Here is a 57,163-nt window from a genome sequence, read left to right on the forward strand (position 1 = left end):
AGAAGGTAACGGCGTATGTAGATGGTGTGCTGATATGGGGGCAAGAACCAAAATAATAGGTTTATAGAAAATTATTTAATGACAAAAAATTGTTAATTGCAAATTAAAAATGCAACGGATAAAAATTATTAAAGCCATAGCTTCGAACTGTAATATTGGTGATATAAAATTTTACAAAATATGTATACGAAGCTATGGCTTTATTTTTATCTTGTGGTTCTGAATACCCGTAAATACTTCTGATTATAACTCTCTTTTTATAACGAATTTTGATTTAATCTCGTCATAAAATTAGTTTGTGTAGCCTATTTCTATTTTTAGGTTTATCTTATAGTCTTCATAGTGTTTCTTTGTTCTTCCATCTTCCCTACGTATTCATACAAGTTCTGATTAGTTAGACTCTATTTTCCTGTTATTTCATGCTTAATTGAGATGTTAATTTTTGCTTTTTAAGGAAATTTTACATTAGTAAAATATCTTCTGCTCAAACAATGCAGTTGATTTAACTTATCAAACACTTTTTAAATGAAGCTATTTCAGTCTTGATACTGCACTCATCATCAATTAATTTGCTCCATTTTTCTGACATTTCAAAATAATACTTTGCTTGGTCTTTTTGCGAAGTTTTTAGATAAGTTTTTGCTAAGAGAAAATAGCACTTTGCGAGTTCTAAGGCAGAACCACTTGTTTCACTAAGTTTTATTGCATTTTTGAAGCATTCTATTGCTTCACTGTACTTTTCAGCAGCAGAAAGTATCTCCCCTTTCTTTCTTATGCATTCTATTTGTCTGAATATGTTTTTTTCTGCAAACTTTAATGAAATATCAATTTCTCTCTCTGCATCCAAAAGATTGTTTGTCAACAAAAAAAACTCTGCCTTAGTTAGATGATATTCGTAAGATGTATCTATGTCTTTTAAATTTTTAATAAAACTTGTTGCTTTATTAAGAAATTCTTCAGCAGCTTGCCAATTTTTCAGAAGAAGCAAAACTTTTGCGAGATTTATAAAACTCAAAGCTTTTTCGGCAGTAAACATTTTTGTTTCGCTGATATTTAGTGAGGCTAAAAACAATTCATAGCTATGTATTAATAAACCTTTTTCAATGTAGATTTCGCCTATATTAAGTAGGCAAGCACATTCTTCATACGAGAAATTCCATTTTTCAGCATTTTCATAAGCTTGGTTTAGATATTCGTATGCTTTTTTAAGAAGTCCTTTCTTTGTATAAATTATCCCTAAATTTATCAAAATATGAATTTGTGTATGTCTATCGGAAATTTTTTTGCTTTCTTCTAAGGCTAATGTTAAATTTTGTATTGCGCTATTAATTTGACCAGTTTGAAAATAAAGAATACCAAGATTACTGGTAAGTTTGACACGTAAACCAATATTATTAGTTTTAATTGCGGCAGATTTAGCTTTTTGTAAGTAATTTATTGCCTTATTAATATCTCCATAGTTTCTATAAAATGTATATGCAACTACATTAAAAATTTTCACAAGATTCTCAATCTCATTATCTTGCATTATTATAGTTTCTGTCTCTTCCAAAATTTGGTTAATATCTGAAGCCCCAGTATAACATTGAAATAGACTCTTGAGGTAGACTAATTTTGAATATAAGGTACTATTCCTGTCAATATTTTTTTCAAGCCCTATGAGTATTTCCTTCGCTTTAGCAAAGTCAGCAGTAAGGATGAGACATTCACATATTTCGCATTTTATAAATAGACTTTTTTCGGCATCTGCTACGCTATCTAAGATATTTAAGTACTTAAGAGCTTCAACATAGTTACCCATTTGTTTTTCTAAACTTGATAATTCTTCAAGTACTTTTGTATATAGATTGTTTTTTTGTTGGTTGTAATTTTCTAACATTTCAATTGCAATTTTAAAGTATTTTACTGCGTACTTGTACAAAAGTTGCTTTTTATAATAATTTGCAAGCAATATACAATATTTGGAAGAATTTATTATATCGTTCGCTTCATGGTAATGATAAATCAAAAGCTCGTAATAATAACTAATATTTTCTCTGAATAGTTTTTCAATAGATTTGGCAATTTTAAGATGAAGACTTATTTTAGTACTTTTTGGTATTGACCTCAGGACTGTTTCAAAAATAATATTATTTGCAAATTCGAAGATTTTGTCTGCTGTTGAAGATTGATAAGTTATGTCAACAAATTTAATGAAATTACTTTTTGAAAGAGTTAAGATGATATCATTTTCAGATTTTGAAGGTTTTAAAACATTTAATACTATACGTAAATTAAATCTTTGTCCAAAAACAGCAGCTATTTTCAAAAATTGTATTAATTCCTTATCGAGTTGAGAAAGTCTGTGTTCAACAATTTTATAAAATATTTCTGAAGCATTTATATTAGTGTTTTGAAGAAACAGCTTATTGTTCTGAATGCACAACTGATGATTCAAATAAAGCCATCTACAAACCTCTTTAAGATAAGAAATTTTTCCTTCTGATATGTCCACCATTAGCTGAGTAAATTTTTCATCAACAGTATTAACATTAAAGAAAGATTTCAGAAATTCCTCTGTTTCCTGAAGTGACAATTTCTGCACATAGATGGTTTTTTCGGCATTAAGGTGGATACTTTCATTTTCTGAAGTTATAATAAAGATTACTTTATCACAATACAAATTTGTCTTTAAATATTCCAGGATTTGAATTGATTCAATGTCAGCATAATGGATGTCATCTATTAAAAAAATAGAAAAATTTGAGCTCAAAAAAGCATCAAAAAATAGAAGTACATTTTGCCGAATTTCAAATTCCAAATCTTCTTGGGTCATGGATGAAACAATATTTCTAAAATCATCCTCGATATCTAATTGCAGAATGATAGAAAGAAATTTGAAACAGGTTTCTTTTTTTTCTAAGTCATCTTTAAATAAAAAGTCAAGAAAAGAGATTAATCGATGTTGCTTTATGGTTTGCACATCGTCTACACTTACATTTAATACTTTACATATTATTTGCGAAATTAACAAGTAAGGACGCGAATAATTATTAAAACTGCATCTAATGTAATACGTTTTTATATTGTTTGCAACTAAATGATTAGTTAATTTTTCTAAAAGAGAAGTTTTTCCAACACCGTTTGGCCCCAGTAAAAGAACGCTATTTGTATCTTTTGATGCGATTATATTAAATAGTTTTGATAAATAGCTATCCTGGATACGAGAAATTACATCAAATGTTGTAGCTTCATTGATAATTTCTAAAGGTATATAACACCTTATGGGATTGCTTTTATTTTTAACATAAATTTCTTTTGCCTCTGAATATAGGAATAAATCAAAAGTCTCCCTATAAATACTCTCTGATACATAAATAGTATTCTCAGGTGCTGCTGCTTGTAATCTTTGAGCAACATTAACAACGTCCCCAATAACAGTATAATCCTTTTCATAATATCCTCCGACTTTGCCAATTGCAACTATACCATAATTTATGCCGATACTCATTGATATTTTTAAATTTTTTTGTACTGAAAACTCGTTACAGAGCTTTAACATTTCAAGAGCACACAACACAGCACGCTTTGGGTCATCCAAGTGAGAGTTTTTTGCACCAAATAGTATCATAACACAATCTCCAATGAATTTATCTATGGTACCTTCATAGTAGTAAACAGGCTTTAAAATATATTCAAAAAATTCATTGATTATATTATTAACCTCATCAGGGCTTATTTTTTCGGAAAGCTTAGTAAATCCTGATATATCTGCAAATAGCACGGCTACCTTTTTTAGTTCGTCAGCAGATTGTTGATTAGCTTCACCTTGTCTTACAAATTCCCCACAATTAGGGCAGAAATTAATGTAGGTAGGTAATAATGAATTGCAAGATGGACACACACCCTTAAATTTCATTCCGCAAAAGATACATTTTTCAGCATTAGGAGATTGAATTTTATTGCCACAGTTAAAACAAATCATAGTTTTTCACAACCCAAAAATTTTTTTAAAAAGCTATTGAAAATTTAAAAATTTATGCGATAATATAATTAGAAAACCACATAAAAATTATACACAAAGAATGCTAGTTTGAACAGAGTTTTTAAAAATAAATAAGACACATATGTCGATAAAGGCAAACCTGTCGAAAGGCAGGGGCGCAAAGCCATGGGTCTGTCGGAAAAGGGTTTTACCTTTTCCTATGATTGCCAGGCTGCCGAAACATATGTCCAAGGGTAAAGGGAGTAAAAAGAGTATTTACCTTTGGCAGAGAGGCACCTGGCTAAAAAGTCAGGTGCCTTTTGATATATTAATGAGCAAGGCTTTGCTTGCTCAACTTAAAGGGGGTGTAAAAAGTTATGAAGCTTCATGTTTTGAAGAAATGGTCAATTGCTATACTTTTGGTATTTATTTTATCATTGGGTTTGAGTAGCATTGCTTTTGCACAAGATGAAACTCCTATTCAATTTAGTGGTAGTTTTACTGTAACAAATGAAGGAGGAAAATTCCAGGTAGGCTTTGTAGAAATTGATTTTAAGAAAGACTCGCTACCTGATGGAATAGATGCAATTACCTTTTATGCACAGATATATGCTGAAAATGGAACTGTGTACATTGAATTTTCACCAGATGCTAAATTCAAAAAAGATGTGCACCTAAGATGTGAAGGATATGAAGGGTACATCTATGATAGGTCTGCGGGGAAGAATATTTATGTCAAACTTAAAAAACAACAGCTAAAAACAGATCATTTTTCAAGGTTTGTATGGTCATTCTAAGATAATCCCTCTATCCTCATAACCCCTCGAACTCCTTTATATATTTTGAACGACCCTCATAATTAATATGAGGGTCGACTTTTTTTCTTTTCTTTCTTGACCTTGTACATATTCTCATCAGCTATTTTAATCAAGTCTTCGGAGTTCAAATTGGAAGTTGGGGAATATTCAGCAAATCCATAGCTTATTTGAATCTTATAGGGCTTTTGGACTTTTGCGTTAAACTCGTCGATTTTATTTTGGATTCTTGCAAGAACAATATTAGCTTCTCTTATTGTTGCTTTATAAAGTATCAACACAAACTCATCTCCGCCATATCTGAATGCTATATCATAACTTCTGATACTTTCTTTTAGAATTTGAGCAAAGCTTTTTAAAAGTTCATCGCCTATTTGGTGGCCAAATGTGTCATTTACTTGTTTTAGTCCATCGACATCAATAAAGCAAACAACAAAGTGTGTTTCATTCATTTTGGAGAGTTGTATCTGCTTTTCTAAATAAATCATTCCTTCATTTCGCGTAAACAGACCTGTCAGGTCGTCCAAAGATGCATATTTCTTAAACTCTTCTTGTTCAATTAAAATATCTTCACTCAAGTTTGCAATCACTTGTTTCATAGAATTAAATAAACTGATTAGAGCATAACGAGTGTTTGCAATATTTTTTTCTATCCTTTGGTAAAGATGAATTCGTTCAATTAATAAAGACGCTTGAGATGCAAGTGACAAAATAATTTCTTCATCTTCTTTTGTAAAGTCAACAATATTTTGGTAGATGTTGTCTTCTGTTAGCTTAATGGACTTGTCTTTCTTTTTGTTTATTATCTGCAAAACACCAATCACATTGCCTTGATAATCAATCATGGGTATTGCCATAAGATTTAGGGTTTTATAATGTAATGCTTGGTCGAAAAGTTTAAACTGCTGCAGATGGGAATTTTGGATATTTTGAATGTTGTTAATTGTAACAGGAATGCCATTTTGGGCAACGTATCCGACAATGCTTTGATTATCTATAGGTATTTTATAACCAATGTAATTGAAAGCAACTGAGTAGTTTTTGGCAAGTGTGATGACTAAATATTTTTGTCCTTCGAATTCTTTTACGATATAGAGGGTACCACCATCACTATTTGTGATGTCAATGCTTTCATTTAAGATCATTTCTAAAATGGTATCGACGTTTTTCTCCCGTGAAATTGTAATTCCAATTTTATTGAGTTTTCTGATTAGTCTTTTTAAATCTTGGGGATTATTATATTCGATCATTTTTTTGCATCCCTCTCAGCTACAATTTCTTGAGGTATATTAAAACCTAAATTTTTAGCTAAATTTACATCAAACCTTTCATCAATATGCATACAATAAACCTGTTTTCTTTTTGAGGGTGGTATTTGTTCTGAAAGTTCCTTTATGGAAAGATGGGGATGATGGTTATGATTTTCTGAACAAGTATCTTGGAATAAAAAATCTATTTCGCCTTCTAAAAATTTGGTTAGGATATAAAGAGGAATTGATTTTGAGTCCCCACTGTAATAAAATGTTACATTATTCAAGTAAATTAGATATCCAAAACAAGGCAATTCATTTACATGAACTTGTTCTAAGGATATTACCGTAAGTTTACTGAGATAGTTAACAAAGTCCTGAGGGGTTTTCAAAGTGTATATCTCATTTCTGATACCCATATAGTCAAGTAAATTTGATATTATTTCAGGTTGAGGGAAGATAAGAGTTATTTTCTTGCTTAGTTGATAATAACAATACAAGATTAATTGACCTAAACTTGCAATGTGGTCAGGGTGTGTATGAGTTATTAAAACATTTAAATGTAGATATTTTTCAAGTAGTTTCAAACTCAAAAGGGAGTTAAATATACCTCCACCACAGTCAATTAAAAAAAGATTATCTTCCAATTCAAAGTAAGCAGAGGTATTGTTATAATTAGGATTAAAAGCACTTCCGATTCCCAGAAATTTTAAAGGGTTTTCCTTTGACATTTTTTTCACCACCATTTCTTAATTAATAAATTAAAAACAATTTAAAGATCTCCAAGAGTACTTTTTAAACTTTCAAATATTTCCTCAAGAGCTTTTTCTTCTGAAGGTTTTATTTCATAAAAACTCCATTTGGTTTTGAATGGAAGGTTATAATTTTGTGAATTTGCCTTTTCAATCATTTTTCTTTCTATCCTTTTGGCAATCATTTTAGCTTTTATCAAGTCAACGTTGTAAAGCAAAAGGACATACTCATTTTCTTTTACCATTACAGGAATGTCATATATTCTTATTTCTGATGAAAGTACTTCATAGAATATATTTGATACTTTATTATCTGAAGTTTCGATTGATAAATAACATACAGTTATAATTGTTTCAGTAACTTTTGAGAGTTCAATTTGTTTTTTACAAAGTTCAAGTCCTTCTTTAAACTCAAGAACTTTTTTTCTTTTCTCAGCTTGAAGATACTCTATGAACTTTTGCTGACCTGTCAGCATTATATCATTTAAAGTCAAAATTGATTTTTTTACCGAGTCGAAAATATTACTTAGCATCTTTTGAGTATTTGTTATCAGTTGATCATTTTTTTGATGAAGCCAAATTCTCTCTAAAATAATTCCTAAAAGTGCCGAGATTGCTAATATTATTCTTGCATCGTTATCAGTATAGTCAATAGTAAATAGATGAGCATTATTTTCTTCAAGTTTTAATTGAGGTTTTGCCTTCTTATTAACAACTTGCAAAACTCCTATAACACTGTTTGTGTAATCAAAAATTGGTACTGTTATAGTGTTAATTGTAATATAATGCAAACTCCTGTCAAAAAATTTGAATTGCCTATATTCATGATTTTCAGGTAAAGATAAAGTTTTATTTATAACCACAGGTTTGCGGTTAGAAGCAACATATCCTGCTAAACTAATAGAGTTTATAGGCAGTGAGTATCCCAAGTAGAATTCAAAATTGACTGATTGATTTTTTGTAGCTTTGATTACAAGTTTTTCCTCGTTTTCTATCATTTCTTTAAGATAAATTGTGGCACCATCACTTGTTGTAAGTTCTAAACATATATCAATGGTTTGAAGGAGAATATCCTCTATATTTTTTTCAGTTGAGACATATAATACATAGGAGCTCAATTTCTCAAGAATATTTCGTAATTTCGAAATTTGGTCATAAAGTTCTATCATAATGTCAAAGTCACCACTTTTGAGAAAATCGCTATATTAAAATTATCGCAAAATTTAGTTGGTAAATCAATCAAAAATAAGGTTAGAAATAAATTACACAATTTTGTAATCATTTGATAATATAAATTATAAAAATTATGGTTATAATGGAAGTATCATAAGCAAAATTAATTTAAGAAAGGGGTTCAGAGGAGGATGAAAGTATTTAAAAAACGTCTATTGCTGATATGTGTGATGTTGGTTTTTGCTATTGTACAAATTTTTTCTGCAATTGCTTTTGCTCAAGACACATCAAGTCCTATTTTTTCAGATTTACCGCAAAATCACTGGGCTTATAATGCTGTAAAGTTTATGGTTGAAAGAGGAATTATTACGGGCTATCCAGACAATACTTTCAGACCTGACAATCCTGTGACTCGTGCGGAATTTGCAAGAATAATGGTGGTAGCACTAAATCTACCGATAAAAGTAACAGATACGCCATCCTTTAAAGATGTTCCTAAGGATCATTGGGCTTATCCATATGTTGAAAGTGCAAAATATTATTTGACAGGATTTAGAACTGCAAATGGTGACTACTTTAAACCTTCTGATTATGCAGTGAGAGAAGATATGGCTGTTGCGCTTGTTAAAGCAAAAGGTTTACAAAATGAGAATGTAGATATGAGCATATTAAATAATTACATTGACAAAGACCAAATATCGCCTAATTTAATGAAATATATTGCAATAGCAATTTCAAAAGGCATTATGATAGGTAACCCAGTTACCAATTCTAATCAGTTAAGGTTTGACCCACAAGGTGTTCTTACACGTGCCCAAGCAGCTATGCTTCTTTATAATGTTATTAATACCAAAGAGGAAAAAATAACTTATGACGATAACAATGGAGCTCAAAATAATCAGCAGCCCGGTTATCAAAAACCCAACGTGAGTGGATACACAAAAGGCGATAAGGTAGTTTTGGTTTGGAATAGGATAAACGACACCAGATTAAAAGGATATGCAGTTGTTATTTCCAAGAACAATATTGAACCTGAGTATCCTAAGGATGGCTATCTCACTATATTCAATAACAGAGATAATACTTACATTGAAATAAGCGTGGACTCAAAATATAATAATGGTGATTTTGGAGTTTACCTAAAAAGTGGAGAAGAGTATTATTTTAGTGTAACTGCTATTTATGACAACAATGTGTATGTAAAAGGCAATTCGATAAAACTGAAAATGCCAGTAGTACCTAATTATTTTGAAAAACCCTATGTGAAGTATGAGTATAAAGATAATAAATTTGTCCTGAGCTGGCAACCAATAAATGATTCGAGGTTAATTGGATACTATGTAGTAATTTCTAAGAAAAATAAGGAACCAAAGTATCCTGATAATGGCTATCTTGTTTTCATTAATGATAAGAATACGACCCAAATAACAATTGACAATACTATACCTTATAAGGGAGGAGACTTTGGTGAGTATTTAAGAGATGGTGAGGAGTATTATTTTAGCGTGACTGCCCAGTATCAAGACAGGTTTGTTGCGGGCAATAGTGTAAAAGCAGTTTATTACTCAAACTTAGACATAGCAAAGCTAAGGCCAAAACTTGAAGCGAAGACCATAAAAAAATTTTTTGGTATAAGATATATATCTCTAAGATGGAACAAAATAGATAATGATAAATTGTTAGGATATAAAATAGTTATCTCAGAAAACAATTCAACACCTGACTATATAAAAGATGGTTTGCTGGCAACAATAACTGATAGAAATATTACCTCAATAAATGTAAAAGCAAAGGATAAGTATTTAACAAACAATGAATATAAAGAGATAAAGAGAGGGTATTACTACTATATAACAATTTACGCAATTTATACTGATAGAATAGTTGGAGGTAATGTCTTAAAAGTTAAAATTCCATAAAATTTAAAAGGGCTGTAAACACTTCTGCATAGGTTGTTTACAGCCCTTTTAAAATTGAATCATTTCTTTTAACTTCTCTTTTACACTTTTCAGATCCCTGTAAAAATCCTCTCTTTTGCTGGGATCGCGAAGAAGTGCTGCTGGATGGTATGTAGCCATAATGTGAAACTCACCTTTTTGAAACCACTTACCTCTGTCTTGGGTGATTTTAAGATTTCTACCAAGGATATACTTCATCGCAGTTGCGCCAAGACAGACTATTATTCTGGGCTGCACAAGTTTTACTTGCGCCCGTAAAAATGGTAGACAATTTTGTGCCTCATACTCTGTAGGTACACGATTGTTGGGTGGTCGACACTTCAGGATGTTGCATATATAAAAATCATTTTCACGTGAAAGTTCAAGAGCATCCAACACAAGATCAAAAAGCTTTCCTGCTCTTCCAACAAAAGGTTTTCCTTGCTTATCTTCTTCTTCACCCGGTGCTTCGCCAATAAACATGAGCTTTGCGTTTTTGTTGCCATCTCCAATTACAACATTTGTCCTGTCCTTTGAAATTGGGCATTTTGTGCAAGAAAGACAGCTTCTTTCAAGCTCTTCCCATGTTGTCATACCTTTTCACCACTTCTTTGAAGATTTCTATCGCTCTGTCAATATGTTCTTTTTGAACAATCAAGGGCGGGGCAAACCTTACAACATTACCCCCACCGCAACTGCTTGTCAAAAGCCCATTTAATGCAAGCTCTTTTACCATATCTTTAACAGGGAAAGAAAATTCCACTCCAATCAATAGTCCTAAACCACGGACATCTACAATTGATTTAAAAAGCTCTTTTAGTTCTAAAAGCTTTTGTTTTAAATAGCTACCCATATTCTTTACATTATCGATTATATTTTCTTCTTCAATTATCTTCAATACCTCTAAAGCTGCTCTTGTTGCTAAAAGATTCCCGCCAAATGTAGAACCGTGCTCACCAGGTTCAAAGCTTGCAACCTCTTTTTTGCAAAGCATTGCACCAATTGGAACACCATTTCCAAGTCCCTTTGCAAGTGTTATTATATCTGGTACAATGTCATACTGTTCAAAGCAAAACAGGCTTCCACATCGTCCAATTCCTGTTTGAACTTCATCAATTATAAGTAAAATTCCGTTTTCCTTGCAGAGCTTGTAAATTTCATTTACGAATTTCTTTTCAAGAACCTTAATTCCACCTTCTGCCTGTACAAGTTCAATCATGATAGCTGCTGTCTTGTCATCTATTGCAATTCTTATTTTCTCAATATCAGCTTCAACATTCAAGAATCCTTCTGGCATTGGTTCAAATGGTTTTTGATACTTCTTTTGTCCTGTTGCAGCAGTTGTTGCTAAAGTTCTTCCATGAAATGAGTTTATAAGTGTTATGATTTTATATCGATTGCTTCCTTTTTTGTAAAAATAATTTCTTACAAGCTTTATAGCAGCTTCATTTGCCTCAGCACCTGAATTGCAGAAGAATACCTTGTCAAAAGGTGAAATTTCACAAAGTTTTTTAGCCAAAAGGGTCTGATTTTCTATATAAAAAAGGCTTGATGTGTGGATTAATTTTTCAATTTGGTCTTTTAAAGCTGCAACAAATTTCGGGTGGCTGTGGCCCAAGTTGCACACTGAAATTCCAGAGATAAAATCAAGATATTCTCTGTTTTCTGTATCATAAAGTATGCAGCCTTCACCTTTTTCAAATGCAATTGGGATTCTGTCGCCAAAAACATTTACATAGTACTGTTTATCATAAGAAATAATCTCATCTATTTTCATTTTTTACTACCTCACTAATCAAATTTTTTATAATTATACACCAATATTAATATTTATTCAACATCAACCCTCTTTTTAGACCGTGTCAGCTTGATAATTACGTATCCTAAAATAGCGATTATCAAAACAGCCAAGATAAAATAATCTAAGCCTTTTAAATGCTCTTCAATTGTTCTCCAGTTATCTCCAAGCTTTTTGCCAAGGTACACAAATACTAAAGACCAAGGAAACGAACCTAAGATTGTATACACAGAAAATTTAACAAAATTCATCCTTGCAATTCCAGCAGGAAGTGAGATAAACGTCCTTATTACTGGCAAAAGACGGCTTATGAATATTGTAATCTCTCCTCTTTTTTGAAAGAATTTTTCTGCTCTTTCAAAGTCGTGTTTTGAGATAAAGAAATACTTCCCATATTTTAGGATAAAGGGTCGACCTCCATAATATCCAATTAGATATGCAATTACAGAGCCAGCATAACCACCGAGTGTTGCTACTAAGCTCATAGAGAATATATTTCCAATACCTTTATAAACCAAATATCCACCAAGTGGTAAGATTATCTCAGAAGGAATAGGAATGCATGCAGACTCAAGAGTCATACCAATAAATATTCCTAAATATCCAAATTGTGATAAATATTCTGCAATTGAAATAAAGATTTGTTTTAGAACTTCCATTTCCTTTTTCCTCCAGTATGTTTGTATTCATATTAAATAAAAGAGTATAATACATTTAATTGAGAAAAAAGAATGTTAGGAGAACACAAAGTTATGACAATATTTTTTGCAATTGCATCAACAATTCTCGGCTCAATTATTGGAGCTGGTTTTTCAACAGGTCAAGAGGTTTTCTATTTCTTTTCTCAGTATAAATCAACCAGTTTTTGGTATATCAGTGTAGCATCATTTCTAATATTTTTGATTTTATTATACTTTTCAAACACTGTATTTGAAAATGGTATTTTAAATAAAGTTTTAAGGTTGTATATCATGTTATTTTCATTTGTGACTTTAATTGTAATGTTTTCAGCTTTTGGGCAGCTCGGCTTTGAATTTTTGGGGGTAAACAGGTATCTCTTTACAATTCTTTGCTTTGTATTGAGTATTGTCATCTACAGCCACGGTTTTACTTCTGTCATTAATGTGAATAAAGTAGTTGTAAGTTTGCTAATTAGTACGATTTTTATAATTTTTTTAAAAGACACATTTTCTAAAGAGGTATTACTACAGTTTGATGTACTCACAGATTCTTTGAAAAAACTTTACTCTACCCCTCTCTCACCGATATTATATGCAACATACAATTCACTTTTAGCATTTCCTGTAATATATAAGTTAAAAAATAGGTTTAAAACCAGAGAACTAAAAGTTGGTATTATCATAGCTTCTATTTTAATTTTTATATTGTTGAATTTCATAAACATAATTATACTTTCAAATCCTTCTTCTCAAACCTCACAGATGCCACTTTTGAAGGCAACTGACAATCATGTATTACAAGCCATCCTTATATTGTGTACATTTTTGGAGATACTTACAACAATTTTGGCAAACTATGTGGGACTTTGTTATTCTATCAAAAGTTCAGAAATTCAAAATATCATAATGATTACAGCTTTACTTTTGGGTTTTAATGGTTTTGAGCAGCTTCTAAGAAGTCTGTATTCTCTTATGGGCTATCTTGGTATTGGAGTAATTATGATGATGCTCTTGTCTACATTCTTAAAAAAAAGACAACTAAAATAAATGCTGCAAGTAAGAATCTATAGTAAGCGAATATCTTAAATCCACTTTTTCTCACTATATCAAGCAAAAAATGTATAGCTAAAAATCCAACAATTGCAGAAGTAAAAAATCCTATTGCAAAGCTTGAAAACTGGCTTGAAACATCATGTATGTTTTTCAAAAGTGACACAGCACCAGCTCCAAAGATGATTGGCGCTGACATCAAGAAAGAAAACTTTGCAGCAGCTTCTTTTTTAAGCCCCAGTAAAAGCCCTGTTGTCATTGTAATACCTGAACGAGATATTCCCGGAAAAAGTGCAAATGCTTGTGAAATTCCAATCAGTCCTGCTTGTAAGATGTTCATATTCGAAAGCGTAAATTTATTTTTAGCAGTTTTATCGACATAGTATAAAATAAACCCGAAAACTGCAAGTACCACAGCAATTAATAGGTACTGTTTTCTGAACACATTCTCAACAATGTTTTCAAAGAAGTATCCAAACCCTGCTCCTGGAATTGTTGCTACTATTATAAACCACAGAAGTTTTCCTTGGTCTGATTTTGGCTGTGTAATACCTTTTACTATTATCTCGATATAGTCTCTCCAAAAATATACAAGTACCGCCAAAAGAGTACCTAAATGCAAAGCTACATCAAATACCAGTGAGTGTTCCTTCCATCCAAAAAGCCATGGGAATATAATAAGGTGAGCAGAGCTCGAAATAGGCAAAAATTCTCCCAAACCCTGAAGTATTCCCAAAAAGATTGCTTGAAAAGTGCTCAAAACTCATGCCTCCTTTGAAAATTTTAATAGACTCTTATATTATACCAAAAATACGACTTATATTTTATTAAAACCAAATTAAAAATTTGGTATAATAAAAACGTTACTCAAAAGAACATTGAAAGGGAGATGCAAATTATAGATGCTTGTACTTGGTATTGAAACATCATGTGATGAGACAGCAGCTGCTATTGTAAAGGATGGCAGAGAGGTTCTTTCAAACATTGTGTATTCTCAAATTGAGATTCACAATCAATTTGGTGGAGTTGTTCCAGAGATAGCTTCAAGAAAACATGTTGAGAAGATTTCGTATGTAGTTGACATGGCTTTAAAAGAGGCAGATATAGATATTGATAAAATAGATGCAGTTGCGGCAACTTATGGGCCTGGGCTTGTTGGTTCTCTTCTTGTTGGACTTTCGTTTGCCAAGGCACTAAGCTATGCCAGAAAGATACCTTTTATTGCCATAAACCATATAGAAGGACATATATACGCAAATTTCATTACCTATTCCAAGCTCAAACCGCCTTTAATAGTTTTGGTTGTCTCAGGTGGGCATACAAATCTGATTATTTTAGAAGACTTTGACAGATATGAAGTTGTTGGAAAGACAAGAGATGATGCAGCAGGCGAGGCGTTTGACAAAATCGCAAGGTATTTGGGTTTGGGGTATCCTGGTGGGCCTGCAATAGATAAAGTTGCAAGACATGGAGATGAAGAAAAATATAAGTACCCTTTAGCTGATGTGGAAGGGTACAATTTTAGTTTTAGCGGGCTAAAATCTGCTGTTATAAACCATGTGCATACTTTAAACCAGCGTAGAGAGAACTTTAAGGTAGAGGATGTAGCAGCATCATTCCAAAAGGCAGTGGTTGACACTTTGGTAGAAAAGACAATAAAGCTTTCTCTTGAATCAAACATAAAAAGAGTTGCAATTGCAGGTGGGGTTGCTGCTAACTCAAAACTCAGGGAAGAACTTTCAAGAAGATGTAGTGAGCATCAAATAGAATTTTACGTCCCTGATTTTAAGTACTGTACAGACAATGCAGCGATGATAGCCTCTGCAGGGTATTTTAAATTGATAAAAGGACAGACCTCAAGCTATAGCACAAATGCAGTACCTTATATCAGTCTTGTTAGCAAAAAGGAATAAAAAAAGATTGTATTAGTAATTTATAACATCAATAATCTCTCTCTTTTGGTCCTGGGCAAGGTCTATGTAGTATGGGGTGAGTACTGGTGGGCCTTCCTTCCGTGCAACCACTTTTACAATAGGCCTTGTTTTATTGAATGGATTTTCTTCATACACGATTGCAATTTCACCTGTGTTAAGAACAACAAAACATCCAACAGGGTATTTCACAACCATCTTCAAAAACTTTTGTACAATCTCTTTGTCAAACTGAACTCCTGCATATTTTAAAAGGTAATCAGCTGCTTTAGTGGGCACCACCTTTTTCTTGTAAACTCTGTCAGCTGTAAGAGCATCATACACATCTGCAATTGCTATAATTCTTGCAAAAATAGGAATCTTATCACCTTTTAATTTTAGTGGATAGCCTGACCCGTCAAGCCTTTCATGGTGTAAAAGTGCTACTTCTGCAATCTCTTCTGAAATCCCTTCCATATTTTTGACCATTTGATATCCATAAATAGTGTGCTTTTTCATTTCTTCAAACTCTTCATCTGTAAGTTTTGCCGGTTTATTCAGAATTTCTGGATGAATCTTCATCTTACCAAAATCATGTAGCAAAGCTGCTAAGGCTAAATCTTCTATCTTTTTTCTCTCAAAACCTAAAAGCTTTCCTATTATCGCAGAAAAGATGCTAACATCTACTGAATGAAAATATGTATAATTATCAACATCTCTAAATCCAACAATCTTCAAAAATACATCCTCTTCTTGAATTATCTCGGCAACAATATCATTAACAATCTCACGAGCAACAAAGGGGTCAACAATTTCACCTGTCTTTGCTGAGACCATCAAATCTTGAATTGCAATAAATGTTTCATGATAAATAATCTCTTCCTTTACGTAATTTTTTGTTATTTCATCTTCAACATAAACACTGTCAATATTGTATTCCTTTAGTTTTTCAATAAATGAGGGCTTTATGATAAATCCTTCGGGAAGCAAAAGCTTGCCATTTTCAGTAAACACATCTCTTGCAAGCTTCATACCTTCTTGCAATTCATCAATTGTGACTTTTCTCATCTTTTTTTACTACTCCTTTTCAGTATTTTATTGATGCAAATAAAGATGTTTCTAATTAAAATTTTACAGAAATACTTTTATTTAATCAACAGTGTTTTTGTATAGTATTTTAAAATTTGTTTTGTTTAAAGCATTGTACTTTTTCAAAAATGTCTATGAGAATATCAAGTTTAAAAAGGATTTTCGTTTTTGATGTAGAATATCTTATTAGTATCTACAAATTTCTCATAGTCAAAATTCAAGGGGGAATGTAATATGAAAGAATACGCTCCGCAGTATATTAAAAATGTAGTTTTACTTGGACACGGCGGAGATGGAAAGACAATTCTGACAGACAGCATGCTTTTTAATGCAAAGTGTATTGACCGAATTGGCAGAACAGAAGACGGTACAACCACTTCTGACTTTGACCCTGAGGAGATAAAAAGACGAATCTCTATTTCAATGACAGTTGAGCCACTTGAGTGGGGAGATTACAAAATAAATGTGCTTGACACGCCAGGTTATTTTGACTTCGTGGGTGAGGTTTGTGAAGCTATACATGTTGCAGAATCTGCAGTTTTGGTAATTGGTGCAAAGACAAGTGTGCAAGTTGGGACAGAAAAAGGATGGGAGTTTGCAGAAAACAAAAAGTTGCCAGTTCTAATTTTTGTAAATAAGATGGATGAAGAGAATGCTGATTTTGAAAAGGTACTAAAAAAGATTGGTGATGTTTTGACTCCAAAGGCAATTCCAATTCAGTATCCAATAATTGAAAATGGAAAATTTGTGGGCTTTGTAGACATCATTTCAAAAAAGGCATATGTGTATGAGAACAACTCCGCAAAGGAAGTTTCAATCCCGAGCGGGTTGATTAATAGAGTTGAGGAGCTCAGAAATAATTTAATAGAGGCGTCTGTAGAAAACGATGAAGAGCTTATGGAAAAGTATTTTTCAGGTGAGGAGATTTCAACAGATGAAATTTTCATGGGCTTGAAGCTTGGTGTGCTTTCAAGGTCAGTATTTCCAGTCATGTGTGGCTCAGCTTTGAAAAATTTAGGTGTCAAAGAGCTTTTGGATGCGATTGCAAAGCTTCTTCCTTCCTCAGCTGAAAAAGAGTTCAAAGCAAGAGATGTGAAGAATAATAGTGAGATTATTCTAAAGCCAGACACAAGTTTGCCAGCTTGCGCATTTGTGTTTAAAACAGTTGCTGATCCATTTGTTGGCAGAATTACATTTCTCAAGGTTTTGACTGGGACCCTCAGACCTGATATGACCCTTTACAATACCTCATCAGACAGACAAGAAAAGATTTCCCAGCTTTTTATTGTAAGAGGCAAAAAACAAATACCAACTGCAGAGCTAAAAGCAGGTGATATAGGTGTTGTGACAAAGCTGCAATCTACGCTTACAAATACTACTTTGTGTGACCAATCTAAGTTACTTCAAGTTGAAACAATTGAATTTCCGCGTCCATGGCTTATGCTTGCAATTGAACCAAAAGCAAAGGGCGATGAAGAGAAGATTTCAAATGGGCTTCATAGGTTAATGGAGGAAGATTTGACATTTAAAATAGAAAAAAACAATGAAACAGGCCAGAACATCATATACGGAATTGGCGAGCTTCACATTGATGTGATTGTAAATAAGCTAAAAAATAAGTTCGGGGTATCTGTTGTATTGTCCGAGCCAAAAGTTCCATATAGAGAGACCATCAGAAAAAAGGTTAAAAGTGAAGGAAAGTACAAAAAACAAACAGGTGGACATGGTCAGTACGGACATGTATTTATTGAATTTGAGCCAAGTCCAGTGGAAGATTTAGTGTTTGAGGAAAAAATCTTTGGTGGAGCTGTACCAAAGCAATATATACCAGCTGTTGAAAAGGGATTGAGAGAATGCATTAAAAAGGGTGTTTTAGCAGGTTATCCTGTCATGAACCTCAAAGCAACACTTGTTGACGGTTCATACCATCCAGTTGACTCCTCAGAGCTTGCCTTCAAGGTTGCGACCTCTCTTGCGTACAAGAAAGGATTGGCACAGGCAAACCCAGTGCTTCTTGAGCCAATCATGAATGTCAAAGTTGTTGTACCGGAAAGTTACACAGGCGACATAATGGGAGATTTGAACAGGCGAAGAGGGAGAGTTTTAGGAATGGAGCCTGTCGATAAGAACATGGAAAAGATAGAGGCAGAGGTACCGCTTGCTGAGATGTTCAAGTATGCAACAGATTTGAGGTCTATGACACAGGGCAGAGGCTGGTTTACAATGGAGTTTGTAAGATATGAAGAGGTGCCAAGCCATATTGCTCAGAAAGTAATTGAGGCAGCAAAAGCTCAAATGACCGAGGAAGAAGAGGAGTAAAAAATTTTTTCAATTTGCTATTTACAAATAGAGAAAATGGGGTTATAATTAAAAAGACGTTGGTTGTTCAGGGTGAACAATAGACGTCAGAAAAATCTAAATCCATGAAGTGAGGGGAATTTTAGAATGTATCAAGACAAGGTATTAGTTTGCAAGGATTGCGGAAGAGAGTTTGTGTTCACAGCAGGTGAACAAGAATTTTATGCGCAAAAAGGGTTCAAGAACGAACCAACAAGATGCAAAGAGTGCAGAGACCAGAGAAAGGCTATGCAAAGAAGAGAAGGTAGACAAGAAAGAAGACGTGAACTTTACGATGCAGTTTGCAGCGCATGCGGAAAAGAGACAAAGGTTCCGTTCAAGCCAAGAAATGACAGACCCATATACTGCAGTGATTGCTTTTCTAAGATAAGAGCAACAAGGTAAAATTGCTGCAGGTTAAAATAAAATGGGGCTAAATAAGCCGCATCAGTGTGATGATGCGGCTTTTGTTTTAAATTGCAAAGGTTTTGGCATTTTGTCTACTGTTTCAAAGACATAGCCCTTAGATTTTAAAGTTTTAATTATATAGGGCAAAGCTTCAATGACATTTTTCTTTGTAGGACTGTCGTGCATAAGAAGCACTATTTGATTTTTATTCTTTATACTTGCAAAAGTCATTTTGATTATATCCTTGTAAGTAAGTTTTTCATGATTCTTTGATGAATCACCGGTTATAGCATTCCAGTCAATGTATATTACCTTGTTTTTGTCAAAAAACTTTTTTATTTGAGGTGATACCTTGTTTAAAGACCCGCCAGGGAATCTATAATATTTTGGCATTATCCCTGTAATTTGATATATCACATCTTGGGCTTTATTAAAGTCGTCAGCAAAATTTTTGAAACTTTTGTAAATTACTTTATACTTGTGCGAGTACGAATGATTGCCAATTAGATGGCCTTTTTGATAAATTTGCTTGAGAAAATTTGGATATTTTACACAGTTGTATCCAACAACAAAGAAAGTAGCTTTTATACCTTCTTTTTCTAAAATCTCAAGAATCTTAGGTGTCTCAGATGATGGTCCGTCATCTATTGTTAGGTATATAACCTTTTTAGAGATGTTTTTAGTATTTGAGGTACCATGTAGATCTAATACCGGACTAAAAGGTTTAGTTGTCTCATAAACTGATCTGGTTACTGGCTCTAGAAATTTTTGTGCTTTGCTTTTATTTGTATTGCTTACCTCATTTAAATTTTTTGATATAATATTAAAGGGCTGAATCTTAAAATTTTTTTGAGCAAGAGAAGATGGAGGGGCAGTTTTTTCAGCATTGTGATGGCTTTTTAAAATCACACTTGTGAGTATTTGCTCAGTTTTTATAGCTACAGATGTTACCAGCGCAATTGCAAGTAAAATAAGCAAGATCACTGCTAAAATTTTTTTGAGTTTCAACGGCTTGTTGTTCCTCTCTTTTTAGTATTTTATACAAGACATTATAATATATTTATCACATCTTAACAACAAGAAATATCTTGCATTTAAAAAGAAAATATATTAAAATATAATTACAAGGTCAAAGATAGTCAAAGTCAACACGGGTCTTAAGACGGGGGAGGTTTTTATGCCAAGACTGTCCGATATCATTGAGGAATTTATAAAGCAGCTAATTGAAAAAAAAGATGGTGAAGTTGAGATTCAGAGAAATGAGCTTGCAAACTTTTTCAACTGTGCACCGTCACAGATAAACTATGTTCTTTCAACACGTTTTACAATCGAAAGAGGATATTATATAGAAAGCAAGCGCGGTGGTGGCGGTTCAATACGTATAGTAAAGATAAAGTTTGAAAATAGTTCAAATCTGCTTGAGAATATCCTAAATAACATAAATTCTCCTGTTACCCAGCATCAAGCAAACGAAATTATTGAGTGCTTGTTAGAAAACGGTGCTATAACTCAGAGAGAAGCAAATTTGATGAAAGCAGCGTTGAATGACAAGTCTCTACCCATAAATCAACCTTTGAAAGATACTTTAAGGATGTTAATTTTAAAAGCTATGATAATTTCGCTTATGAACGGGTAATATTTATAAGTAGAGGTTTTCGTAAAGGATGGTGAGTTTTATAATGCTTTGCGAAAATTGTGGCAAGCGCCCAGCAACTGTTCACTATACGCAGATTATAAACGGCATTAAGACAGAGATGCATCTTTGTGAGGTATGTGCAAAGCAAAAAGGCACCATAGAATTTGATACACCTTTTTCGGTTACAAACTTTTTAGCCGGAATATTAGAACCAGCTTTTGGCACTCAGGTAATAAAACCTTCTTTTGAGATACAAATTACATGCAAGGGTTGTGGCATGACTTTTGAAGAATTTAAACGAACAGGTAGATTTGGCTGTGCAATGTGTTATAACTCTTTTTCAGAAAAGCTCTATCCTATTTTCAGAAGAATTCATGGCAATACAAAGCATGTTGGAAAGATTCCCACTAAGATGGGGGAAAATATTGCAATCAAAAGGGAGATTGACAAGCTTAAGATAGAGTTAAATATAGCTATAAAAAATGAAGAGTTTGAGAAGGCTGCAGAGATTAGAGACAAGATAAGAGAACTTGAGAAGAAACTTGCTCGGGAGTGATTTGTAAAATGGACGAAGTTGTTGTAACAAGTAGAATTCGACTTGCAAGAAATCTTTCAGATGTTCCCTTTACTATAAAAATGAACGATTATGATGCTGGTCTTGTAATAGATAGGGTAAGAGATGTGATTTCAAGAAATAAGCAATACAAATTTGATTTTTATGAAATAAGAAAATTGCCGCTTTTAAAAAGACAGGTTTTGATTGAAAAACACTTAATATCACCTGCTTTGGTCTCGTCAAAGATAAAAAGTGCTGTTGCAATTGACCAGAATGAAAATATAAGTATCATGATAAATGAAGAAGATCATTTAAGAATCCAGGTGTTGTACAGAGGGCAAAACATCCAGATGGCCTGGGAGGATGCAAACAGAATTGATGACTTTCTAGAAGAGCACCTTCCATATGCTTATGACGAAACATGGGGATATCTTACATCCTGTCCCACCAATGTTGGAACAGGACTGAGAGCGTCTTTCATGCTTCATCTTCCGGCACTTACCCTTCTTGGTTATATGAAGGAAATCATTGAGACAATTACAAAACTTGGTATTGCTGTAAGAGGCTTTTATGGTGAGGGAAGTGAGGTTGTAGGGAATCTTTATCAGATTTCGAACCAGATTACATTAGGGCAGCCAGAAGAGGACATTATTGCAAATGTTATTTCCATCACAAACCAGATAATTGAACAAGAACGTCAAGCAAGACTAAAACTTTTGAATGAGAACAGAGCATTTATCGAAGATAAGGTATACAGGTCTTTTGGAATTTTGAAATATGCGAGAAATATCTCATCGAACGAGGCACTAAAATTAATTTCAGACGTGAGAATGGGTATCAGTATGGGTATTATAAAAGAGGTTACAATTGATAAGATAGATGTGCTTCTTAACTTGATTCAACCAGCTATGATACAAGACTATTTTGGAAGGGAAATGACACCCGAGGAAAGGGACATAAAAAGAGCAGAGCTTATAAGAAAAATTTTAGACTAAAGGAGGTTTTAAAAAATGTTCCAAGGAAGATTTACAGAAAGAGCAGAAAAGGCGATAATGCTTGCGCAGCAATCTGCTGCCGAGCTTGGTCATAACTACGTTGGGACAGAACATCTACTTTTGGGATTGATTAGAGAAGGTGGCGGTATTGCGGCAAGAGTTTTGCAAAGCCAGGGTGTTACTGAAGAAAAGGTGATTGACGAGATAGAAGAGCTAATTGGCAGAGGTGATTATCAGCTTCCGCAGCCGCCAACAGGATTTACACCCAGGACAAAGAGGGTATTTGAAATTGCGTTTATGGAAGCACGAAGGCTTGGCAGCACATATATCAGCACAGAACACATTTTGCTTGCTATTATGCGCGAGGGCGAAAGTGTTGCTGTGAGAATATTAATGGATTTGGGTGTCGACCCACAAAAATTGTTTGAAGAAATCATGAAACTTTTGAACGAGGATGCTAAAAATATGGGTGGGGTATCGCCTCAACAGCAGATAAATTTCCAGACACAAAATACACCAACTCTGAATCAATTTAGCAGGGATTTGACACAGCTTGCACTTGAGGGCAAGATTGATCCTGTTATTGGACGTGAAAAGGAAATAGAAAGAGTTATCCAGATTTTGTCGAGAAGGACAAAAAACAACCCATGTTTAATTGGTGAGCCCGGTGTTGGTAAAACAGCAATAGTTGAAGGGCTTGCCCAAAAGATTGTCGAAGGAAATGTTCCAGAGCTTTTGAGAAACAAAAGGGTTGTTGCTTTGGATCTTTCTGCAATGGTTGCAGGGTCAAAGTTCAGAGGCGAGTTTGAAGAAAGGCTAAAAAAGGCAATGGAAGAAGTTAGAAAAGCAGGGAATGTTATTCTCTTTATTGATGAGATGCATACTATCATTGGTGCTGGTGCGGCAGAAGGGGCAATTGACGCATCAAATATTTTAAAACCAGCTCTTGCACGCGGTGAGATTCAAGTAATTGGTGCAACAACGCTTGATGAGTACAGAAAACATATAGAAAAAGATGCAGCTTTAGAGAGAAGGTTCCAACCCATCTTGGTTGGTGAGCCAACACCAGAAGAGACCATTCAAATATTAAAAGGGCTTCGAGACAAGTACGAGGCTCATCATGGTGTTAAGATAACAGATGAGGCTATAAAAGCTGCTGTTGATCTTTCTACAAAGTATATTACGGACAGATACTTACCAGACAAGGCAATAGACCTTATTGATGAGGCCGCATCGCGTGTGAGACTTAAAATGTACACACTTCCGCCTCATGTAAAAGAGCATGAAGAGAAGATTGAAAAGCTTGAGAAGGAAAAAGAAGAGGCAATCAGGCTTCAAGAATATGAAAAAGCAGCAAAGATAAGAGATGAGATTATAAAACTTCGCCAAGAACTTGAAAAGGTTAAGAATTCGTGGACTAACGATCAGCAAAAGGCTCAGCCAATTGTGACTGAAAATGATATTGCATATATTGTGGCAAGCTGGACAGGTATTCCTGTTAACAAGCTCACAGAAGATGAATCTGAAAGACTGTTGAAATTAGAAGAGGTTTTACACAAACGTGTGGTTGGGCAGGATGAAGCTGTAAGAGCTGTTGCAAGAGCGATAAGGCGTGGAAGAGTTGGTCTGAAAGACCCAAAAAGACCAATTGGTTCGTTTATATTCTTAGGTCCAACTGGCGTTGGTAAGACAGAGCTTTGTCGTGCGCTTGCTGAAGCATTGTTTGGAACAGAGGATGCTCTTATTCGAATTGACATGTCAGAATATATGGAAAAATTCAATGTATCAAAGCTAATTGGTTCTCCCCCTGGATATGTTGGATATGAAGAAGGTGGACAGCTTACAGAAAAGGTTAGAAGAAGACCATACTCAGTTGTACTGTTTGACGAGATAGAGAAAGCTCACCCTGATGTTTTTAACCTCCTTTTGCAAATACTTGACGATGGTAGACTTACCGACTCTCAAGGCAGGACTGTAAACTTTAGAAACACAGTAATTATTATGACATCAAACATTGGTGCGCAGCTCATTACAAATCCAAAGAAGTTAGGTTTTTCGACGTCTGAGGACGAAAAACAGAGAACATATGAGCAGATAAAAGAAAGTGTTATGGGTGAGCTGAAGAAGACTTTCAGACCAGAGTTTTTGAACAGAATAGACGAAATTATAGTATTCCATCCATTGGATGAGGAAGATGTCAAAAAGATAGTTGAAATCTTGCTCAACAACTTAAAAGAAAGAATTAAATCAAGCGAGTATTATGCAGAATTTACACCTGCGCTTGTTGATGCAATAGCTAAGAAAGGGTTTGATCCGCTATTTGGTGCAAGGCCACTTAAAAGAGCTATCCAGACCATGGTAGAAGACAAGATTTCAGAAGCTATTTTAGAAGGGCAGATAAAACAAGGGGATGAGTTTATAGTTGATTATGTAGATGACAAGACTGTAATAACCAAAAAAGAGAAAAGCAGCAGCTCTGAAACCACTCAAATAGAACAAGCAAAGTAGAGAGTTAAATAAAAAAAATGGGTGCACCTCGGTGATATTTCCCGAGGTAGCACCCTTTTGTTTTTTTATTTCAATTTAGTACTTTTTCAAAGTTTATACAACCTTTTTTGGCACCATTATCTTTCTGAGCTTTGCATATCGAGGAAGTCCCTTTTCAAATTTGATTTCAACTTCGCCTTCGATTAGAGGCTGGATATAATTGAGAATTTCTTCTTTTACATAGTTTCCATCATGAGAAATCCATGCAAGAGGTACTAATTTCTCTGCGTTTGCAACTTTATAAAGCTCTACAAGTTCTGTTGAACTGGAATATGGACTATCACTGTCACGCTTAATTGCAACCATGTATCCACTTGCACCTTCAACTGCATATTTTACAGCCATTCTTCCAACCATGTATGCCTCTTCAACATCAGTCTTTGACATGATATGAGCTGCACTTCTCTGCAGAACATTGAACTGGATTGCTTTTACTCTCTTTTCCACTTCTTCACGGATTATGTTTTCTAAAACAAACGCTGCACCACCAAGTTGTACATGCCCAAATGCGTCTATTCCAAACTTGTGGCTCATATCAGCAATGTACTTTCCATCTTTGTCCTTGATACCCTCTGATACTACAATTGTAATTTTCCCTGTCTTCTTGTGTATATTTCTGACATCATCTAAGAACTTGTCAACAGAAAACGGTACTTCAGGTAGGTAAATAAGGTCAGGTGCACCAATATCTTTCGCAGCCAAGGCTGATGCAGCAGCAAGCCACCCGGCATTTCTTCCCATTACTTCAATTATTGTAACAATATTTGTTGGATATACAACAGCATCTCTTGCTATTTCCATGACAGACGTTGCAATGTACTTTGCAGCACTACCAAAGCCAGGGCAGTGGTCTGTCATGACAAGGTCGTTGTCAATTGTCTTCGGAATTCCTATTATGCATATATCATAACCAATCTTTTTTGCATAGCGTGTGAGCTTGTCAGCAGTATCCATTGAATCATTTCCACCAATGTAAAAGAAATACCTTATATTGTGTGCTTCAAAAACATTAAAAATCTTAACATAGTCTTTTTCATCGTGCTCAAAAGGCTTTAGCTGATATCGACAAGAACCCAAGGCCGATGAAGGTGTAGTTTTTAAAAGCTTTAACTCTTCAGGGTCCTCCATTCTGAGGTCGTAGAGTTCCTCATCAATAAGACCAATTATCCCATTTTTTGCACCATAAATAGCCCTTATTGGATGTTGCTTCATCGCTTCTTCAATTACACCTAAAAGCGAGGCATTGATAACAGCAGTTGGTCCCCCCGATTGCGCTATTACACAATTTCCCTCTTTTGGCCTTTTAGATCCCTCCCGCTTTTGTTAAATTTTCAGTTTATCTTAATGTTAAACATTGAAGCCGTCTGTCATTCTACTTTTTTAAAGTCATCTATATCTGTAGGTGAATCCACAATTATAGTCTTAAAGTTCTCGTATATAACAAACCCTGGTTTTGATTTGGGCGGTTTTCTAACATACTTTACATAAGTATAGTCAACAGCTACCTTGGTTGAGTTTTTCGCTTTACTAAAATACGCAGCAAGTAGTGCAGCTTCCAGCAAAGTCCTATCAGGCACGCTTCTGTTGTTTGTTCTGATTATGACATGTGAACCTGGGATTTTTTGGGTATGGAGCCAGATATCATTGCTTGATGCAAATCTTAATGTGAGATAATCGTTTTGGATATTGTTTCTTCCTACATAGATGTCAAAACCATCTGAGCTGACAAAATGATGAGGATTTGGTTTTTTGGAATCTTTCTTTTTTTCATTTTTCTTAGCATCTGGCTGGGTTTTTACATATCCTTCCTTTTCCAACTCCTCTTCAACACTCAAAAGGTCTTCCATCTCTACACTTTTTTCAAGCAAAGCTTCTAAGCTATACAAAAATTCCAGTTCAGTTTCAATCTCTGATATTTCAGCTTTAGCGTATTCTTCAGCTTTCTTTAATTTGTTATAAAGTTTATAATACCTCTCTGCATTCTGCTTCAGGTCTTTGTCTTTTTCAATTGGAATTTTAATTTGCGGCAAATCCTCGCTGTAGTAGTCAATAACTTCAATGAAGTCTTCAGATGTGGGTTTTAGTTGATATAGGTTTGCTAAGATTAGGTCGGCGTACTTCTTGAAAAGCTCAGCATTTTTTGCCTCATCTATTTTTTGCAGGTTTTGTTCGTACCTCTGACTTAGCTTTTTTAAATTTTGCTCAATTATCTTTTGAAGATATTGTTTTTTTTCAATGAAAATGGTATGTTCTTCTTTTTTTGAATAGTATTCATCTATACATCTGTTGAGGCTTGTAAAAAACCTTTTTGAAAAGTTTGAATAGCTCTTCAGATCAATTACATAAAAATCTACTACATTTCCTTTATCTGTGTACAATGTTGGTAGAATTTCACCTTTTTCTACTATACAATATAATAATTCTTTTAAAGATTCAAAAATCCTTTTGATAACTTCGTTTTTTTCAACACTTTCTTTAAAAACTTGTGCATGCAACATGACCTCGTTTACAAACTGTTTGCTAATTCCTGACAAATTGTCAATAAGAATGTTTTCATAAGATTTGTTAGAGTTCTCAAAAAATGAAGAGAATTCTTCAAATGTAACTTCAAGAGGATTTTTCTTTGTTAACACTGGTGGCAATACATATTTAGCTCCTGGCAAAATAGTACGTGGAGAAATTTCAAAAGACATCCTCTTTATTGCGTCAATAATTCTGTTATTTGAGTCCACTAAAAATATGTTGCTATGTCTCCCCATCATTTCAAATATAATATATTTTTTCTCGATATCTCCAAGCTCATTTTTGGTTTCAAATTCTATTTTAACAATTCTTTCCAAACCTTCTTGATAGATGTTCGTAATTTTTGCACCAAGTAGATTTTTGCGAAGAATCATACAAAAATTTGGTGCAACCTCAGGATTTTTCTTTTGTTTTTCTGTAATATATATTTTTGGAAGCGACGGATTTGCAGAGATTATGAGTTTTTTTGTCATGCCCAGTTTGTAGATATAAAGATTTATTTCAAACTGATTAGGTTGATAAATTCTTTCAACCTTTCCTTCAGTAAGTTCAAGCGTAAGCTCTTTTTTAAGTCTACTAAGAACAACTCCGTCAAATGGCATCCTTAGCTTCCCCCGTCTTCAAGTAAGTAATCTTCTTTAGAATGTGTAATATTTTCAGAGTCAATATATTTTAAAGCAAATAAAAATCCCAAAAACAACCAAAAATAAGTGGTCATCATTGGAACTTCAAAGATATTTTCAACAACGTTGTGTATCAAAACAGTTGCAAGGCCAATTAAAATGCCACTACCTATTTTTTTGAGTTCTTTTGACTTTAATTGTTTAATCACTCTTGCTGCTAAAACCAGTCCCATCACAAATGTCAATATCATGATGATGACCCCAATAATTCCCATTTCAACAGCACTTTTAAGATAGAAATTATCAACGTAAAATGCATCTGCGATATTTCTCTTTGCAACAGCTCCTCCGAATCTTCCAAAGCCAACACCAAACAAGAGGTTTTCTTTTAAAATCTCAAAAGCCTTTGTCCATCTTGCAATTCTACCTGCTCTTGCACTGCTTTTTGCGTACTGGCTGCTTAGCATATAAAGTATTCTCATCAATATTGAAGGAGCAAGAATTGGAACTAACACTATTATTGAAAACAGCAGTGCTAAAACTCTTTTGTCGATAAAAAATCCATATAAAATCATGGATACTAAAAATGCAAGCCATGCACCTCGTGAAAATGTAAATCCAAGACAAACAATCATTGAAATTAAAACTACAAGGTAGTAAATCCTTCTTGAAATACTCTTTTCGTATAGCACAAAAGGAATAACAAAGGGTATAGACATTGCGAGTAAGCTTCCTAAAACATTTGGGCTTCCTATGATTGAGTAAACTCGTGTTCTTATATACGTCTCAAAACTACTATCAATCCAACTCGACGGAATTTCAACTCCAATTATATACTGGTAAATACCATACAAAGATATCAAAAACATCATAAAGATGTAAACAGAAATAAATCTTTTAAACTGGCAAATATTTTTAAGTAAATTCAATCCTACAAAAAACCAAAGAGCGTATTCGGCATATACTCTAAATCCTTCAATTGCAATTCTCATATTTGGAGAATTTTTTAACAGCAGGAAAATGCAAATGAGTAAAAAGACAATGATATATATATCTAATGGTGATACTCTCAGTTTAGGATTGTTATTCAAAGTTGATTTTAGGATGAACGCAAACACAATCAATATAAAAAACATCTCATCCCATATTGATGCAAAACTTCCAAGGACACCTACTTTTCTAAAAATAAAATCAACAAACGCATAAAGTACAACACCATACAAGAGCTTTGATGGGTCTTCAAATATAATTAACACAAGTAAAAATAGAGCAAGTGCCAAAAGTGCAATTTTCGACGATACCAAACTTCCTATAAGCCCCAGTAAAAATATCAAAAAGGCGGTAGTGTACAAACTCTTTCTTTCAACCATTTTTATTTCACCTTTCAATAAATTTCTTTTAAGAAAAAATTTCTTTAAAGAACTTCAAGATTAAGCTATTTTGTACATATTTGCTACTACTTAGTTGAAAATTTAGAAAATTTATGAGTAGCAAAACAAATAATATTACAAGTTTAGTTAGAGAGAGTCTATTTTTGATTGCCTCACCAGTGAAAAAACCAAGGTAGAATACAAAGATGTAAAAAGTAAAGACGAAAATAGGGCTTTTTCTAAAAAGAATTATTTGACTTTTAAGTAATTTTAGCAAAAAGCTATTTGACCAAAACCCTTTAAATTTTTGAAACACATTGAAGGATTTTGTAATGCAAAAGCTATAGAAGTTTTTCACAGCCCTCAAGATAAAAGAGCTGCTTATGTATTTTTGTTTTTCCTCTTTTCCTACAAGCTCAAATACTATAGAATATTGGGAAAAGTAGAAGAGCTTGGATACAAGTTCATAAATCCTGCTTTCCCTTAAATATCTATAAAGGAATATCACTATTTTATAAGCAATACTTTCTCTTATCATCATTTCACATCCCTATTCTTTTACAATTTTAACACCAGTTACAACACCAACAAGCTCGGTAGTTTTTGTCTTGACATAAAAGGTTTTACCAACTCTCACTGTTTGCTTGTCTAATTTTATGGTAGCCCCTTCAAGTGTCACATACCCATAGATTGTAACATAGACATCTTTTTTATACGGATGAGTTGCAACAACAACTTTGCCTTCTTGTGATGTTCTTTCATAAACTCCTTCTTTTATCTGGACATCTCGTATATACGATTTTGTCAAGGTATTTTCAGACACCAGAAAATCGTTTTTGTGTAAAGACTCAGCCATCACAGGGTCAACAAGAGGAATCTTCACATTGATAATTGCTTCGCCATATTTGATTTCTACAAATTCGTCTTGTGATGCATTTTCAGATGCCTTTCCATGCGATGAAATTTTGACAAACCCTACCCATGCAATAGCTGCAATCAGCACAATTAAGATAAGGTCTACAATGTTGATAATCCCGAATAGCCTACCCTTCTGATCTACAATCTTCATTATTTTCTCCCTCCACATTAGATTTATCAAAACCATAGTATTACAAATCATTTTGGTTGGTCAAGAGATTTTATAATTTTTTGTTGACTATTTTGTCAAAAATATTGTATCTTAAAATCTGTAATGAAAATACTATTATAAGCCTTAAGGAGGATAAGAGATGATTGATATTATTTGTTTTTCAACAACACCGTGGGATCCGATACCTACGCGAAAGCAACAGATAATGAAAAGAATGCCGGAAAGCTGTAGAATATTTTACTTAGACCCACCAGTAACTTATATAGGGCCGTTAAAAGATCCAAGCCTGAAGCCGTATTTGACCAAGTTTAGAAAATCTCCCAAGAGAGTTAAAGAAAATCTATTCGTCTTTGCCTTGCCTCCAATTATGCCTTTTTACAACAGAAAAAGGTCAATTAATAAATTCAATCAAAAAATGATAGCAAGGTTTGTGAAAGAGGTTATTTATCAGAACTTTGATCTAAAGTCACCCATTATTTGGACGTATATGCCAAACACAGTTGACCTTTTGGAGTATCTTCCTTATGGATTTTTAGTGTATGACTGTATAGACAAACATTCAGAGTTTCAAGGTTTTATTAACAAACAGGTTGTAGAGGAAATGGAAGATGAGCTTGCTAAAAAGAGCAATGTGGTTTTTACAACAGCAGAAGGTCTTTACAACAAACTCAAGAACCTAAATCCAAAAACATACCTTGTACCAAATGGAGCAGAGTTTGAGCATTTTAATAAGGCAGCAACAAAGGCTCCTGTGCCAGAGAGTATGAAAAATATTCCTCATCCTATCTTTGGCTTTGTAGGAGTCATTCATACATGGATTGATACACAGCTGATAGAGTATTTGGCATCCAAAAGAAAAGATTGGTCGTTTGTCTTGATTGGTCCTGTTGGTGCAGGCGTGAGTGTAGATAACCTTAAAAAATACAAAAATGTGTATATGTTAGGAAGAATAGATCATCAAATCTTGCCCCAGTATGTTGCGCAATTTGATGTTTGTTTGAACCTTTTTAAGATTAATAAATTATCAGAAAATGTAAGTCCCCTTAAGTTCTATGAGTATTTAGCTACTGGAAAGCCAATTGTTTCAACCTCAATGCCTCAAGTTGAAGAGTTTCCGGATGTTGTTTATATTGGGAAAGATTATGATGAGGTATTGCAAAAGTGTGAAGAAGCAATTTCAGAGCTCAAAGACGGTAGCAATGAAAAGATGTTAAAAAGAGTAGAGTACGCAAGGCTTACCTCATGGGATAGTAGAGTAAGCCAAATAATTGAGATACTAAAGAGGGAAGGGATATATGTTGAATAACGTTTGTGTAATTGGGCTTGGATACGTAGGACTACCACTTGCTCTATCTTTTGCAATGAAAGGTTATAAAGTTTATGGGGTTGACAGCAATCCAGAGCTAATTAGTGAGCTTCAAAGAGGGGAAACTCATCATTTAGAAAGTTATAAAGGAAGGACAATTCAAGAGATTTTAAAAGATCACCTACAAAATGGAAACTTTGTACCAATGCTTGATTATAAAGAGGCAATGCAAGCCTGCGATGATATTATAGTTACCGTGCCAATCCCAGTTTATGGAGGGAAACCATATTACGAATATTTGATTTCTTGTGCGAAAGAGATAAAGAATAACTTGAGAAAAAATCAACTTATTGTTCTAAGGTCAACTGTTGTACCTGGTACAACCAGAAATGTGTTTCTTCCTATATTGGAAGAAAGTGGCCTAAAGTGTGGCAAGGACTTTTATTTAGCTTACGCGTCTGAGAGAATTGCAGAGGGCAGAGCCTTTGAAGAATTTGAGAACATGCCCACAGCTCTTGCTGGTTTTTGTGAAGTCAGCACAAAAAGAGCTGTTGATTTGATAAAAGTGATTTGCAAAGAAGAGGTTGTTGTTGCATCTTCGGTTGAGGTTGTGGAGACGGCTAAAGTACTAGAAAATCTTCAAAGAGATATAAACATTGCAATGGTGAACGAATTTGAAAGATTTACAAAGGCTATGAATTTAGATATATTTGAGGTCATCAAGGTTGCAAATACACACAAAAGGGTGAATTTGCTTTATCCAGGCCCTGGTGTAGGTGGTTTTTGTATACCAAATGCTTTTTATTATCTGAATGCAAAGGCAGAGGAGATGGGAGTGGAACTCAAGCTATCTAAGACTGCAAGAATGTTCAACCAAGGAATTCCCGCCTATATCTCTGACCTTGTGATAAGGACAATTGAAAAGTATGGAGCTAAAAAGAAGGTTGCTGTGCTTGGTATTGCGATGAAAGATTATTCTTCGGACGATAGGCTCAGTCCTGCACTTGAAATTGTTGAGATTTTACGACAACGTGGTGTTGAGGTAAAAGCGTTTGACCCTGCTGTGAAAAAAGAATATGATTTTAAAGTAAAGAGTTTTAAAGAAGCATTAGAAGATGTTGAGGTTGTTCTTATTTTAGCGCGACAGCATGGAATAGAATTTGATAAGATTTTTGAATATATTCCCCCTTCAAGAGCCATCGTAATTGACACAAGAGATGTATTTACCCAGCAGGATGCAAAGGAAAAAGGGTTTATTCTGGAGAAGATATAGAATAGCTGCTATGGCTAAAAAATGGGGTCTTGGCAAAATGGCCAAGACCCTTTTTTGGATATAGACTTTCAAAATAAAATTTGGTGGGTTTTGCAAACAAGATTATAACAAAATTTTTTAAGCATGTTAATATTCATTTGTCCATCTTCTTATTAAATAATTTTTCTTGTTACATTTAAAATGATATGCTATAATAATGTGGGCTTTGTAAAAAAACAGAGTCGGAAATCTTCGGTGGAAGGCAAGATTGCCTTCTTTCTATCCGACTCGAAGAAAAACCGAATTGAGGGAGGTTGAAAAAGATGCCAGTTTTAACTATGAAACAGCTCTTAGAAGCAGGTGTTCACTTTGGTCATCAGACACGCAGATGGAATCCCAAAATGGCAGAGTATATCTTTACAGAAAGAAATGGTATTTATATCATCGACCTTCAAAAGACTGTAAAGAAAATGGACGAGGCTTATGAGTTTGTAAAATCCCAAGTGCAGGAAGGAAAGATTATTCTCTTTGTTGGAACTAAAAAACAAGCTCAAGAGACAATCAAAGAAGAAGCAGAAAGATGTGGTATGTACTATATCAATCAAAGGTGGCTTGGTGGGCTTTTAACAAACTTTAGAACAATAAAAACAAGAATTGAAAGGCTAAAAGAGCTTCAGAGAATGGAAGAAGATGGCACATTTGATGTTCTACCAAAGAAAGAAGTGAATCTTTTAAGAAAAGAGAAAGAAAGACTTTTGAAGTACCTTGGTGGAATCCAGAATATGCCAAGAATTCCTGATATCTTGTATATTGTTGATCCGAGAAAAGAGAGAAATGCAGTGCTTGAGGCAAGAAAACTTGGGATACCAATAGTTGCTATTGTTGACACAAACTGTGATCCTGATGAAATTGACTATGTTATTCCTGGAAATGATGATGCAATAAGGGCAGTAAAGCTCATTACCTCTAAGATTGCGGATGCTGTGATTGAAGGAAGAGAAGGGGAACAGTTTGCACCTGCTTCAGAGCAAAAGGAAGAGGTTAAAGCTCAAGAGGTTAAAGATAGTAATGATGATGTTATAGATGAATAACCTTTTTGTTCCTTTAGTATAACTTTTAGGAGGGATTTTTGATATGATTAGCGCTGAAATGGTAAAAGAGCTAAGAGAAAGAACTGGTGCTGGAATGATGGATTGCAAAAAGGCATTAGAAGATGCCAATGGCGATATGGAAAAGGCAATTGAGCTTTTAAGAGAGAGAGGTCTTGCAAAGGCAGCAAAGAGGGCTTCAAGAGTTGCTGCAGAAGGCATTGTAGAAAGCTATATCCATGGCAATGGCCGAATTGGTGTATTGGTTGAAATCAACTGTGAGACAGACTTTGTTGCAAGAAATGAAGAATTTAGACAATTTGCAAAGGATATTGCAATGCAGATTGCAGCTGCAAATCCTAAGTATGTTTCACGAGAGGAAATTCCACAGGAGGTTATCGAAAAAGAAAAGGCGATATTAAGACAGCAGGCACTAAACGAAGGAAAGCCTGAAAATGTTGTTGACAGAATTGTTGAAGGAAGACTTGAAAAGTTCTTTGAGGAGGTATGTTTGCTTGAGCAGCCTTGGATTAAAAACCCTGACATGAAAATAAAGGATTTGCTCACCGAAAAGATTGCTAAGATTGGAGAGAACATTGTCATAAGAAGATTTGCAAGATTTGAAAGAGGAGAGGGAATTGAGAAGGTTGCTTCTTGTTAATTTTTAAATAATAGCAAGGGAAGGGAACACTATTTATTAAAGTGGTGTTCCCTTTTTTTGAGCAAAAACTCTTGATAAAGATGTGCTTTTATTTGTAAAATATTATCATAGAGAAGGAGAAGATAAAAAATGGTTGAACCAAAGTACAAAAGGGTAATATTAAAATTAAGTGGGGAAGCATTGGGAGGAGAAAAGGGTTTTGGAATTGATTGGCAGGTTATTGAATCTATTGCTGAAGAAATAGCAAAAGTAAGAGAGCTTGGTGTTGAGGTTGCCATAGTTGTTGGTGGTGGCAACTTCTTCAGGGGAAGAAGTGCTGAGCATATTGACAGGGCAACAGCTGACTACATGGGAATGCTTGCGACTGTTATTAATTCACTTGCACTTCAGAGCATCCTTGAAAAAAGAGGAATACCTACAAGGGTCCAGAGTGCAATCGAGATGAGGCAGATTGCAGAACCGTATATCAGACGACGTGCAATCAGGCACTTAGAAAAGGGCAGGGTTGTAATTTTTGCATGTGGAACAGGTAATCCTTTCTTTTCAACAGACACTGCAGCAGCACTGAGAGCTGCTGAAATTGATGCTGAGGCCATACTTCTTGCTAAAAAAGTTGATGGTGTTTATGATAGTGACCCTAAGAAGAATCCAAATGCTAAAAAGTACGACTTTATAACCTACTTAGATGTCATCAATCAGCGACTTGAGGTAATGGACTCAACAGCTACATCTATGTGCATGGATAATCAAATTCCAATTGTGGTATTTGAACTTGCAAAGGGGAACATTATCAAGGCTGTGATGGGTGAGAACATTGGCACATTAGTAAATGTAAAGGAGGAAAGGTGAGATGCCAGAGCCTATTCAAATTGCTGAAGAAAAAATGAAAAAGGCAATTGAAACTTTAAAAGAAGAGTTTGCAACAGTCAGGGCAGGAAGAGCAAATCCTCATATCTTGGACAAGGTTATGGTAGACTACTACGGTGTTCCAACTCCAATTCCTCAGCTTGCGAGCATTACTGTACCAGAAGCGAGAATGATTGTCATCCAGCCGTGGGAAGCAAGAATGCTCAAAGAAATTGAAAAGGCAATTCAGAAGGCAGACCTTGGTGTAAATCCTGCCAACGACGGTAAGGTAATAAGGCTTATATTCCCTGAACTTACTGAAGAGAGACGAAAAGAGCTTGTAAAACAGGTTAAAAAGATGGCAGAAGACGCAAAGGTTGCAATCAGAAACATCAGAAGAGAGGCAATTGATGAGTACAAGAAGATGAAGAAAAACAATGAGATTACAGAGGATGACCTGAAAGACGCTGAAGAGGATGTACAAAAGCTTCACGACAAATACATAGAACAAATTGAAAAGCTTTTAAGTGCAAAGGAAAAGGAGATAATGGAGGTATAAATTTAAAAAGATATTTGGCGGGGTTTTTCAAAATCCCCGTTATTTTTTTAGATAAAAAAGAGTTTTGCAAAAATGGAAAGAGAGGGCTTTTAGTAAAGATGTTTGATTTTTTTAAAAGGAAGAAAATTCCAATTGACAAAGAAAAAATGCCAAGACACATTGCAATTATCATGGATGGTAATGGTAGATGGGCAAAAAAAAGAGGACTGCCACGTTCAGCTGGTCACAGATTCGGTGCGCAAAAGTTGAAAGAGATAGTCTTGTTTGCTGATGAAATTGGTTTAAAATATATTACTGTGTATGCTTTTTCGACAGAGAATTGGAAAAGGCCGAAGGATGAGGTTGAAAATCTTATGAATCTTCTTCGAGAGTTTTTTGACACAGAGATAGAGAATCTCATTAATAAAACGCAAATAAAAATCAGGGTAATAGGAGATATTTCAAAGCTTGATAAGGATATTCAAGAGAGAATTATAAGTGCCGAGGAGAGGACAAAAGATAAAACAGGACTTTGTGTAGTTATAGCTTTGAACTATGGGGGTAGAAGCGAGATTATAAATGCAGTAAAAAATTTGGCTTTAGATATCAAGAGTGGTAAAATTGATATCGAAGCTATTAATGAAGAGCTTTTTAAGAACTATCTTTATACAAAGGATATTCCTGATCCTGACCTTTTGATTCGACCAAGTGGCGAGATGAGGGTCTCTAATTTTCTTTTGTGGCAGATATCTTATACCGAGTTTTGGTTTTCAAATGTGCTTTGGCCAGACTTTAAAAAGGAACATCTTTTAAAGGCTATTGAAGACTATCAGAAAAGAGAAAGAAGATTTGGTGGTGTAAAATAGGTTTTGGAGGAAAGGTTATGAAGCAAAGGATATTTACAGCTATTTGGGGTATAGCTTTAGTTGCTGCAGTAAATATCTTAGGTGGTATTCCACTCAAAGTTTTTGGAATTGTTGTTGCAGTGGTTGGGATTTATGAGTTTTTGTCTGTTTATAAAATCGAAAAGTACATGATGTATCTGAGCATGCTTGCGAGCATTATTTTTTTTATAATTCCAGTTGATTTTTCGAAGAAAACTTTTATACTCTTCATTACTCTGTTTTTATTTGCGTTTATAGAAAGTTTCAAAAATGAGGTTGCGGCAAAGAGCATAGTATATTCTATTTTTTCCTTTATATATGTGTTATTGCCTATTTTCTTTTTGGTGTCCCTTTATGATTTTGAAAATGGCAAGAAACTTATTTGGCTTCCCTATCTTGTGTGCTGGGCAACTGACACTTTTGCGTATTTTATTGGTATAACATTCGGCAAACGAAGAGTGTGGAGCAGTATAAGCCCCAAAAAGAGCTTAGAAGGATTTATTGGTGGAATGATTGGTGGTATAATTGCCGTTTGGTTTTATTTAAGTATTTTGTGCTACGCGAAGTTTGACTTTAAAGTTTTTATAACTGGTTTGATTGCAGGTGGAGGTCTTTCTGTTATTGCTCACACGGGTGATTTGTTTGCTTCTATGCTAAAAAGAGAGCAGAACAAAAAAGACTTTGGCTATATTTTACCAGGACATGGTGGTATTCTAGATAGGTTTGACAGCTTAATAATGGTTGCACCAGTAATATACCTTCTTGCTAAGATAGGAATATTTTGATATTACTTTTTAGAAGGAGCGAAGGATATGACAAAAAAAATTTGCATCTTAGGGTCAACTGGTTCAATTGGACGTCAAGCAGTAGATGTTGCAAAGAGGTTAGGAATAAAGGTGGTAGGACTTTCTGCATATCAGAATATTGGAATGCTCATATCCCAAGCAAAAGATCTGAACCCAGAGATTCTTTGCATAGGTGATGAGAGGTATTATACTATTTTAAAAGAGCAATTTCCTAATAAAATAATTATAGCAGGTCAAAAAGGACTGATTGAGCTTGCAACTTATGAAAATGCTGACCTTATTTTAAACGCATTAGTGGGAATATCAGGGTTAGTTCCAACCATTGAAGCAGTAAAAGCAGGTAAAAAGGTTGCACTTGCCAACAAAGAGACGTTAGTTGTTGGGGGAAAAATTATAAAACAGATGATCAAGGACAAATCAAATGAAAACCAAGACTACATTTTGATTCCCGTTGATTCAGAGCACAGTGCTATCTTCCAGTGTCTTATAGGTGAGGACAATAAAAATGTCAAAAGAATAATATTAACAGCTTCAGGCGGACCATTTAGAGGTAAGAAATTAGACCAACTAAAAAATGTCAAAATAGAAGATGTACTTTCGCATCCTACATGGAGAATGGGGAAAAAAATAACAGTTGATTCTGCAACGCTAATTAACAAGGGTTTTGAAGTTATTGAAGCAATGTTTTTCTTTGACAAAAAAACTGATGAGATTGATGTTGTAATACATCCCCAAAGTATTATACATTCAATGGTGGAGTTTGTTGATGGCTCTATAAAAGCTCAGATTTCAAATCCAGATATGCGACTTCCAATTGAATACAGTTTAACATATCCCAAAAGGGGTATCTGTTTAATAGAGCCTCTTGACTTTAGCAAATTAAAGCAGCTTACATTTGAAGAGCCTGATTTTGAGACATTCTTTTTGCTCAAGCTCGCATATGATTGTGCACAAAAAGGGGAAAGTTATCCAGTTGTTTTAAATGCGGCTGACGAAGAAGCAGTTAAATTTTTCTTGGAGGGGAAGATAACATTTGTTGATATGATGAATTATGTAGCAAAGGTTGTTGAGAACCACAGGCCACAACAAATCAATTCAATTGAGGACATCTTAGAGGTTGATAAAATAGCAAGGATGGAACTCAAAAAAATAGTGGAAGGTGAGATGTCTTGATAAATCTTTTGATAGCTTTAATTGTCCTCACAATTGTGATACTTATTCATGAATTTGGTCATTTTATTGTTTGCAAATTATCAAGAGTACTTGTAGAAGAGTTTGCCATTGGGTTTGGTCCAAAGATTTTTAGCATCAAAGGTAAAGAGACAGAATATTCTGTAAGAGCTTTTTTAATAGGCGGCTATGTAAGACCTCTTGGTGAGGACCAGGAAGTAGACCATCCACGTGCACTAAATAAGGCAAAAGTTCATAAAAGGATTTTGATGGTGGTAATGGGTCCTTTGATGAATTTTGTCCTTGCAATTGTCATCATGATGGGTATAGGCTATTTTGTTGGTTTTGGAACAAATATAATTGGTAAAGTTGAGCCTACTATGCCTGCATATCAAGTAGGAATAAAACCAGGAGATAAAATAATTGAGCTTGATGGCAATCGTGTATTTGTATGGGACCAGGTAAGCTTCTATTTAGCAGTTCATAATATGCTCTACAAAGACAAACCTCTTGAAGTTAAAGTTTTAAGAGATGGTCAGGAATACAGTTTCTTTGTTACTCCAAAATATGATCCTAATACAAAGTCAAAGCGAATAGGTATATCACCCAAAATTTCACAGAAGAATTTTTTAAATAGCGTCTATTATAGCATATTTGCCACATATGCTGAGATTAAGGAGACTATTTATGGAGTTGTTTTAATATTGTCGGGCAAGGTATCTGGGTCTGAGGTAATGGGACCTGTTGGAATAGTAAAAACAATTGGGCAGGCGGCAAATGCTGGGTTTAAGCAAAACTTTATAAGCGGGCTTTTAAACATTTTGTGGCTTATGCAGCTCATTTCAGTAAACCTTGGTGTTATAAACCTCATTCCGTTCCCTGCGCTTGACGGAAGCAGACTTGTGTTTTATTTATACGAAGCAGTAGTGGGAAGGCCATTTAACAGGGAAAAGGAAGCGCTGATTCATACAATTGGGTTTGTGCTGCTCCTTTTACTACTTGTAATTGTCACTTTTAATGATATCAAAAACATCATAATGCCTGGAAGGTGACATGTTTGACAAGAAAGATAAAGATTGGCAATCTTTATATTGGTGGCGGTGAGCCAATTAGGATTCAGTCAATGACAAATACAAAGACAAAAGATGTTGAAAAGACAGTTGAGCAGATACTCAGACTTGAAAGTTTGGGCTGCGAAATAATAAGAGTTGCAATACCTGATATGGAAAGTGCAAAAGCTATTGAAAAAATCAAGGCTAAGATTCATATTCCGATTGTTGCTGATATTCATTTTGATTATAAACTTGCACTTGAGGCTATTTACAATGGAGCTGATAAGATAAGGATTAACCCTGGTAATATTGGAGGACCTGAAAAGGTAAAGAAAATAGTTGATGAAGCCAAAAGATATGGTATTCCTATCAGAGTTGGGGCAAACTCAGGTTCTCTTCCGAAAGAGATATTGGAAAAATACAAATCACCAACGCCTGAAGCAATTGTTGAGGCAGCCCTCAACCAGGTAAGACTTTTGGAAAGTTTTGATTTTGACAATATTGTAATATCTGTAAAGTCATCTGACGTTTTGACAACTATCAAAAGTTATGAAATTTTGTCAAGAAAGACAAGCTATCCACTTCACGTTGGACTTACAGAAGCAGGGACATTTATTGCAGGGTGTGTAAAGTCAAGTATTGCAATTGGTCATCTGCTTCTTCAAGGTATTGGAGACACAATAAGGGTGTCTCTTACTGATGATCCTGAAAAAGAGGTAACTGTTGCAAAAGAGATTCTAAAGGGGTTAAAATTAAAAAAGGGTGTGAATATAATCTCATGTCCAACATGCGCAAGGTGTAACGTAGATTTAATCAAGATTGCAAATGAGGTTGAAAAGAGAATTGGAAATTTGGATTTGGATATTAGCGTTGCAATAATGGGCTGTGCAGTAAATGGTCCTGGTGAGGCAAAAGAAGCTGATATTGGAATTGCCTGCGGCATTGGAGAGGGACTTTTGTTTAAAAAAGGAAAGATTGTAAAGAAGGTAAAAGAAGATGATCTTGTTGATGAGCTGATACGAGAGATTTATTCTCTTTATAAAACATGAGGTGAAATGATGAATAATAAAGTGGTTTGTTTGATTCCTGCGTACAATGAGGAAAAAAGGATAGGGTCGGTTATAGAGGTTGTGAAAAAGTGTACGCTTGTTGATGAAATTTATGTGATAGACGATGGCTCTGAGGACAAGACAGCAGAGGTTGCAAAAGAAAAGGGTGCACATGTTTTAAAACTATACCAAAATATGGGTAAAAGCTATGCAATCTTCTACGGTGTTGAAAACACTCAAAGTGACGTAGTTTTAATGCTTGATGCTGACCTTATAAATCTCAAAGTTGAAGATGTTGAAAATCTTATTTTACCTGTTTTAGAAGATAAAGCTGATATGACAATAGGGATATTTTCAGAAGGTAGATTTTCTACAGATTTAGCTCAGAAAATTTCACCCTTTTTGTCTGGTCAAAGATCAATAAAAAGATGGGTTTTTGATAAGATATTAGAATCAAGAAAAGACATTAAAGATTTGGGCTATGCAATTGAGATTATCTTGACAGAATATGCAAAAAAACTGAACTTAAGAGTTTTGACAGTTGAACTGCCCCATGTTTCCCATGTTATGAAAGAGGAAAAGCTGGGATTTTTCAAAGGTGCTCAGCACAGAATGAAAATGTATAGAGAAATTATTAAAGGATATGTCAATCTCAAAAAAAGTAGGGATGAGGCATGAGTGAGGTGGCTTATTTACCACTCAAACCTGTCAAGGTTGAATTTGACAAAGCGAATAAGTTTCTGAAAATATACATTGATGATATTAAGGGGTTAGATGAAATAAATTTAATTGAACTTGAAAGTAGATTCAAAAATTCCTTGGATATTTGCGAAGATGTAGAGGTTAAACTTTTGAATAACAAGGTTGTGAATATAAAAGAACTTTTACAGAAACACAAATGGTTTTTGGTCTATAAGATATCAAAAAAGTGCAATGGGCTCAAGGCATTTTTAAAAGAGTGCGAGATTACTTTAGAAGGTGACAAGCTTGTATTTTTAGTGCCAAATGGAATTAGAGATATAATGCTTGAAAGAAAGTTAGATGTGCTTGTCAGGGATATTTTAAGTGAAGAGTTTGGCTGCAAGTGTGATGTAGAGTTTAGGATTAAAGACTTTTATATTCACTTTGACTTTGATAGTGAAATTGAAAACTATTTGAAAGAGTCTGAAGAGAAGAGAAAGGAAAAAGAAACGAAAGAAGCCGATAAAAAAGATATTCAGCAAGATCCAGATGTCATATTTGGCAAAAGAATTAACGAAAAAGAAGAAATAACTCCTATTTCTTTAATAAAGGTAGGCAGCAAGTGTATAATTGAGGGTGAAGTTTTCAATATTGAGATAAAAGAGACAAAAAACCAGAATATACTCATTTACAAACTGTATGTCACAGATTACAACACATCTACCTATGTCAAAATTGTTGCAAAAAAAGACAATATCCCAACTTCAATTTCTGTGGGAGATTATATAAAAATTGAAGGAAACGTTGAGTTTGATGAGTTCGAAAAGGCAATTGTTGTAAATGCAAAGAATGTAAACAGAGCTGTGAAACCTGAAAGGCTTGACACAGCTGAGGTAAAAAGGGTAGAACTTCACGCCCACACAAAGATGTCTACTATGGATGCTGTGTGTTCAGCAGAAGAACTTATAAAGACTGCTGCAAAATGGGGGCACAGGGCAATTGCAATTACTGACCATGGCGTTGTACAAGCATTCCCAGAAGCCCAGGAAGTGAGTAAGAGTGAAGATGTTAAGGTCATATACGGAATGGAATGCTATCTGATTGACGACGGTGTGCCTGTTGTATATAATCCGAAAGAAAACCAGAGCTTAGACACTACTTTTGTAGTTGTTGATATTGAGACAACAGGTTTTGACAACCAAAAAGACAGGATAATTGAGATTGGAGCTGTTAAGATAGAAAACGGTGAGATTGTTGATAGATTTTCAACATTTGTGGACCCGGAAGGAAAGATTCCTATTAGAATATCTGAACTAACAGGTATTTACCAGAATATGGTAGATAATGCTCCAAAGCTTTCAGATGCTATACTGGAATTTGAGAAGTTCTGCAGTGGAGCCATTTTGGTTGCACATAATGCACAGTTTGATATTGGATTTTTGAAAAGGTCTTATCAAGAGTGCGGCCTTATCTTTGACTATACATATATAGATACGTTAGAGCTTTCAAGAAGAGTGCTTACAGATTTATCCTCCCATAAGTTAAACAAAGTGGCAGAATTTCTAAATATTGAACTTAAACATCATCACAGAGCAGACTCTGATGCTGAAACTACTGCAAAGATTTTTATAAGTCTGATTGAAAAGCTAAAAAGTCGAGGATATAAATATTTAAGAGAACTTAATACTATTGAAACAAATACAAAAGCAGATTTGAAATCGCATAGCTACCATGCCACAATACTTGTAAAAAATCAGCAGGGGCTAAAGAACCTCTATAAGCTTGTTTCATATTCTCATCTTGAGTATTTTTATAAACGACCAAGAATTCCCAAAAGTGTTTTAATACAGCTAAAAGATGGTCTTATTTTAGGAAGCGCATGTGAGTCAGGAGAAATTTTTAGGGCAATTATGGAAGGGAAGAGCGATGAGGAGCTTGAGAAGATAGCATCACTTTACGATTTTCTTGAAATTATGCCTATTGAGAATAACTCTTTTTTAATTAGAGAAGGATATTTAAAGGATGAAGAGCAGCTCAGACAAATCAACAAAAAGATATATCAGCTTGGGAAAAAACTAAATAAGTTGGTTGTTGCAACGTCTGATGCGCATTATTGCCATCCTCATCAGAGAATCTTGCGGCAAATTCTAAAGCACAACCAAGGTTACGATGACGTAGAAACTGATCCATATTTATACTTTAGAACAACTGATGAGATGCTGAAAGAGTTCGAATATCTTGGCAAAGAAGCAGCATATGAAGTTGTTGTTGAGAACACCAATAAAATTGCTGATATGATAGAGGATGTAAAACCAATACCTGATGAGACATTCCCGCCAAAGATTGAAGGCGCTGAAGAAGAGATTTACAACATGACAATGAAAAGGGCTCATGAGATATATGGAGAACCGCTTCCGGAGATTGTTAAGCAGAGACTTGAAAAAGAGCTAAATTCTATTATAAAAAATGGGTTTGCTGTGATGTATTTGATTGCGCAAAAACTTGTGTCAAAGTCGTTGTCAGATGGATACTTGGTTGGTTCACGTGGTTCTGTTGGTTCATCACTTGTTGCTACAATGTGTGGAATTACAGAGGTAAATCCACTGCCACCGCACTATGTTTGTCCAAACTGTAAGTATTCTGAGTTTGTGACAGATGGAACAGTTGGCTGTGGTTATGACCTTGAGGACAAAGACTGTCCAAGGTGTGGTACAAAACTTAGAAAAGACGGGCATGATATACCATTTGAGACTTTTTTAGGTTTTGATGGTGACAAAGAACCTGATATAGATTTGAACTTCTCAGGTGAATATCAGCCCATTGCACATAAGTTCACAGAAGAGCTTTTTGGACAGGGTTATGTTTTCAGAGCAGGGACAATCTCAACAGTTGCTGAAAAGACTGCACATGGGTTTGTTACAAAGTATGCAGAGGAAAAAGGACTGAGCTTGCACCCGGCAGAGGTTTTAAGACTTTCGCAGGGCTGCACAGGTGTTAAACGTACAACAGGCCAGCACCCAGGTGGGCTTATGATTGTTCCAAAAGACAAAGAGATTTTCGACTTTACACCAATTCAGCATCCTGCAGATAGCGAGGACAAAAGTGTAATTACAACCCACTTTGACTATCATGCAATCTCTGGAAGATTATTAAAACTTGATATACTTGGACATGACGACCCTACTGTAATAAGAATGCTTCAGGACTTAACGGGAGTTGACCCGCGATCAATCCCACTTGATGACAAGGCTACTTTGTCAATCTTTACAAGTACAGAAGCGCTTGGAATTTCTCCTGAGGATATTGACTGTGAAGTTGGGACTTTTGGCATACCAGAATTTGGTACAAGATTTGTAAGACAGATGCTGATAGAGACAAAACCAAAGTCGTTTGCTGAGCTTGTTAGAATATCAGGGCTTTCCCATGGAACAAATGTGTGGACAAATAACGCACAGGATCTTGTCAGAAACGGCATTGCAACGTTAAAAGAGGTAATCTCAACTCGTGACGATATAATGCTATACCTTATTCAAAAAGGTGTTCCGCCGAAAGACAGTTTTAGAATAATGGAGGATGTTCGAAAAGGGAAAGGTTTAAAACCAGAAGACGAAGAGCTTTTGAGAAGCTATGGTGTGCCAGAGTGGTATATAGAAAGCTGTAAGAAAATCACATACATGTTTCCAAAGGCACACGCTGCTGCTTATGTCATGATGGCATTTAGGATTGCCTACTTTAAGGTTCATTATAAAGAAGCTTTCTATGCAACATACTTCACAGTCAGAGCAGATGACTTTGATTATGCAACCATATTAAAGGGAAGAGAGTTTATAAGACAAAAGATAAGAGACATGGAGAATAGAATGAATACTCTATCTCAAAAGGACAAAAACCTTCTGACAGTGCTTGAGATAGCAAATGAGATGTTAGCAAGAGGTCTTAAGTTTTATCCTGTTGATTTGAACGAATCAGATGCAGAAAAGTTTATAATAAAAGATGGGGGACTTTTGATTCCATTTAATGCCTTGCCGAACGTTGGAATTGCTGCTGCACGAAATATTGTTGAGGCAAGAAAGGAAGGAAAATTTTTGTCCATTGATGACCTTCAGAGAAGAGCAAAACTAAATAAACAGGTAATTGAGATATTGACACAGTACAAGGTTTTAAAGGATTTACCTCAGACAAGCCAGCTAAGTTTCTTCTAAATATTGGAAAAATATGGAAAGGGATATTGAGATGAGAGCGATTATTATATCAAACGGCAGTGTGGAAGATAAAGCTTTTTATGAAGAATATTTAAAAACGGCAAATTTTGTTATTTGCTGTGACGGCGGCGCGAATGTTGCATACAACTATGGTTTTTTGCCAGACTTGATATTAGGCGACTTTGACTCTGTTGACAAAGATGTTTTGGAATATTTTAGGTGTAAAAATGTAAAAATTATGGAATTTCCACGTGAAAAAGACAAAACTGATACCCAGATTGCGGTTGAGTACTTAGTTGAAAGAGGTTTTGATGAGATAGTGATGCTTTCTTGCACAGGAAGAAGGATTGACCATGTGCTGGCAAACATCACACTTTTATATTATCTACTTGAACGCAATATAAAAGGTCTTATTGTTGATAATAATAATATCATTACAATGACAAAAGACAAGATAAAAATAGAAGGAAAAAAAGGACATATTCTATCTTTGCTACCATATACAAAAACAGTAAAAGGCATCTCAACTAAAGGTTTGTATTATCAACTAAAAGATGGTAGCATGGAATTTGGCAATCCCTATGGTGTATCAAATGTTATTATAGAAGATGAAGCAATTGTTGAGGTAGAAGATGGGGTATTATTGGTAATATTATCAAGTGATTAAATTCGATAAAAGTAATCATACTAAAGAGTAGAGGTGCTATTTTAAAAAAGGGGGTCAAAGCTGATGCTCGGATTTATAATGACCCTGATTGTTGCAGCAATTGCAGGTTATATTGGTGATGCACTAACCAAGTACAAGATGCCAGGTGGTTTTATTGGAGCAATGATTGCAGGGCTCGTTGGTTCATGGATTGGAGCATATATCCCATTTTTCAAAAAACTTGGTCCTGTTATAGCCGGAATTCCGATTATTCCAACCATACTTGGCGCTGCGATATTCATCTTTGTGTTAGGACTGTTTAGAAAAGGTGCTGAAGAGGCAACCAAATCACAACAATAGTAACAATTGGCTGATAAGGTACAACTCCTTATCAGCCTTTGTTTTTGGTAAGATAGTTTAGACATGTTATCTAAAAGGTTTTTGAAAAGTTTGTTTAAAAAATCAATAGTTTTTAGTCGCAAATAATTGTATAGTCTATATTAGAAGAAAATTTTTGCGAATTAATATACAAATACTGTGTAGGAGGTAAAAGAAAAGTGGCAAGTGTAAGATTAAAAGGTGTTTATAAGAGATATCCTGGTGGTGTTACAGCTGTTTCTGATTTTAACCTTGACATTGAGGACAAGGAATTTATAGTATTGGTTGGACCATCTGGTTGTGGTAAGACAACAACTCTTAGAATGATTGCTGGACTTGAAGAGGTCACAGAGGGCGAAATCTACATAGGGGACAAGCTGGTAAATGACGTTCCTCCAAAGGACAGAGATATTGCAATGGTTTTCCAGAACTATGCTTTGTATCCGCACATGACTGTTTTTGAGAATATGGCATTTGGTCTTAAACTCAGAAAATTTCCAAAAGATGAGATAAAGAGACGAGTTCATGAGGCAGCAAAGATTTTGGGCATTGAGCACTTGCTTGACAGAAAGCCAAAGGCTTTGTCTGGTGGTCAAAGACAGAGAGTTGCGCTTGGGCGTGCTATTGTCAGAGAGCCAAAGGTATTCCTGATGGATGAGCCTCTTTCAAACTTGGACGCTAAGCTCAGAGTCCAGATGAGAACAGAGCTGTCTAAACTTCATAAGAGACTTGGAACAACATTCATCTACGTTACACACGACCAGACAGAAGCTATGACAATGGGTACAAGAATTGTTGTTATGAAAGATGGATTTATTCAGCAAGTAGACACTCCACAAGTTTTGTATGAGCAACCTGCAAACCTGTTTGTTGCTGGCTTTATTGGTTCACCTCAGATGAACTTCATTGAGTCAAGAATTGAGCAAAAGGATAAGAACTTGTACGTTGTATTTGGTAACAATGCAATAAAACTTCCAGAAGGAAAGGCTAAGAAGGTTGAAGAGCTTGGCTATGTTGGTAAAGAGGTTATAATGGGTATCAGACCTGAGGACTTACACGATGAAGAGATATTCCTGCAGACAGCTCAGGATGCTGTTGTTGATGCCCATGTTGATGTTGTTGAGATGCTTGGTTCTGAAACACTTTTGTATGTAGTTGTTGATGGTCTTAACCTCATTGCAAGAGTTGACCCAAGGTCAAAGACAAAAGCTGGTGACAAGATTAAACTTGCATTTGATGCAAACAGAATTCACCTGTTTGACAAAGAGACAGAAAAGGCAATTGTTCACTAAGCAAAAGAAGAATAAGCCCTTGCCAACATTTAAAAGTGGCAGGGGTTTTTTGTTTTCAAAAACCTTTTACAATCGCAAAGAAAAAAAGTATAATAGATTTATAAAATACTATGGAAAAGGGTGAGGTATAACGTTATGATGACACAAAAGGTAATTGATCTGTTAGAGCAAGCAAAAGATATCATCGAGGATGAATTCGGATATATAGAGGCTGATGGAAGAGTTGTTTATAGTTCAAACCCACTTTCTCAAAATAGAATCAACACTGTTGCTATTGACATGATAAAAACAGACACAGATCTTGAAATCTTTGAAGGACGCACATATAAGGTTTTTAGAACCCAAACAGACACATATGTACTGTATATAAACAACACAGAACCACATGCTGAAAAGCTTTTGGACATGCTTAACCTTGTTGTGATGAAGGCAAAAGAGCCTGCTTCTGCTTATGATAAGAAATTGTTTATCAAGAATCTATTGTACGACAACATTTTACCAGGTGAAATTTACACAAAAGCAAGAGAACTGCATATCGCAACAGGTGCGACACGGGTTGTTTTTGCTATATATATTCCAAATGCAAAAGAAATCAAAGATATTAATGTTGGAGAGATTTTGACAAGCATCTTTCCAAAGAGCACGAAGGATTTCATTATTCAGCTTGACAATAACATACTTGTGTTCATAAAAGAGCTAAAGCCTGGTTCTACTGATGAGGATGCCTATAAGGTAGCAAGGATTATACTTGATACTCTTAACTCTGAACTTCTTTTAAAAGCGTATATCGGAATTGGCTCTGTTGTTGATGATATCAAAGAGCTTTCAATGTCATACAAAGAAGCTGAAGCAGCGCTAAAAATTGGTTATATATTTGAAAAGGACAAATATATAGTAAGCTATCACAAACTTGGGCTTGGAAGGCTCATATACCAAATGCCAACAAAGCTTTGTGAGATGTTCTTAGAAGAAGTCTTCAAGGACGTAAAACTCTCTGACTTTGATCCAGAGCTAATACAGACTGTTGAGATGTTCTTTGAGTGCAACTTAAATGTCTCAGAAACAGCAAGACAGCTTTATATCCACAGGAATACCTTGGTATACAGGCTTGATAAGATTGAAAGAATGATAGGGCTTGATTTGAGAAAGTTTGAGGATGCTATTATCTTTAAGATGGCTATGCTTGTGAATCAATATCTTGAATATACAAAGGGGAATATAACATTTTAGAGAATATTGCAGGTGAATTTAGATGGTAAAGTTTATAAATGTGAGCAAAAGGTATCCTAATGGGGTACTTGCGCTCAGTTCAGTAAACCTGACAATAGAAAAAGGAGAGTTTGTATTTATAGTAGGTTCAAGTGGTGCGGGGAAATCTACGTTGGTTAAACTTCTTTTAAAAGAGATTGAACCAACCGAAGGTGAGATAATCGTTGGCGAGTACAATCTGAATAAACTTTCTAAGAGAGAAATACCTTATTACAGAAGAAAGATTGGCATTGTATTTCAGGATTTTAGGCTTTTACCGAACAAGACTGTGTATGAAAATGTTGAGTTTGCTATGCAAATAACAGGGGCACCTTCAAAGCTTATCAGAAGGCAAGTTCCTTTTGTACTGTCGCTTGTTGGGCTTGCGCACAAGGCAAAATGTTACCCGCACGAACTTTCAGGTGGTGAGCAGCAGCGGGTTGCCTTGGCGCGAGCAATTGTCAACAAGCCTTCGTTGCTAGTTGCTGATGAACCAACTGGAAATCTTGACCCTGATACCTCGTGGGAGATAATGAGACTTTTAGAGGATATAAATAAAAGGGGTACAACAGTTTTAGTTGCAACACATGCAAAAGAGATTGTGGATAGCATGAGAAAAAGAGTTATTGCAATTGACAACGGCAGGATTGTCAAAGACCAACCTAAAGGGGTTTACAGCTATGAGACTTCAGACGTTCAAGTACTTTTGCAAAGATGGATTTAAGAATATATTTTTAAATAAGACCATGGCTGCTGCTTCTATCTCAATAGTGGTAGCAGCCTTAACTGTGGTTGGGGTTTTCATTGCAATTGCGTTGAATTTAGGATATATTTCAGAGCAAATAGAAAAGACTGTTGATATAAGAGTAATTCTCCAAAAAGGTCAAGAAGATAAAGTACCTGTGATAGAAGAGTTTTTGAGAAAGAATGCACAGGTTCGAAGTTATGATTATATAAGTCCTGAAATGGCGCTTGAAGATTTCAAAAAAAAGCTTGGAAAGAATTCTTTTCTTTTGGAGGGACTTGAAAAAGACAATCCTCTTCGGGGTTATTTTATTGTAAGACCTGTAAAAATAGAATACACAAAAGAGCTTGCAAAAGCATTAGAAAATTTACAAGGAGTTGCTCAGGTTTACTTTCCGTCTCAAACGGTTGATAAGTTAAAGAGGATAATGAAAATACTAAATATCTTGTGTATAGCTTTGATTTTAGGTCTGTACATGGTAGCAGTATTTATAATAGCAAATACAATAAAGATTACCCTTTTTGCAAGAAGGAGAGAAATCTCTATAATGAGATATATTGGTGCAACAAATCGGTTTATAAGCGGTCCTTTTGTTGTTGAAGGCTTTATAATTGGAATATTGGGAGCAACTTTTGCATATGCTATAGTGCTTTTAATATATCATTACTCGATAAAGTACCTCTCGCAAACAATCGCCTTTGTGGATTTTGTTAATATCTCTACTTATAAGTACAAGATATTAGGATTGTTTATTCTAACTGGAAGTATGGTTGGCATTTTAGGAAGTCTAATTTCGCTAAGAAGATATCTCAAAGCTTAATATAGCCTCTTTTTTCTGAAGAGGAGGTTTTTTACTTTGGTGAGAAAACTTAAAATTGTAATTTTATTTTTGGTTTTTGTTTTGTTTTTTGAAAGTGCTATATCTGATACACTGAAAGATTATCAGAACAAACTCAAATCTGTTGAGAAAAACAAAAAGAAGACTCAGCAAAAGATTACTGAAATAAAAAATAAACAGCAACAGGTTTTAGATCAGATAGATGATATTGACAGGGAGATTGACAAAACAAAAAGCCAAATTGATTTGTTAAAAAACAATATTCTTATTGTTGAGAACAGGATTAAAGATACCCAAGAGCAACTTCAACATGAGCAGGCAAAAAAGGAGGCATATTACCAGAAGTTCAAAGACAGAATTAGAGCAATATATGAGATGAACAATGTTTCAGTTTCGTACATAGAGATTTTGCTTGACTCGAAAAATTTGTCTGACTTTTTTACAAGGATGTATCTTTTTAACGATATAATTGAATATGATAAGCAAATACTAAATGAGTATGCAAAATCTATTGAGAATATAAAAAAGAAAAAGACAGAATTAGTTTTACTAAGGCAAGATTTAAACAACAAAAAAGCAGAGCTTGAAAAATATCAAAATTCGCTCATTGTTGAGCAACAAGAAAAGAAAAAGTTTTTGTCTGACTTAGAAAAAGAGCAGGACAAGTTAGAAAATATGCTTGATGAACTGGAAAGAGTTTCGAATGAACTTTCCAAAAAGATAAAAGAGATTTTGGCAAGACAAAAGACAAAGCGAATATATTCAGGTGGAAAGCTTTTATGGCCACTTGAGGGTTACTATGATATATCATCATATTTTGGAATGAGATTTCATCCTATTTTGAAAAAGAACAAGATGCATACAGGGATTGACATTGCTGCACCTTATGGTACAAGGGTTTTAGCAGCAGCTGATGGTGATGTGATCTTAGCTGGATGGGTTTCTGGATATGGGAAAACCATTATTTTAGACAATGGAAGTGGTATTAGTACGCTTTATGCTCATCTTTCTTCAATAAATGTCTCTGTTGGGCAAAAGGTGAAGAAAGGCGAATGCATAGGTAATGTTGGTTCAACCGGATATTCGACAGGTCCACACCTTCATTTTGAAGTGAGAATCAACGGCGATGTTGTCGACCCATTGAATTATCTGAAATAAGGGGCTGAAGAAAACATGAAGAAAAGACTCAATACTATAGCAATAATTTTGATAACTGCAGTGGCAACATACATTTTCACAACATATCTTTACTTTGGAAGTCCACTTTATACCAATAATTTGGTAACAAATCCCAAGCTCTCTAAGGTTATCTGGCTTTTGAAAAAGTACTATTATGAACCAAAGGATATTAGCGACCAAAAATTAATAGATGGTGCAATTGATGGGATTGCTGCAAGTGTGAATGACCCTTACACCGAATACTTTACAAAAAAAGAATTTAACGAGTTTGTGATTCAGAGCAAAGGAACATACTTTGGAATTGGTATTAAAATAGAGCCAGGTGAGCATTATATAGAAGTTGTAACCTCTTTTGAGGGCTCGCCTGCATATATGGCAGGTATAAAACCGGGTGATAAGATTATAAAGGTAAATGGCATTAGTCTAACTGCAAAGGATATTGACAAAGCAGCTAGTCTTATGAGAGGACCCAAAGGCACACCTGTTACTGTTACAGTTCTTCGCGATGGCAGTTCAAAACCAATAGATTTTAAGATAGTTAGAGACGAAATAAAGATAAAGACAGTGAGTAGCAAAATCTTTGATAATACCATAGGGTATATAAAGATAACAAACTTTGACGAGAACACTCCACAAGATTTTATGGCCGCGTATGATAAACTCAAAAGTAGCGGGTGCAGAGCTCTTATTATTGACCTTAGATTTAACCCTGGTGGACTTTTAGAGTCTGTTGTTGATGTTGCAAGCAACTTTCTCAAAAAAGGACAGCTTATAGTCTATCTTAAGGATAGATATAATAACAAGCAGTATTTTAAATCGTATAAAAATGGAGACACTGTAACACCTCTTGTTGTCTTGACAAATAGATATTCAGCCTCTGCTTCAGAGATTTTAGCCGGATGTTTAAAGGACCAAAAAAGAGCTAAAATTGTAGGTGAGAAGACTTTTGGAAAAGGTGTAGTTCAACAGGTATTTGAACTTGGTGATGGGTCAGCAATAAAGATAACAGTTAGTCAATACTTGCTTCCAAGCGGTGCGTATATCAACAAGAAAGGGATAAAACCTGACATTCAGGTTTTACAGCCAAAAGAGTATCAGGACAAAATGAACGTGCCACTGAATAAGGACTTGCAGCTTAAAAAGGCAATTGAAATTCTAAAAAGTAGCATTTGAGAAGATTTGAGGTGCAGTTTATGTTTAAGTTTTTCTGGCAGATATTTGAGCTAACAGGGCTTAACATATTTAGCCTTCTTTTTAGTTGGAATTTCTGGGTAATAATTATTTTAATAGCGTTTTTATACAAAAGAGAGCAAGAATTTGAGCAAAATGTGTTGGGCTATAATCGAAGGACATTAATTTACAAAGTGATTGAGTCGTCTATTGCAGGGCTTGTAGGTGGGTATATAGTGAGCTTAATTATTCTATTTTTTGGAATAGTGGTTGATGTAGATAGCTTTCTTTATCTTTGGTATATTGCATTGATTCTTGCTCTTATAAATCCAAGGTATCTTTGTTTTTCATATTCAGCAGGAATTATTTCAATAGTATCTTTGATATTTAAAAAACCAGCTGTAGATATTTCTGGGATACTATTAATTGTTGCAATTTTGCATTTTGTTGAGAGTCTTTTAATATTTTTAGACGGTTTCAGAGGAGCAATACCTGTTGTAATAAAACGAAGAAAAAAGGACGAATCTACCGGGTATTTAGATAACCATTCGATTACAGGCGCTTACCTGATGCAAAGGTTTTGGGGTATTCCGATGGTTATTATTGCGCTTAACTTTCAGGTATCTGCACCTACAGTAAAAATTAATTTGTTTGAACCTTCATGGTGGCCTTTGTTCAAACCCCAACAGGTAACTCCTACTACTTTGCTTCTTTTGACACCTATTGTAGCAGCACTTGGTTATGGCGATTTGGCTGTTTCTGATGAGCCACATGTGATTAGCAAAAAGAGTGCTTTTACCTTAAGTATATTTAGCATTGTACTTTTTGTTTTAAGTGCACTTTCATATAGAATCTATGCTTTTAAATGGATTGCAGCTTTATTTGCACCTATTGCTCATGAGAGCATAATACTTTTTCAGCAAAAAAAGCAAAAAGAGGGAAAATCAATATTTGAGGTAGAGGAGAATACAATCAAGGTGTTGTATGTTGAAGAAAATAGCGTTGCTGAAAAGATGGGAATTAGACCAGGTGACACATTGATTTCAATAAATGGTATTTTAATTCAATCAGAAAACGAACTTGAGAGGATATTTTCAGATGCACAGATTTATATGTGGGTGAAGGTAAAGGATAAAAGAGGAAAAATTAAAGAGCTTTACTATCAGGATTATGAAAATGGGATAAGAAACCTTGGTATAATAGTCATTACCAAAAATGTGATGCCAAACTATGAAATTGACACTGAGGGTTATTTTATATTTATTAAAAGTATAGCCAGCAAAATAAAAAGGTTTTTGTTCAATAAGACAAATTGATAATTCAAAATTTAATTATTTTTGGTTAATTTATACATTGATTTTTTTTATTATTAAAATAACATTACATGGTAATAAAGGGGTGATTCAATTATGTCATAAGTTTTATTCAATCAATGTTGATAAAAAGTAAATTTAACTTTAAGTTAGCAAGAAAAAATGTTACCAGCTGTTTAGTTAAAATCAAACTACAATAGCTGAAAGGAGGTTTTAAGTGATATGAAAAGAATGTATAGGTTTATAGGAGTTTTTATGTTAATATTATATATCGCTGGAATTTTTAAAGAACAAACAATTTTAGGGAACCCGACGATAAGTAAAAATGAAATTTTAAATTATGCAACATTTGATAAGTCAAAAATACGGGAAAATGATACAGTTACAAAAGCAGTTTATGAGAAAAATCCTTATTTTAATTCAATTCTAAAAAATAACATTTTGAGCAATAAATTAATAATAACACCAAATTATACAGATCCTGGTGAAGGTTCAATAAACATTACGTATACTCCTCGATGGTCAAGTGGTATTCTCTATAAAGATGAAGAAAAAGACGGCATTTTTTCAACGATTGCTGAAGAGTTATTGAGCATAGCTGAAGCAAATTATTATGTCAAAGTAGCGAGTTTGATATACGAAGTTGCATCTATTGCGTTTAATCTTATGCCGCAGGATATTGCAGTAACAGGATATGGAAAAGCAGCATTATATCATTCTTACTCATACTATAGTAAAATTGCCCAGGTTTATTACAGTAGCAAAAAAGAGTGGATTACGAAGGTAGATGTTGAACGTAAGGAAACCTATAGACATGCTTTAGTTTCATTTACAGATAAAAACGGATTTACGCGTACAAAGTCATATGATTTTATTCCAGCAAATGGATATGGCCCTATTGCTTCAGAAGTTTACAGTAGTTACTATTGGCAAGACAGTATAATGTATCAAGAAGCTTATCTTCGTTATTTATGGTCAAAACCAGCTTTGGTTCTTGCGTGGACTCATTGATAATGCTATTTTATAAAAGTTTTTGTAGGTGATAGAATTGTCAAAAAAAAGGTTTATTTCAATATTCGCGCTGGGTATAGCGGTGGTTATATTGATAGGAATGGGGATTTTAAACATTGTAGAAAGAAATATACAAAAAGATAAATCCATTGAGAAATCTAAGTTATTAGGCTACAGAAAGTATAATCCATCAATTTTTAAAACAGAAGCTGAGGTTATAATTCAAGAAGTTAAAGAAAGCAAAGATTATTTAAGATTCATAATAAGTGTCAAAATTGTTCCAACTAAAATTCCTTGCTCGTATAAAGGAATAATAGTCAAAGGCACATTGGACAAAAGTTTAAAAAAATATTTTCCTCCTTGGAGGCAAAACCTTGAATTTGGATACGATTTTAATACAATCCCAAATTATGTATTAGATGGCATCAAGAATAGAGGGATAGATGTCGGGTTAGCCACATTTATTCCTAAGATTACAACTGATAGTAATAAACTCAAAAGTTTATTTGTGAAAGACATACATGTGGAGATTAAATGGGTTGGGGGTTATGCCACTTTTACAATTCCAGCAGAGGACGTTAACTTTGTATACAAAAAACTGTAGTTTTAGTAATAAATATTATGATGAATAAAAGGAGGGCAAGGCTGAATTTCAAAATAGCTTTGCCCTTTAATTTTTTGTCTTTGCCAAGTAGTCAATTATGATTGCAGCTGCCAACCCTTCTATGAATATGTAAAGCGAATTTTGCAAAAGTCCCTGTGACAAAGTTTTTAAATCAATCTTATCAGACACATAGTGCAAAGATAGAAAATAAAATTTTATACCAAACAAAAACATTATGATAGAAATTGTTCCTATGATTAACAAAATCTTCTTTGAAACAGATGAAATCTTTCCAAATAGTCTTTTCTTTGTATTTCGCCTTTCCATTATTTGCACCTCATTCTAAGTTGACATAACTGATTTTTAAATAAATCATATCAAATCCTCTTCTAATATTCAAAGAAAAAATATGGATACTTAAGCTGTTATTTATGTATAGTTTGAGAAATAGCTGGCAAGAATATTTATATGGAAGGAGGTGCAAAGTCAAGATGAATAAAAAGGATTGGAAAGAAAGATTGATAAACTTTTTTGACACTAAAGGATTTTATATAATTGTAGTTGTTTGTCTTTTTATAATTGGTTTTTCAATTTATACAATTGCAACTACTGATTTTACGAAGTATGAGATTGAAGAAAAGCAAGATAATAATGTAAGCCTGAACAATAGCGATACCTCTAATGCAATTCCACAAGTTGGT

General features: G+C 34.5%; 48 protein-coding genes, 2 pseudogenes and 1 riboswitch. Of the genes and pseudogenes, 35 read left to right on the forward strand and 15 right to left on the reverse strand.

Annotation, left to right across the window (positions count from 1 at the left end; genetic code table 11):
* Window positions 1-502: 502 nt before the first annotated feature.
* The gene (locus H964_RS03610; RefSeq protein ID WP_039764698.1) at window positions 503-3,964 is read right to left on the reverse strand and encodes an adenylate/guanylate cyclase domain-containing protein; all 3,462 of its coding nucleotides are present in this window, start codon (window positions 3,962-3,964) and stop codon (window positions 503-505) included.
* Between the two features lie 143 nt (window positions 3,965-4,107).
* A riboswitch (cyclic di-GMP riboswitch) is annotated at window positions 4,108-4,204 on the forward strand.
* Between the two features lie 137 nt (window positions 4,205-4,341).
* Here H964_RS03610 and H964_RS03615 point away from each other — a divergent pair.
* A complete protein-coding gene (locus H964_RS03615; RefSeq protein ID WP_039764699.1) occupies window positions 4,342-4,761 on the forward strand; it encodes a hypothetical protein in 420 nt (139 codons plus the stop codon).
* Window positions 4,762-4,823: 62 nt separating this feature from the next.
* Here the strand turns inward: H964_RS03615 and H964_RS03620 are convergent, their stop codons facing one another.
* Genes H964_RS03620 through H964_RS03630 form a run of 3 tightly spaced genes read right to left on the reverse strand, consistent with a single transcriptional unit; the run spans window position 4,824 to window position 7,950 of the window.
* Window positions 4,824-6,029: a sensor domain-containing diguanylate cyclase gene (locus tag H964_RS03620; protein ID WP_039764702.1), complete on the reverse strand. Its 1,206-nt coding sequence runs from the start codon at window positions 6,027-6,029 to the stop codon at window positions 4,824-4,826.
* The gene (locus H964_RS03625; protein ID WP_039764703.1) at window positions 6,026-6,760 is read right to left on the reverse strand and encodes an MBL fold metallo-hydrolase; all 735 of its coding nucleotides are present in this window, start codon (window positions 6,758-6,760) and stop codon (window positions 6,026-6,028) included. Before H964_RS03625 ends, H964_RS03620 begins: the two co-directional genes overlap by 4 nt.
* A gap of 41 nt (window positions 6,761-6,801) precedes the next feature.
* Window positions 6,802-7,950: a GAF domain-containing protein gene (locus tag H964_RS03630; protein WP_039764705.1), complete on the reverse strand. Its 1,149-nt coding sequence runs from the start codon at window positions 7,948-7,950 to the stop codon at window positions 6,802-6,804.
* A 195-nt stretch (window positions 7,951-8,145) separates the two neighbouring features.
* Between H964_RS03630 and H964_RS03635 the strand changes: the two genes are divergently transcribed.
* On the forward strand, window positions 8,146-9,873 hold the full coding sequence (locus H964_RS03635; protein WP_039764707.1) for an S-layer homology domain-containing protein: 1,728 nt from the start codon (window positions 8,146-8,148) through the stop codon (window positions 9,871-9,873).
* Between the two features lie 48 nt (window positions 9,874-9,921).
* Here the strand turns inward: H964_RS03635 and H964_RS03640 are convergent, their stop codons facing one another.
* Genes H964_RS03640 through H964_RS03650 form a run of 3 tightly spaced genes read right to left on the reverse strand, consistent with a single transcriptional unit; the run spans window position 9,922 to window position 12,348 of the window.
* Window positions 9,922-10,485, reverse strand: a complete 564-nt coding sequence (locus tag H964_RS03640) for a uracil-DNA glycosylase (RefSeq protein ID WP_039764709.1) — start codon at window positions 10,483-10,485, stop codon at window positions 9,922-9,924.
* The gene (locus tag H964_RS03645) at window positions 10,463-11,668 is read right to left on the reverse strand and encodes an aspartate aminotransferase family protein (protein ID WP_039764711.1); all 1,206 of its coding nucleotides are present in this window, start codon (window positions 11,666-11,668) and stop codon (window positions 10,463-10,465) included. Before H964_RS03645 ends, H964_RS03640 begins: the two co-directional genes overlap by 23 nt.
* 53 nt (window positions 11,669-11,721) lie before the next feature.
* Window positions 11,722-12,348, reverse strand: coding sequence for a DedA family protein (locus H964_RS03650; protein WP_039764713.1), 627 nt, complete (start codon window positions 12,346-12,348; stop codon window positions 11,722-11,724).
* 93 nt (window positions 12,349-12,441) lie between these two features.
* Between H964_RS03650 and H964_RS03655 the strand changes: the two genes are divergently transcribed.
* Window positions 12,442-13,416: a hypothetical protein gene (locus H964_RS03655; protein WP_039764715.1), complete on the forward strand. Its 975-nt coding sequence runs from the start codon at window positions 12,442-12,444 to the stop codon at window positions 13,414-13,416.
* Here H964_RS03655 and uppP read toward each other — a convergent pair.
* Window positions 13,385-14,179 (reverse strand): undecaprenyl-diphosphatase UppP, encoded by a 795-nt coding sequence (gene uppP / locus H964_RS03660; protein WP_039764718.1) that lies wholly within the window; start codon window positions 14,177-14,179, stop codon window positions 13,385-13,387. The genes H964_RS03655 and uppP overlap by 32 nt on opposite strands.
* A gap of 142 nt (window positions 14,180-14,321) precedes the next feature.
* Between uppP and tsaD the strand changes: the two genes are divergently transcribed.
* Window positions 14,322-15,332, forward strand: a complete 1,011-nt coding sequence (tsaD, locus tag H964_RS03665; RefSeq protein ID WP_039764720.1) for a tRNA (adenosine(37)-N6)-threonylcarbamoyltransferase complex transferase subunit TsaD — start codon at window positions 14,322-14,324, stop codon at window positions 15,330-15,332.
* Window positions 15,333-15,344: 12 nt separating this feature from the next.
* On the opposite strand, the gene H964_RS03670 is transcribed toward tsaD, so the two are convergent.
* Window positions 15,345-16,397 (reverse strand): HD-GYP domain-containing protein, encoded by a 1,053-nt coding sequence (locus H964_RS03670; protein WP_039764722.1) that lies wholly within the window; start codon window positions 16,395-16,397, stop codon window positions 15,345-15,347.
* A gap of 255 nt (window positions 16,398-16,652) precedes the next feature.
* On the opposite strand from H964_RS03670, the gene fusA reads away from it, so the two are divergent.
* Together fusA and H964_RS03680 are read left to right on the forward strand one after the other, a co-directional pair.
* Window positions 16,653-18,737, forward strand: a complete 2,085-nt coding sequence (gene fusA, locus H964_RS03675) for an elongation factor G (RefSeq protein ID WP_039764724.1) — start codon at window positions 16,653-16,655, stop codon at window positions 18,735-18,737.
* A gap of 126 nt (window positions 18,738-18,863) precedes the next feature.
* Entirely contained in the window at window positions 18,864-19,160 is a 297-nt protein-coding gene (locus tag H964_RS03680) for a zinc-ribbon domain containing protein (RefSeq protein ID WP_011917876.1), read from the forward strand.
* 42 nt (window positions 19,161-19,202) lie between these two features.
* Here H964_RS03680 and H964_RS03685 read toward each other — a convergent pair whose 3' ends face one another.
* Entirely contained in the window at window positions 19,203-20,171 is a 969-nt protein-coding gene (locus tag H964_RS03685; RefSeq protein ID WP_039764726.1) for a polysaccharide deacetylase family protein, read from the reverse strand.
* A 169-nt stretch (window positions 20,172-20,340) separates the two neighbouring features.
* Here H964_RS03685 and H964_RS03690 point away from each other — a divergent pair, with 169 nt between their 5' ends.
* From H964_RS03690 to H964_RS03705, 4 genes are read left to right on the forward strand one after another with little or no spacing between them, the layout of a single operon-like run.
* Window positions 20,341-20,799 carry a CtsR family transcriptional regulator gene (locus H964_RS03690; RefSeq protein WP_011917874.1) on the forward strand — a complete coding sequence of 153 codons (459 nt, stop codon included), beginning with the start codon at window positions 20,341-20,343 and terminating at the stop codon, window positions 20,797-20,799.
* Window positions 20,800-20,842: 43 nt separating this feature from the next.
* The gene (locus H964_RS03695) at window positions 20,843-21,355 is read left to right on the forward strand and encodes a UvrB/UvrC motif-containing protein (RefSeq protein ID WP_039764784.1); all 513 of its coding nucleotides are present in this window, start codon (window positions 20,843-20,845) and stop codon (window positions 21,353-21,355) included.
* Between the two features lie 8 nt (window positions 21,356-21,363).
* On the forward strand, window positions 21,364-22,350 hold the full coding sequence (locus H964_RS03700) for a protein arginine kinase (protein ID WP_039764728.1): 987 nt from the start codon (window positions 21,364-21,366) through the stop codon (window positions 22,348-22,350).
* Between the two features lie 15 nt (window positions 22,351-22,365).
* Window positions 22,366-24,858 carry an ATP-dependent Clp protease ATP-binding subunit gene (locus H964_RS03705; protein ID WP_039764731.1) on the forward strand — a complete coding sequence of 831 codons (2,493 nt, stop codon included), beginning with the start codon at window positions 22,366-22,368 and terminating at the stop codon, window positions 24,856-24,858.
* Window positions 24,859-24,951: 93 nt separating this feature from the next.
* Here the strand turns inward: H964_RS03705 and H964_RS03710 are convergent.
* The 4 genes and pseudogenes from H964_RS03710 to H964_RS03730 all read right to left on the reverse strand — a co-directional run.
* Window positions 24,952-26,196, reverse strand: a pseudogene (locus H964_RS03710) (6-phosphofructokinase); the annotation flags it as partial.
* A gap of 68 nt (window positions 26,197-26,264) precedes the next feature.
* On the reverse strand, window positions 26,265-28,022 hold the full coding sequence (locus H964_RS03715) for an Rqc2 family fibronectin-binding protein (RefSeq protein ID WP_039764736.1): 1,758 nt from the start codon (window positions 28,020-28,022) through the stop codon (window positions 26,265-26,267).
* A gap of 2 nt (window positions 28,023-28,024) precedes the next feature.
* Complete coding sequence (locus tag H964_RS03720) at window positions 28,025-29,413, reverse strand: O-antigen ligase family protein (RefSeq protein WP_039764738.1); 1,389 nt, start codon at window positions 29,411-29,413, stop codon at window positions 28,025-28,027.
* Window positions 29,414-29,963: 550 nt separating this feature from the next.
* Window positions 29,964-30,482, reverse strand: a complete 519-nt coding sequence (locus H964_RS03730) for a DUF4330 domain-containing protein (protein WP_039764742.1) — start codon at window positions 30,480-30,482, stop codon at window positions 29,964-29,966.
* Window positions 30,483-30,642: 160 nt separating this feature from the next.
* Here H964_RS03730 and H964_RS03735 point away from each other — a divergent pair, with 160 nt between their 5' ends.
* The 24 genes from H964_RS03735 (at window position 30,643) to H964_RS03850 (ending at window position 56,462) form a co-directional block, all read left to right on the forward strand.
* Window positions 30,643-31,809, forward strand: coding sequence for a glycosyltransferase (locus H964_RS03735; RefSeq protein ID WP_039764745.1), 1,167 nt, complete (start codon window positions 30,643-30,645; stop codon window positions 31,807-31,809).
* The gene (locus tag H964_RS03740; protein ID WP_039764788.1) at window positions 31,802-33,082 is read left to right on the forward strand and encodes a nucleotide sugar dehydrogenase; all 1,281 of its coding nucleotides are present in this window, start codon (window positions 31,802-31,804) and stop codon (window positions 33,080-33,082) included. The genes H964_RS03735 and H964_RS03740 overlap by 8 nt, the downstream gene beginning before the upstream one ends.
* A gap of 302 nt (window positions 33,083-33,384) precedes the next feature.
* Complete coding sequence (rpsB, locus tag H964_RS03745; protein WP_039764748.1) at window positions 33,385-34,152, forward strand: 30S ribosomal protein S2; 768 nt, start codon at window positions 33,385-33,387, stop codon at window positions 34,150-34,152.
* A 43-nt stretch (window positions 34,153-34,195) separates the two neighbouring features.
* Complete coding sequence (gene tsf / locus H964_RS03750; RefSeq protein ID WP_039764749.1) at window positions 34,196-34,810, forward strand: translation elongation factor Ts; 615 nt, start codon at window positions 34,196-34,198, stop codon at window positions 34,808-34,810.
* 129 nt (window positions 34,811-34,939) lie between these two features.
* Complete coding sequence (pyrH, locus tag H964_RS03755; RefSeq protein WP_039764752.1) at window positions 34,940-35,659, forward strand: UMP kinase; 720 nt, start codon at window positions 34,940-34,942, stop codon at window positions 35,657-35,659.
* 1 nt (window position 35,660) lies between these two features.
* A complete protein-coding gene (frr, locus tag H964_RS03760) occupies window positions 35,661-36,215 on the forward strand; it encodes a ribosome recycling factor (RefSeq protein WP_011917860.1) in 555 nt (184 codons plus the stop codon).
* A 98-nt stretch (window positions 36,216-36,313) separates the two neighbouring features.
* On the forward strand, window positions 36,314-37,060 hold the full coding sequence (locus H964_RS03765) for an isoprenyl transferase (RefSeq protein WP_039764790.1): 747 nt from the start codon (window positions 36,314-36,316) through the stop codon (window positions 37,058-37,060).
* Window positions 37,061-37,077: 17 nt separating this feature from the next.
* On the forward strand, window positions 37,078-37,863 hold the full coding sequence (locus H964_RS03770) for a phosphatidate cytidylyltransferase (RefSeq protein ID WP_039764754.1): 786 nt from the start codon (window positions 37,078-37,080) through the stop codon (window positions 37,861-37,863).
* A gap of 27 nt (window positions 37,864-37,890) precedes the next feature.
* Window positions 37,891-39,057 carry a 1-deoxy-D-xylulose-5-phosphate reductoisomerase gene (locus H964_RS03775; protein WP_039764756.1) on the forward strand — a complete coding sequence of 389 codons (1,167 nt, stop codon included), beginning with the start codon at window positions 37,891-37,893 and terminating at the stop codon, window positions 39,055-39,057.
* The gene (rseP, locus tag H964_RS03780; protein ID WP_237738183.1) at window positions 39,054-40,106 is read left to right on the forward strand and encodes an RIP metalloprotease RseP; all 1,053 of its coding nucleotides are present in this window, start codon (window positions 39,054-39,056) and stop codon (window positions 40,104-40,106) included. Before H964_RS03775 ends, rseP begins: the two co-directional genes overlap by 4 nt.
* Window positions 40,103-41,155: a flavodoxin-dependent (E)-4-hydroxy-3-methylbut-2-enyl-diphosphate synthase gene (ispG, locus tag H964_RS03785; protein WP_039764758.1), complete on the forward strand. Its 1,053-nt coding sequence runs from the start codon at window positions 40,103-40,105 to the stop codon at window positions 41,153-41,155. The genes rseP and ispG overlap by 4 nt, the downstream gene beginning before the upstream one ends.
* A gap of 9 nt (window positions 41,156-41,164) precedes the next feature.
* Window positions 41,165-41,833: a glycosyltransferase family 2 protein gene (locus tag H964_RS03790; RefSeq protein ID WP_039764760.1), complete on the forward strand. Its 669-nt coding sequence runs from the start codon at window positions 41,165-41,167 to the stop codon at window positions 41,831-41,833.
* A complete protein-coding gene (locus H964_RS03795) occupies window positions 41,830-46,038 on the forward strand; it encodes a PolC-type DNA polymerase III (RefSeq protein ID WP_039764762.1) in 4,209 nt (1,402 codons plus the stop codon). Before H964_RS03790 ends, H964_RS03795 begins: the two co-directional genes overlap by 4 nt.
* Window positions 46,039-46,069: 31 nt before the next feature.
* On the forward strand, window positions 46,070-46,705 hold the full coding sequence (locus tag H964_RS03800) for a thiamine diphosphokinase (protein ID WP_039764764.1): 636 nt from the start codon (window positions 46,070-46,072) through the stop codon (window positions 46,703-46,705).
* Window positions 46,706-46,768: 63 nt separating this feature from the next.
* Window positions 46,769-47,044: a GlsB/YeaQ/YmgE family stress response membrane protein gene (locus H964_RS03805; protein WP_039764766.1), complete on the forward strand. Its 276-nt coding sequence runs from the start codon at window positions 46,769-46,771 to the stop codon at window positions 47,042-47,044.
* A 197-nt stretch (window positions 47,045-47,241) separates the two neighbouring features.
* Window positions 47,242-48,354, forward strand: a complete 1,113-nt coding sequence (locus tag H964_RS03810; RefSeq protein WP_011917850.1) for an ABC transporter ATP-binding protein — start codon at window positions 47,242-47,244, stop codon at window positions 48,352-48,354.
* A 135-nt stretch (window positions 48,355-48,489) separates the two neighbouring features.
* The gene (locus H964_RS03815) at window positions 48,490-49,584 is read left to right on the forward strand and encodes a PucR family transcriptional regulator (protein ID WP_039764768.1); all 1,095 of its coding nucleotides are present in this window, start codon (window positions 48,490-48,492) and stop codon (window positions 49,582-49,584) included.
* 22 nt (window positions 49,585-49,606) lie between these two features.
* On the forward strand, window positions 49,607-50,326 hold the full coding sequence (ftsE, locus tag H964_RS03820; protein ID WP_039764770.1) for a cell division ATP-binding protein FtsE: 720 nt from the start codon (window positions 49,607-49,609) through the stop codon (window positions 50,324-50,326).
* Complete coding sequence (gene ftsX / locus H964_RS03825) at window positions 50,283-51,167, forward strand: permease-like cell division protein FtsX (RefSeq protein ID WP_039764772.1); 885 nt, start codon at window positions 50,283-50,285, stop codon at window positions 51,165-51,167. Before ftsE ends, ftsX begins: the two co-directional genes overlap by 44 nt.
* 36 nt (window positions 51,168-51,203) lie before the next feature.
* Window positions 51,204-52,343 (forward strand): murein hydrolase activator EnvC family protein, encoded by a 1,140-nt coding sequence (locus H964_RS03830; protein WP_039764773.1) that lies wholly within the window; start codon window positions 51,204-51,206, stop codon window positions 52,341-52,343.
* A gap of 15 nt (window positions 52,344-52,358) precedes the next feature.
* Window positions 52,359-53,537: a S41 family peptidase gene (locus tag H964_RS03835; RefSeq protein ID WP_039764774.1), complete on the forward strand. Its 1,179-nt coding sequence runs from the start codon at window positions 52,359-52,361 to the stop codon at window positions 53,535-53,537.
* A 20-nt stretch (window positions 53,538-53,557) separates the two neighbouring features.
* Complete coding sequence (locus tag H964_RS03840; RefSeq protein WP_039764794.1) at window positions 53,558-54,850, forward strand: PDZ domain-containing protein; 1,293 nt, start codon at window positions 53,558-53,560, stop codon at window positions 54,848-54,850.
* A gap of 219 nt (window positions 54,851-55,069) precedes the next feature.
* Window positions 55,070-55,858: a hypothetical protein gene (locus H964_RS03845; RefSeq protein WP_039764775.1), complete on the forward strand. Its 789-nt coding sequence runs from the start codon at window positions 55,070-55,072 to the stop codon at window positions 55,856-55,858.
* A 37-nt stretch (window positions 55,859-55,895) separates the two neighbouring features.
* Window positions 55,896-56,462: a hypothetical protein gene (locus H964_RS03850; protein ID WP_039764776.1), complete on the forward strand. Its 567-nt coding sequence runs from the start codon at window positions 55,896-55,898 to the stop codon at window positions 56,460-56,462.
* Between the two features lie 66 nt (window positions 56,463-56,528).
* Here the strand turns inward: H964_RS03850 and H964_RS03855 are convergent, their stop codons facing one another.
* Window positions 56,529-56,789, reverse strand: coding sequence for a hypothetical protein (locus H964_RS03855; protein WP_039764778.1), 261 nt, complete (start codon window positions 56,787-56,789; stop codon window positions 56,529-56,531).
* Between the two features lie 164 nt (window positions 56,790-56,953).
* Here H964_RS03855 and H964_RS03860 point away from each other — a divergent pair.
* Window positions 56,954-57,163 (forward strand): annotated as a pseudogene (locus tag H964_RS03860) (M23 family metallopeptidase); the annotation flags it as partial.

Source organism: Caldicellulosiruptor sp. F32, from assembly GCF_000404025.1.
Taxonomy (GTDB): domain Bacteria; phylum Bacillota; class Thermoanaerobacteria; order Caldicellulosiruptorales; family Caldicellulosiruptoraceae; genus Caldicellulosiruptor; species Caldicellulosiruptor saccharolyticus.

What these genes read in the sequence shown, in the direction of transcription:
- H964_RS03610 (WP_039764698.1), bottom strand. Translation starts at nt 3,964, where the DNA reads ATGATTTGTTTTAACTGTGGCAATAAAATTCAATCTCCTAATGCTGAA.
- H964_RS03615 (WP_039764699.1), top strand. Translation starts at nt 4,342, where the DNA reads ATGAAGCTTCATGTTTTGAAGAAATGGTCAATTGCTATACTTTTGGTA.
- H964_RS03620 (WP_039764702.1), bottom strand. Translation starts at nt 6,029, where the DNA reads ATGATCGAATATAATAATCCCCAAGATTTAAAAAGACTAATCAGAAAA.
- H964_RS03625 (WP_039764703.1), bottom strand. Translation starts at nt 6,760, where the DNA reads ATGTCAAAGGAAAACCCTTTAAAATTTCTGGGAATCGGAAGTGCTTTT.
- H964_RS03630 (WP_039764705.1), bottom strand. Translation starts at nt 7,950, where the DNA reads ATGATAGAACTTTATGACCAAATTTCGAAATTACGAAATATTCTTGAG.
- H964_RS03635 (WP_039764707.1), top strand. Translation starts at nt 8,146, where the DNA reads ATGAAAGTATTTAAAAAACGTCTATTGCTGATATGTGTGATGTTGGTT.
- H964_RS03640 (WP_039764709.1), bottom strand. Translation starts at nt 10,485, where the DNA reads ATGACAACATGGGAAGAGCTTGAAAGAAGCTGTCTTTCTTGCACAAAA.
- H964_RS03645 (WP_039764711.1), bottom strand. Translation starts at nt 11,668, where the DNA reads ATGAAAATAGATGAGATTATTTCTTATGATAAACAGTACTATGTAAAT.
- H964_RS03650 (WP_039764713.1), bottom strand. Translation starts at nt 12,348, where the DNA reads ATGGAAGTTCTAAAACAAATCTTTATTTCAATTGCAGAATATTTATCA.
- H964_RS03655 (WP_039764715.1), top strand. Translation starts at nt 12,442, where the DNA reads ATGACAATATTTTTTGCAATTGCATCAACAATTCTCGGCTCAATTATT.
- tsaD (WP_039764720.1), top strand. Translation starts at nt 14,322, where the DNA reads ATGCTTGTACTTGGTATTGAAACATCATGTGATGAGACAGCAGCTGCT.
- H964_RS03670 (WP_039764722.1), bottom strand. Translation starts at nt 16,397, where the DNA reads ATGAGAAAAGTCACAATTGATGAATTGCAAGAAGGTATGAAGCTTGCA.
- fusA (WP_039764724.1), top strand. Translation starts at nt 16,653, where the DNA reads ATGAAAGAATACGCTCCGCAGTATATTAAAAATGTAGTTTTACTTGGA.
- H964_RS03680 (WP_011917876.1), top strand. Translation starts at nt 18,864, where the DNA reads ATGTATCAAGACAAGGTATTAGTTTGCAAGGATTGCGGAAGAGAGTTT.
- H964_RS03690 (WP_011917874.1), top strand. Translation starts at nt 20,341, where the DNA reads ATGCCAAGACTGTCCGATATCATTGAGGAATTTATAAAGCAGCTAATT.
- H964_RS03695 (WP_039764784.1), top strand. Translation starts at nt 20,843, where the DNA reads ATGCTTTGCGAAAATTGTGGCAAGCGCCCAGCAACTGTTCACTATACG.
- H964_RS03700 (WP_039764728.1), top strand. Translation starts at nt 21,364, where the DNA reads ATGGACGAAGTTGTTGTAACAAGTAGAATTCGACTTGCAAGAAATCTT.
- H964_RS03705 (WP_039764731.1), top strand. Translation starts at nt 22,366, where the DNA reads ATGTTCCAAGGAAGATTTACAGAAAGAGCAGAAAAGGCGATAATGCTT.
- H964_RS03715 (WP_039764736.1), bottom strand. Translation starts at nt 28,022, where the DNA reads ATGCCATTTGACGGAGTTGTTCTTAGTAGACTTAAAAAAGAGCTTACG.
- H964_RS03720 (WP_039764738.1), bottom strand. Translation starts at nt 29,413, where the DNA reads ATGGTTGAAAGAAAGAGTTTGTACACTACCGCCTTTTTGATATTTTTA.
- H964_RS03730 (WP_039764742.1), bottom strand. Translation starts at nt 30,482, where the DNA reads ATGAAGATTGTAGATCAGAAGGGTAGGCTATTCGGGATTATCAACATT.
- H964_RS03735 (WP_039764745.1), top strand. Translation starts at nt 30,643, where the DNA reads ATGATTGATATTATTTGTTTTTCAACAACACCGTGGGATCCGATACCT.
- rpsB (WP_039764748.1), top strand. Translation starts at nt 33,385, where the DNA reads ATGCCAGTTTTAACTATGAAACAGCTCTTAGAAGCAGGTGTTCACTTT.
- tsf (WP_039764749.1), top strand. Translation starts at nt 34,196, where the DNA reads ATGATTAGCGCTGAAATGGTAAAAGAGCTAAGAGAAAGAACTGGTGCT.
- pyrH (WP_039764752.1), top strand. Translation starts at nt 34,940, where the DNA reads ATGGTTGAACCAAAGTACAAAAGGGTAATATTAAAATTAAGTGGGGAA.
- frr (WP_011917860.1), top strand. Translation starts at nt 35,661, where the DNA reads ATGCCAGAGCCTATTCAAATTGCTGAAGAAAAAATGAAAAAGGCAATT.
- H964_RS03765 (WP_039764790.1), top strand. Translation starts at nt 36,314, where the DNA reads ATGTTTGATTTTTTTAAAAGGAAGAAAATTCCAATTGACAAAGAAAAA.
- H964_RS03770 (WP_039764754.1), top strand. Translation starts at nt 37,078, where the DNA reads ATGAAGCAAAGGATATTTACAGCTATTTGGGGTATAGCTTTAGTTGCT.
- H964_RS03775 (WP_039764756.1), top strand. Translation starts at nt 37,891, where the DNA reads ATGACAAAAAAAATTTGCATCTTAGGGTCAACTGGTTCAATTGGACGT.
- H964_RS03790 (WP_039764760.1), top strand. Translation starts at nt 41,165, where the DNA reads ATGAATAATAAAGTGGTTTGTTTGATTCCTGCGTACAATGAGGAAAAA.
- H964_RS03795 (WP_039764762.1), top strand. Translation starts at nt 41,830, where the DNA reads ATGAGTGAGGTGGCTTATTTACCACTCAAACCTGTCAAGGTTGAATTT.
- H964_RS03800 (WP_039764764.1), top strand. Translation starts at nt 46,070, where the DNA reads ATGAGAGCGATTATTATATCAAACGGCAGTGTGGAAGATAAAGCTTTT.
- H964_RS03805 (WP_039764766.1), top strand. Translation starts at nt 46,769, where the DNA reads ATGCTCGGATTTATAATGACCCTGATTGTTGCAGCAATTGCAGGTTAT.
- H964_RS03815 (WP_039764768.1), top strand. Translation starts at nt 48,490, where the DNA reads ATGATGACACAAAAGGTAATTGATCTGTTAGAGCAAGCAAAAGATATC.
- ftsE (WP_039764770.1), top strand. Translation starts at nt 49,607, where the DNA reads ATGGTAAAGTTTATAAATGTGAGCAAAAGGTATCCTAATGGGGTACTT.
- ftsX (WP_039764772.1), top strand. Translation starts at nt 50,283, where the DNA reads ATGAGACTTCAGACGTTCAAGTACTTTTGCAAAGATGGATTTAAGAAT.
- H964_RS03835 (WP_039764774.1), top strand. Translation starts at nt 52,359, where the DNA reads ATGAAGAAAAGACTCAATACTATAGCAATAATTTTGATAACTGCAGTG.
- H964_RS03840 (WP_039764794.1), top strand. Translation starts at nt 53,558, where the DNA reads ATGTTTAAGTTTTTCTGGCAGATATTTGAGCTAACAGGGCTTAACATA.
- H964_RS03845 (WP_039764775.1), top strand. Translation starts at nt 55,070, where the DNA reads ATGAAAAGAATGTATAGGTTTATAGGAGTTTTTATGTTAATATTATAT.
- H964_RS03855 (WP_039764778.1), bottom strand. Translation starts at nt 56,789, where the DNA reads ATGGAAAGGCGAAATACAAAGAAAAGACTATTTGGAAAGATTTCATCT.